Origin of the sequence: Streptomyces sp. NPDC048290 (assembly GCF_040652095.1) — a bacterium.
Classification (GTDB): Bacteria; Actinomycetota; Actinomycetes; order Streptomycetales; family Streptomycetaceae; genus Streptomyces.
Genome location: NZ_JBEZLM010000008.1, coordinates 205021 through 262691 on the forward strand (window position 1 = coordinate 205021; position 57671 = coordinate 262691).

At 72.8% G+C, this 57671-nt stretch carries 50 protein-coding genes (1 of these 50 running past the window's edge); 32 read left to right on the forward strand and 18 right to left on the reverse strand.

Annotated features, from left to right (window positions below):
- Positions 1-737: 737 nt before the first annotated feature.
- A complete protein-coding gene (gene ileS / locus AB0D49_RS16255; protein ID WP_362757449.1) occupies positions 738-3881 on the reverse strand; it encodes an isoleucine--tRNA ligase in 3144 nt (1047 codons plus the stop codon).
- A gap of 862 nt (positions 3882-4743) precedes the next feature.
- Between ileS and AB0D49_RS16260 the strand changes: the two genes are divergently transcribed.
- The 6 genes from AB0D49_RS16260 (at position 4744) to AB0D49_RS16285 (ending at position 10962) form a co-directional block, all read left to right on the forward strand.
- On the forward strand, positions 4744-6237 hold the full coding sequence (locus AB0D49_RS16260) for a histone H1-like repetitive region-containing protein (RefSeq protein ID WP_362757452.1): 1494 nt from the start codon (positions 4744-4746) through the stop codon (positions 6235-6237).
- A gap of 95 nt (positions 6238-6332) precedes the next feature.
- Positions 6333-7037 carry a signal peptidase II gene (locus AB0D49_RS16265; protein ID WP_362757454.1) on the forward strand — a complete coding sequence of 235 codons (705 nt, stop codon included), beginning with the start codon at positions 6333-6335 and terminating at the stop codon, positions 7035-7037.
- A 52-nt stretch (positions 7038-7089) separates the two neighbouring features.
- The gene (locus AB0D49_RS16270; protein ID WP_362757456.1) at positions 7090-8034 is read left to right on the forward strand and encodes an RluA family pseudouridine synthase; all 945 of its coding nucleotides are present in this window, start codon (positions 7090-7092) and stop codon (positions 8032-8034) included.
- Positions 8031-8501 (forward strand): GNAT family N-acetyltransferase, encoded by a 471-nt coding sequence (locus AB0D49_RS16275; RefSeq protein WP_362757459.1) that lies wholly within the window; start codon positions 8031-8033, stop codon positions 8499-8501. The genes AB0D49_RS16270 and AB0D49_RS16275 overlap by 4 nt, the downstream gene beginning before the upstream one ends.
- Positions 8502-8575: 74 nt before the next feature.
- Positions 8576-10162: a Na+/H+ antiporter gene (locus AB0D49_RS16280; RefSeq protein ID WP_362757461.1), complete on the forward strand. Its 1587-nt coding sequence runs from the start codon at positions 8576-8578 to the stop codon at positions 10160-10162.
- A gap of 50 nt (positions 10163-10212) precedes the next feature.
- Complete coding sequence (locus AB0D49_RS16285; RefSeq protein WP_362757463.1) at positions 10213-10962, forward strand: SDR family oxidoreductase; 750 nt, start codon at positions 10213-10215, stop codon at positions 10960-10962.
- Positions 10963-11011: 49 nt separating this feature from the next.
- On the opposite strand, the gene AB0D49_RS16290 is transcribed toward AB0D49_RS16285, so the two are convergent.
- Positions 11012-12139, reverse strand: a complete 1128-nt coding sequence (locus tag AB0D49_RS16290) for a mechanosensitive ion channel domain-containing protein (protein ID WP_362757466.1) — start codon at positions 12137-12139, stop codon at positions 11012-11014.
- A gap of 151 nt (positions 12140-12290) precedes the next feature.
- On the opposite strand from AB0D49_RS16290, the gene AB0D49_RS16295 reads away from it, so the two are divergent.
- A complete protein-coding gene (locus tag AB0D49_RS16295; RefSeq protein ID WP_362757468.1) occupies positions 12291-12869 on the forward strand; it encodes a dienelactone hydrolase family protein in 579 nt (192 codons plus the stop codon).
- Between the two features lie 206 nt (positions 12870-13075).
- Here AB0D49_RS16295 and AB0D49_RS16300 read toward each other — a convergent pair whose 3' ends face one another.
- From AB0D49_RS16300 to AB0D49_RS16315, 4 genes are all read right to left on the reverse strand, one after another.
- On the reverse strand, positions 13076-14755 hold the full coding sequence (locus tag AB0D49_RS16300; RefSeq protein WP_362757470.1) for an alkaline phosphatase D family protein: 1680 nt from the start codon (positions 14753-14755) through the stop codon (positions 13076-13078).
- Positions 14756-14913: 158 nt separating this feature from the next.
- Positions 14914-15753, reverse strand: coding sequence for a thioredoxin domain-containing protein (locus AB0D49_RS16305; protein ID WP_362757472.1), 840 nt, complete (start codon positions 15751-15753; stop codon positions 14914-14916).
- A 397-nt stretch (positions 15754-16150) separates the two neighbouring features.
- Complete coding sequence (locus AB0D49_RS16310) at positions 16151-16849, reverse strand: hypothetical protein (protein WP_362757474.1); 699 nt, start codon at positions 16847-16849, stop codon at positions 16151-16153.
- A 126-nt stretch (positions 16850-16975) separates the two neighbouring features.
- A complete protein-coding gene (locus AB0D49_RS16315; RefSeq protein WP_362757476.1) occupies positions 16976-18313 on the reverse strand; it encodes a DUF2252 domain-containing protein in 1338 nt (445 codons plus the stop codon).
- Between the two features lie 282 nt (positions 18314-18595).
- Between AB0D49_RS16315 and dnaE the strand changes: the two genes are divergently transcribed.
- On the forward strand, positions 18596-22135 hold the full coding sequence (dnaE, locus tag AB0D49_RS16320; protein WP_362757478.1) for a DNA polymerase III subunit alpha: 3540 nt from the start codon (positions 18596-18598) through the stop codon (positions 22133-22135).
- Positions 22136-22301: 166 nt separating this feature from the next.
- Here dnaE and AB0D49_RS16325 read toward each other — a convergent pair whose 3' ends face one another.
- Positions 22302-22454, reverse strand: coding sequence for a hypothetical protein (locus AB0D49_RS16325; protein WP_362757480.1), 153 nt, complete (start codon positions 22452-22454; stop codon positions 22302-22304).
- A gap of 217 nt (positions 22455-22671) precedes the next feature.
- Here AB0D49_RS16325 and AB0D49_RS16330 point away from each other — a divergent pair, with 217 nt between their 5' ends.
- The 4 genes from AB0D49_RS16330 (at position 22672) to AB0D49_RS16345 (ending at position 27038) form a co-directional block, all read left to right on the forward strand.
- The gene (locus AB0D49_RS16330) at positions 22672-23895 is read left to right on the forward strand and encodes an NYN domain-containing protein (protein WP_362757754.1); all 1224 of its coding nucleotides are present in this window, start codon (positions 22672-22674) and stop codon (positions 23893-23895) included.
- 462 nt (positions 23896-24357) lie between these two features.
- The gene (locus AB0D49_RS16335) at positions 24358-25332 is read left to right on the forward strand and encodes an ABC transporter ATP-binding protein (RefSeq protein ID WP_362757756.1); all 975 of its coding nucleotides are present in this window, start codon (positions 24358-24360) and stop codon (positions 25330-25332) included.
- Between the two features lie 133 nt (positions 25333-25465).
- Positions 25466-26293, forward strand: coding sequence for an ABC transporter permease (locus AB0D49_RS16340; RefSeq protein ID WP_362757482.1), 828 nt, complete (start codon positions 25466-25468; stop codon positions 26291-26293).
- A 34-nt stretch (positions 26294-26327) separates the two neighbouring features.
- On the forward strand, positions 26328-27038 hold the full coding sequence (locus tag AB0D49_RS16345; protein ID WP_362757484.1) for an AAA family ATPase: 711 nt from the start codon (positions 26328-26330) through the stop codon (positions 27036-27038).
- A gap of 252 nt (positions 27039-27290) precedes the next feature.
- On the opposite strand, the gene ybaK is transcribed toward AB0D49_RS16345, so the two are convergent.
- The 4 genes from ybaK to AB0D49_RS16365 all read right to left on the reverse strand — a co-directional run bounded on the left by ybaK (position 27291) and on the right by AB0D49_RS16365 (position 31478).
- A complete protein-coding gene (gene ybaK, locus AB0D49_RS16350; protein ID WP_362757485.1) occupies positions 27291-27788 on the reverse strand; it encodes a Cys-tRNA(Pro) deacylase in 498 nt (165 codons plus the stop codon).
- Between the two features lie 23 nt (positions 27789-27811).
- Entirely contained in the window at positions 27812-28552 is a 741-nt protein-coding gene (locus AB0D49_RS16355) for an LON peptidase substrate-binding domain-containing protein (RefSeq protein ID WP_362757487.1), read from the reverse strand.
- A gap of 11 nt (positions 28553-28563) precedes the next feature.
- On the reverse strand, positions 28564-29655 hold the full coding sequence (locus AB0D49_RS16360; RefSeq protein ID WP_362757489.1) for a hypothetical protein: 1092 nt from the start codon (positions 29653-29655) through the stop codon (positions 28564-28566).
- Between the two features lie 260 nt (positions 29656-29915).
- On the reverse strand, positions 29916-31478 hold the full coding sequence (locus AB0D49_RS16365; RefSeq protein WP_362757758.1) for an oxidoreductase: 1563 nt from the start codon (positions 31476-31478) through the stop codon (positions 29916-29918).
- Positions 31479-32634: 1156 nt separating this feature from the next.
- On the opposite strand from AB0D49_RS16365, the gene hisD reads away from it, so the two are divergent.
- From hisD to hisF, 8 genes are read left to right on the forward strand one after another with little or no spacing between them, the layout of a single operon-like run.
- Positions 32635-33960, forward strand: a complete 1326-nt coding sequence (hisD, locus tag AB0D49_RS16370) for a histidinol dehydrogenase (protein ID WP_362757491.1) — start codon at positions 32635-32637, stop codon at positions 33958-33960.
- Positions 33961-33998: 38 nt separating this feature from the next.
- A complete protein-coding gene (locus tag AB0D49_RS16375; protein ID WP_362757760.1) occupies positions 33999-35096 on the forward strand; it encodes a histidinol-phosphate transaminase in 1098 nt (365 codons plus the stop codon).
- Positions 35093-35686 carry an imidazoleglycerol-phosphate dehydratase HisB gene (hisB, locus tag AB0D49_RS16380; RefSeq protein WP_362757493.1) on the forward strand — a complete coding sequence of 198 codons (594 nt, stop codon included), beginning with the start codon at positions 35093-35095 and terminating at the stop codon, positions 35684-35686. Before AB0D49_RS16375 ends, hisB begins: the two co-directional genes overlap by 4 nt.
- Positions 35683-35847, forward strand: coding sequence for a hypothetical protein (locus AB0D49_RS16385; protein WP_362757495.1), 165 nt, complete (start codon positions 35683-35685; stop codon positions 35845-35847). Before hisB ends, AB0D49_RS16385 begins: the two co-directional genes overlap by 4 nt.
- Positions 35844-36491 carry an imidazole glycerol phosphate synthase subunit HisH gene (hisH, locus tag AB0D49_RS16390; protein WP_362757497.1) on the forward strand — a complete coding sequence of 216 codons (648 nt, stop codon included), beginning with the start codon at positions 35844-35846 and terminating at the stop codon, positions 36489-36491. Before AB0D49_RS16385 ends, hisH begins: the two co-directional genes overlap by 4 nt.
- A complete protein-coding gene (gene priA / locus AB0D49_RS16395; RefSeq protein WP_362757500.1) occupies positions 36488-37213 on the forward strand; it encodes a bifunctional 1-(5-phosphoribosyl)-5-((5-phosphoribosylamino)methylideneamino)imidazole-4-carboxamide isomerase/phosphoribosylanthranilate isomerase PriA in 726 nt (241 codons plus the stop codon). Before hisH ends, priA begins: the two co-directional genes overlap by 4 nt.
- Positions 37210-37614 (forward strand): RidA family protein, encoded by a 405-nt coding sequence (locus AB0D49_RS16400; RefSeq protein WP_362757502.1) that lies wholly within the window; start codon positions 37210-37212, stop codon positions 37612-37614. Before priA ends, AB0D49_RS16400 begins: the two co-directional genes overlap by 4 nt.
- A complete protein-coding gene (hisF, locus tag AB0D49_RS16405; protein ID WP_362757504.1) occupies positions 37611-38378 on the forward strand; it encodes an imidazole glycerol phosphate synthase subunit HisF in 768 nt (255 codons plus the stop codon). Before AB0D49_RS16400 ends, hisF begins: the two co-directional genes overlap by 4 nt.
- Before the next feature lie 54 nt (positions 38379-38432).
- Here hisF and AB0D49_RS16410 read toward each other — a convergent pair whose 3' ends face one another.
- The gene (locus AB0D49_RS16410) at positions 38433-39068 is read right to left on the reverse strand and encodes a TIGR03085 family metal-binding protein (protein WP_362757506.1); all 636 of its coding nucleotides are present in this window, start codon (positions 39066-39068) and stop codon (positions 38433-38435) included.
- Between the two features lie 128 nt (positions 39069-39196).
- Between AB0D49_RS16410 and hisI the strand changes: the two genes are divergently transcribed.
- From hisI to lgt, 10 genes are all read left to right on the forward strand, one after another.
- Positions 39197-39661 (forward strand): phosphoribosyl-AMP cyclohydrolase, encoded by a 465-nt coding sequence (gene hisI / locus AB0D49_RS16415; RefSeq protein ID WP_362757508.1) that lies wholly within the window; start codon positions 39197-39199, stop codon positions 39659-39661.
- Positions 39662-39672: 11 nt separating this feature from the next.
- A complete protein-coding gene (locus tag AB0D49_RS16420; protein WP_362757510.1) occupies positions 39673-41151 on the forward strand; it encodes an anthranilate synthase component I in 1479 nt (492 codons plus the stop codon).
- Positions 41152-41203: 52 nt separating this feature from the next.
- Positions 41204-41860: a TIGR02234 family membrane protein gene (locus AB0D49_RS16425; protein WP_362757512.1), complete on the forward strand. Its 657-nt coding sequence runs from the start codon at positions 41204-41206 to the stop codon at positions 41858-41860.
- 417 nt (positions 41861-42277) lie between these two features.
- A complete protein-coding gene (locus AB0D49_RS16430) occupies positions 42278-42550 on the forward strand; it encodes an HGxxPAAW family protein (RefSeq protein WP_362757515.1) in 273 nt (90 codons plus the stop codon).
- Between the two features lie 160 nt (positions 42551-42710).
- The gene (locus AB0D49_RS16435; protein ID WP_362757517.1) at positions 42711-43154 is read left to right on the forward strand and encodes a DUF2752 domain-containing protein; all 444 of its coding nucleotides are present in this window, start codon (positions 42711-42713) and stop codon (positions 43152-43154) included.
- Between the two features lie 160 nt (positions 43155-43314).
- On the forward strand, positions 43315-44124 hold the full coding sequence (trpC, locus tag AB0D49_RS16440) for an indole-3-glycerol phosphate synthase TrpC (protein ID WP_362757519.1): 810 nt from the start codon (positions 43315-43317) through the stop codon (positions 44122-44124).
- Positions 44125-44447: 323 nt separating this feature from the next.
- Positions 44448-45731, forward strand: coding sequence for a tryptophan synthase subunit beta (gene trpB, locus AB0D49_RS16445; RefSeq protein ID WP_362757521.1), 1284 nt, complete (start codon positions 44448-44450; stop codon positions 45729-45731).
- Positions 45728-46546 carry a tryptophan synthase subunit alpha gene (gene trpA, locus AB0D49_RS16450; protein WP_362757523.1) on the forward strand — a complete coding sequence of 273 codons (819 nt, stop codon included), beginning with the start codon at positions 45728-45730 and terminating at the stop codon, positions 46544-46546. The genes trpB and trpA overlap by 4 nt, the downstream gene beginning before the upstream one ends.
- Before the next feature lie 208 nt (positions 46547-46754).
- Positions 46755-47570 (forward strand): thioredoxin domain-containing protein, encoded by an 816-nt coding sequence (locus AB0D49_RS16455; protein ID WP_362757525.1) that lies wholly within the window; start codon positions 46755-46757, stop codon positions 47568-47570.
- Between the two features lie 141 nt (positions 47571-47711).
- Positions 47712-48728 carry a prolipoprotein diacylglyceryl transferase gene (gene lgt, locus AB0D49_RS16460; protein ID WP_362757527.1) on the forward strand — a complete coding sequence of 339 codons (1017 nt, stop codon included), beginning with the start codon at positions 47712-47714 and terminating at the stop codon, positions 48726-48728.
- Positions 48729-48787: 59 nt separating this feature from the next.
- On the opposite strand, the gene AB0D49_RS16465 is transcribed toward lgt, so the two are convergent.
- The 6 genes from AB0D49_RS16465 to AB0D49_RS16490 all read right to left on the reverse strand — a co-directional run bounded on the left by AB0D49_RS16465 (position 48788) and on the right by AB0D49_RS16490 (position 55976).
- The gene (locus tag AB0D49_RS16465) at positions 48788-49621 is read right to left on the reverse strand and encodes a CoA ester lyase (protein ID WP_362757529.1); all 834 of its coding nucleotides are present in this window, start codon (positions 49619-49621) and stop codon (positions 48788-48790) included.
- The gene (locus AB0D49_RS16470) at positions 49618-50826 is read right to left on the reverse strand and encodes a CoA transferase (RefSeq protein ID WP_362757531.1); all 1209 of its coding nucleotides are present in this window, start codon (positions 50824-50826) and stop codon (positions 49618-49620) included. The genes AB0D49_RS16465 and AB0D49_RS16470 overlap by 4 nt, the downstream gene beginning before the upstream one ends.
- Positions 50823-52202: an ADP-ribosylglycohydrolase family protein gene (locus AB0D49_RS16475; protein ID WP_362757533.1), complete on the reverse strand. Its 1380-nt coding sequence runs from the start codon at positions 52200-52202 to the stop codon at positions 50823-50825. The genes AB0D49_RS16470 and AB0D49_RS16475 overlap by 4 nt, the downstream gene beginning before the upstream one ends.
- Positions 52190-53380, reverse strand: a complete 1191-nt coding sequence (locus AB0D49_RS16480; RefSeq protein ID WP_362757535.1) for an ADP-ribosylglycohydrolase family protein — start codon at positions 53378-53380, stop codon at positions 52190-52192. The genes AB0D49_RS16475 and AB0D49_RS16480 overlap by 13 nt, the downstream gene beginning before the upstream one ends.
- Before the next feature lie 8 nt (positions 53381-53388).
- On the reverse strand, positions 53389-54483 hold the full coding sequence (locus AB0D49_RS16485) for an ADP-ribosylglycohydrolase family protein (RefSeq protein WP_362757762.1): 1095 nt from the start codon (positions 54481-54483) through the stop codon (positions 53389-53391).
- Between the two features lie 488 nt (positions 54484-54971).
- Complete coding sequence (locus AB0D49_RS16490) at positions 54972-55976, reverse strand: ADP-ribosylglycohydrolase family protein (protein ID WP_362757537.1); 1005 nt, start codon at positions 55974-55976, stop codon at positions 54972-54974.
- A gap of 291 nt (positions 55977-56267) precedes the next feature.
- Between AB0D49_RS16490 and AB0D49_RS16495 the strand changes: the two genes are divergently transcribed.
- Positions 56268-56999 carry a VIT1/CCC1 transporter family protein gene (locus AB0D49_RS16495; RefSeq protein WP_362757539.1) on the forward strand — a complete coding sequence of 244 codons (732 nt, stop codon included), beginning with the start codon at positions 56268-56270 and terminating at the stop codon, positions 56997-56999.
- A 406-nt stretch (positions 57000-57405) separates the two neighbouring features.
- Positions 57406-57671, forward strand: partial view of a glutamate synthase large subunit gene (gltB, locus tag AB0D49_RS16500; RefSeq protein WP_362757763.1) — the 5' portion only. It continues 4327 nt past the right edge of the window; only the first 266 of its 4593 coding nucleotides appear in the window; the start codon lies at positions 57406-57408; the stop codon falls past the right edge of the window.

Consider the following 57671-nt stretch of genomic DNA (forward strand, 5'->3'; position numbering starts at 1 on the left):
GTCGGTTTCAGGTTGGGCGTCTGCTGTGTGGGCGGTTTCTGGGGTGGCGGGTTGTCTGTGTGGGTGGCTTCCCGGGTGGGGCGCTTCGTGGGTGGTCGGTTTCAGGTTGGGCGTCTGCTGTGTGGGCGGTTTCTGGGGTGGCGGGTTGTCTGTGTGGGTGGCTTCCCGGGTGGGGCGCTTCGTGGGTGGGCGGTTTCAGGTTGGGCGTCTGCTGTGTGGGCGGCTTCTGGGGTGGCGGGTTGTCTGTGTGGGTGGCTTCCCGGGTGGGGCGGTTCCTGGGTGGTCGGTTTCAGGTTGGGCGTCTGCGGTGTGGGCGGCTTCTGGGGTGGCGGGGCTGTCCGAGTGGGCGGCCTTCCGGGTGGGGCGTTGCCCAGGCGGCCGGTTCCAGGCTGGGCGCCTGCCGTGTAGGCGGGTTGCGGGTTCGGCGTGCCGGACGCGGTGCTGGCGCAGCACAGCGTGCCGCTCCTGACCCGGAACCCGCCTGCCATGTAGGCGGGTTCCGGGGTGGCGGGCTGTCCGTGCAGGCGGCTTCCCGGGCGACCGGTTCCAGGCTGGGCGCCTGCCATGTAGGACGCCTCCCGGGTGGCTGGCTGTCCGAGCGGGCCGCTTCCTCAGTGGTGCGGTTCCCGGGCGGGTCGGCTCCAGTGAGGGCCGTTTCCCGCGCGGGCCGTCTTCCGGGTGGTGCGGGAGCCTGATGGACATGGCTTCCGCACCACCCGGTCGCGTACCGGGGGCCGTTATGCCTTGTGCAGGCGGAAGCTCAGGGACAGGCCCTCGTCGGTGAACGCCGGTCCGAAGGTGTCGTCGCCCTCGCCCTGGGCGAAGTCGGTGGCGAGCACCTCGTCCGCGATCAGTCCGGTGTGCTCGGCGAGCGCGGCGATCGTGCCCGGGTCGGTGGCGACCCAGCGCAGGGCGATCCGGTCGGCCACGTCCAGCCCGCTGTTCTTCCGGGCCTCCTGGATCAGCCGGATGGCGTCCCGGGCGAGCCCGGCCTGCCGCAGCTCCTCGGTGATCTCCAGGTCGAGCGCGACCGTGGCACCGGAGTCGGACGCCACCGACCAGCCCTCACGGGGCGTCTCGGTGATGATCACCTCGTCCGGAGCGAGGGTGATGGTCTCGCCGTCGACCCGCACCGACGCCGTGCCCTCCCGCAGGGCCAGCGACAGCGCCGCCGCGTCCGCCTCGGCGACCGCCTTCGCGACCTCCTGGACCCGCTTGCCGAACCGCTTGCCCAGGGCACGGAAGTTGGCCTTGGCGGTGGTGTCGACCAGGCTGCCGCCCACCTCGGACAGCGAAGCCAGCGACTCGACGTTCAGCTCCTCGGTGATCTGGGCGTGCAGCTCGCGGTCCAGCGCGTCGAACCCGGTCGCCGCGACCAGCGCCCGGCGCAGCGGCTGACGCGTCTTGACACCGGACTCCGCGCGGGTGGCCCGGCCCAGCTCCACCAGCCGGCGGACCAGCACCATCTGCCGGGACAGCTCCGGGTCGATCGACGTCAGGTCCGGCTCCGGCCAGGCGGCCAGATGCACCGACTCGGGCGCCCCGGGCGTGACCGGGACGATCAGGTCCTGCCAGACCCGCTCGGTGATGAACGGGGTCAGCGGGGCCATCAGCCTGGTGACCGTCTCGACCACCTCGTGCAGGGTGCGCAGCGCGGCCTTGTCGCCCTGCCAGAACCGGCGCCGGGACCGGCGTACGTACCAGTTCGAGAGGTCGTCGACGAACGCGGAGAGCTGCTTGCCGGCGCGCTGGGTGTCGTACGCCTCCAGGGCCTGGGTCACCTGGTCCGTCAGGGCGTGCAGCTCGGAGAGGAGCCAGCGGTCGATCAGCGGGCGGTCGGCGGGGGCCGGGTCGGCGGCGGACGGGGCCCAGCCCGACGTACGCGCGTACAGGGCCTGGAAGGCGACCGTGTTCCAGTAGGTCAGCAGGGTCTTGCGGACCACTTCCTGGATGGTGCCGTGACCGACCCGGCGGGCCGCCCACGGGGAGCCGCCGGCCGCCATGAACCAGCGGACCGCGTCCGCGCCGTGCTGGTCCATCAGCGGGATGGGCTCCAGGATGTTGCCCAGGTGCTTGGACATCTTGCGGCCGTCCTCGGCCAGGATGTGACCCAGGCAGACCACGTTTTCGTAGGACGACTTGTCGAAGACCAGGGTGCCGACCGCCATCAGGGTGTAGAACCAGCCGCGGGTCTGGTCGATGGCCTCGGAGATGAACTGCGCCGGGTAGCGGCTCTCGAACAGCTCCTTGTTCTTGTACGGGTAGCCCCACTGCGCGAACGGCATCGAGCCCGAGTCGTACCAGGCGTCGATCACCTCGGGGACGCGGGTGGCGGTCTGGGCGCACTCGGGGCAGTCGAAGGTGACCTCGTCGATGAACGGGCGGTGCGGGTCCAGGGCGGACTGGTCGGCGCCGGTCAGCTCGGACAGCTCCGCGCGGGAGCCGACACAGGTCAGATGGCCCTCCTCGCAGCGCCAGATGGGCAGCGGCGTGCCCCAGTAGCGGTTGCGGGACAGGGCCCAGTCGATGTTGTTGTTGAGCCAGTCGCCGTAGCGGCCGTGCTTGACCGTGTCCGGGAACCAGTTCGTCTTCTCGTTCTCTTCGAGGAGCCGGTCCTTGACGGCCGTCGTGCGGATGTACCACGAGGGCTGGGCGTAGTAGAGCAGCGCGGTGTGGCAGCGCCAGCAGTGCGGATAGCTGTGCTCGTAGGGGACGTGGCGGAAGAGGAGGCCGCGCGCGCCGAGGTCCTCGGTGAGCCGTTCGTCGGCCTTCTTGAAGAAGACGCCGCCGACCAGGGGGACGTCGTCGTCGAACGTGCCGTCCGGGCGGACCGGGTTCACCACGGGCAGGCCGTAGGCGCGGCAGACCTTGAGGTCCTCCTCACCGAAGGCGGGGGACTGGTGGACCAGACCGGTGCCGTCCTCGGTGGTCACATAGTCGGCGTTCACCACGAAGTGGGCCTCGGTGCCCTCCGGGAACGCGATCAGCTCGAAGGGGCGCCGGTACGTCCAGCGCTCCATCTCGGCGCCCGTGAAGGACGGGCCGGTGATCTCCCACTCCTCGCCGAGCGCCTTGCCGACCAGCGGCTCGGCGACGACGAGCTTCTCCTCGCCATTGGTCGCGACCACATAGGTGACCTCGGGGTGGGCGGCCACCGCGGTGTTGGAGACCAGGGTCCACGGGGTGGTCGTCCAGATCAGCAGCGATGCCTCGCCGGCCAGCGGGCCGGAGGTCAGCGGGAAGCGGACGTAGACCGACGGGTCGACGACCGTCTCGTAGCCCTGCGCCAGCTCATGGTCCGACAGGCCCGTGCCGCAGCGGGGGCACCAGGGGGCCACCCGGTGGTCCTGGACCAGCAGGCCCTTGCCGAAGATCTCCTTCAGCGACCACCACACGGAGTCGATGTACTCCGGCTCCATGGTCACGTACGCCTCGTCCAGGTCGACCCAGTAGCCCATGCGGGTCGTCAGGTCGGCGAAGGCGTCCGTGTGGCGCAGCACGGAGGCGCGGCACCGGGCGTTGAACTCGGCGATGCCGTACGCCTCGATGTCCTTCTTGCCGGAGAAGCCCAGCTCCTTCTCGACGGCCAGCTCCACCGGCAGGCCGTGGCAGTCCCAGCCCGCCTTGCGCGCCACGTGGTAGCCCCGCATGGTGCGGAAGCGGGGGAAGACGTCCTTGAAGACCCGGGCCTCGATGTGGTGGGCGCCGGGCATGCCGTTGGCGGTGGGCGGGCCCTCGTAGAACACCCACTCGGGGCGGCCCTCGGACTGCTCCAGGCTCTTGGCGAAGATCTTCTGCTCGCGCCAGAAGTCGAGCACGGCGTGCTCCAGGGCGGGCAGGTCGACCTGGGCGGGCACCTGGCGGTACGTCGGCGCTGTCATCTGCGGGGTCCTCCAACGGACTTTCTGCCTTCCGTCGGAGGGACGAGAGCCGGACCGGTCCTGGTGTCGGACCCGCCTTCGCGCCGACTGCGGCGCGCTCCCGCGGTACCACCCTCCTTGGCTCTCCGGGGCGGCGTCCGCGCGCCGCGCGGTGCGTGCTCCGGGGAGCCCCCTCATTGGGGTCGCGAACCGGCTCTACTCACCGCGGCACGGGCTGCCCGCGGCTTTCTTCCGGCGGCTCCGGGGTGATCTTCACGTCGCGCTCGCCCCCGGGCTTCCACCGTCCCCGGGTCGCTCTGGGCTGCGTACGCCGCTACTCGTCCCCATCCACGCCTTTCGCTCCGCCCAGTGTACGGCGCCGCACCGACAGCGGACGACCTGTTTCGGCGGGGGGTCGGGGCGGGGTTCGGGGGCGGCTGCGGGCCCTGTCGGTGGGGGCTTGGTGTGACCCGAATGGCCTGGTACGGGGGCTCACGTCCGGGGATGTCCGACGGACGGGTTCACCCCGTGGGGAGCGGGGCACAACGGATGCATGCCCGCCGCGTGGCGGTACCGGGGCGGGCGGCCGGGGCGGCGTGCCCCGTTGCCGCGCGACTCAAGTCGATTTATCGTCCCAGCACGATTCGCGCGCAAGATCACAATATGTGAAGGGGCCGCGTCCATGGTGGCGAAGAAGACCGCCGTACGGGCGCCGGTGACCGGCGGTGACGCCGGTTCCGGTGCCTCTGTCGACGTGCGTGCGGCGGGGGGTGTGGGCGGGGCGGGGGGCGCTTCCCAGGAGGCCGCTCCCCAGGGGGGTGCTCCCAAGGGGGGCGCTCCTGAGAGGGGCGCTTCCCGGAAGGCCGCTTTCGAGGAGGCTTCCGTGGCGAAGAAGGCGCCGGTCAAGAAGGCCGCTCAGGGTAAGGGCCCGGCGAAGACGGCTTCCGCCGGGAAGGCTTCCGCCAAGAGGGCTCCCGCCAGGAAGGCCGCGGTCAAGAAGGCCGCGGCGAAGAAGGCTGCGGTCAAGAAGGCTGCGGCGAAGAAGGTGCCTGCGGAGAAGGCGTCGGTGGAGAAGGGCCAGGTCAAGGGCGCGTCGGCAGCGGGTGCGGTGGCGGAGGGCGCGTCGAGCAAGGACGCGGCGGCCGAGGTGCCTGCGAAGAAGGCGCCTGCGACGAAGGCCCAGGCGGCGCAGGCCCAGGCGACGAAGGCTGCGGCAGGGAAGGTGCTGGCGGACAAGGCTGCGGTGGACGAGGGCGCACCAAGGAGGGCCGCCGCGAAGAAGACCACCGGGAAGAAGACCGCCGGGAAGAAGGCCGCCGCCAAGGAGGCGCCTGCGAAGAAGGCGGCCACCGAGGAGGCGACCGAGGGGAAAGTCACCACCAGGACGGTTCCCGCCAGGAAGACCGCAGCGAAGAAGACCGCGGCGAAGAAGACTCTCGCCGAGAAGACCGCAGCGGGGAAGGCCGGAGCGGGGAAGGCCACCCCCAAGAAGCCTCCGGCCAAGAAGGCCGCGCCTAGGAAGGCCGCCCAGCAGACGGGCCCCGCGCGGACGAGTCCCGCACGGTCGAGCCCCGAGCAGACGGGCCCCGCGCAGATGGGCCCGGCGCAGATGGGCCCGGCGCAGATGGGCCCGGCGCAGGGGAGCCCGGCGCTCGCGGGTGCCGCGTCGGCGCGCACGGGCCGGTCCCGTGGAACCCGTGGGCAGGGGCCCGACGCGGCCTCCGCCAGGAAAGCGCCAGTTAAGAAAACCCGGGCCGAGGTGACCGCCGAGCGGGTTCCGGGCAGGAAAGAATCCGGCGCCGAGGCGGCCGGTCAGCAGAGTCCCGGCACGGCTGCCGGGCGTAGGAGCACCGCGAAGAGCGTGGATGCGGCTGTGGCCGCGGAGCAGACGGGAGCCAAGACCGTGGTTGCCAAGAAGACCCCTGGTACGGCGACGGCGGCCACGACCGCCGTACCCAAGGCACGGCCCGCCGCCGAGCCCGGTGAGCTGGCGGTACGGCCCGGGGAGGACCCCTGGACGCCCGAGGAGGTCGCCGAGGCCCGTACCGAGCTGATCACCGAGATGGAGCGGTTGCGCAGCGAGATCTCCTCGACCGAGCGCTCCCTGGTGGGCCTGATGCGGGACTCCGGGGACGGCGCCGGCGACGATCAGGCGGACACCGGCACCAAGAACATCACACGGGAGCACGAGCTGGCGCTCGCCGCCAACGCCCGCGAGATGCTCCTCCAGACCGAGCGGGCCCTCCAGCGCCTGGAGGCCGGGACGTACGGTCTGTGCGAGAACTGCGGCAACCCGATCGGCAAGGCCCGTATGCAGGCGTTCCCGAGGGCCACCCTGTGTGTGGAGTGCAAGCAGAAGCAAGAGCGCCGCTACTGAGCGGCCGGTCGCCCCGGTGGCCCGCCTGAGCACCGGGTCCTTATGGGGTGTGCCGTACCCTCGTGCTCAGCAGGCACCTAGGTTGAGGGACTCACGTGGCAGAGGCGGAGCGCATCATCGGTACGCCGGACACCCCGGACGCGGCACGGGCCGAGGACGGGCAGGACCGGCCCGGCGACCAGGCCGGTGTTCCGGGCGGTCCGTCCGGCGCCGAGACGGCACACACCCCGGCCGGCGGGTCCCCCGCCGACGGCACCGAGCCGGTCGACGGCACGGGCGAGGCGGAGGGTGAGGGCGGCACCGCGCGGAGCCGTGGCAAGCGGCGGATCGCCGTGCTGTTCGCCGTCGCCGGGTTCGCCTACGCCCTGGACCTGATCACCAAGATCATCGTGGTGGCGAAGCTGGAGCACAATCCGGCGATCGACGTCATCGGTGACTGGCTGCGCTTCGACGCGATCCGCAACCCTGGTGCCGCCTTCGGCATCGGGCAGGCGTTCACGATCATCTTCACGGTGATCGCCGCGTCCGTGATCGTCGTCATCGCGCGGCTCGCCCGCAAGCTGTACAGCCTGCCCTGGGCCATCGCGCTCGGGCTGCTGCTCGGCGGCGCGCTGGGCAACCTCACCGACCGGATCTTCCGCTCGCCGGGCTTCCTGGAGGGCGCGGTCGTGGACTTCATCGCGCCCAAGCACTTCGCCGTCTTCAACCTGGCCGACTCGGCGATCGTCTGCGGCGGCATCCTGATCGTGCTGCTCTCCTTCCGCGGCCTCGACCCCGACGGGACGGTCCACAAGGACTGACGGCGACGGGCTGGCGTACGGCGCTGTCGGACCCGTCCGGCATACTCGACGGGTGAGCACGCTTCCCGAGATCCGTACCCTGCCCGTGCCCGACGGCCTGGAGGGCGAGCGCGTCGACGCCGCCATCTCCCGCATGTTCGGCTTCTCCCGCACCAAGGCCGCCGAGCTGGCCGCCGCGGGCAAGGTCGCGGTGGACGGCTCGGTGGTCGGCAAGTCCGAGCGGGTGCACGGCGGGGCCTGGCTCGAGGTCGAGATGCCGCAGGCGCCCGCGCCCGTGCAGGTGGTCGCCGAGCCGGTCGAGGGCATGGAGATCGTCCATGACGACGACGACGTCGTGGTCATCGTGAAGCCGGTCGGGGTCGCCGCGCACCCCAGCCCCGGCTGGAGCGGCCCCACCGTGATCGGCGGACTGGCCGCCGCCGGGTACCGGATCTCCACGTCCGGCGCCGCCGAGCGTCAGGGCATCGTGCACCGCCTCGACGTGGGCACGTCGGGACTGATGGTGGTCGCCAAGTCGGAGCGGGCGTACACCTCGCTCAAGCGCCAGTTCAAGGAGCGCACCGTCGACAAGCGCTACCACACGCTGGTGCAGGGCCACCCGGACCCGACGAGCGGCACCATCGACGCCCCCATCGGCCGCCACCCGCAGCACGACTACAAGTGGGCCGTCACCGCCGACGGCAAGCCCTCCGTGACGCACTACGACCTGATCGAGGCGTTCCGCGCGGCCTCCCTGCTGGATGTGAAGCTGGAGACCGGCCGCACCCACCAGATCCGGGTCCACATGGCCGCCCACCGCCACCCTTGCGTCGGCGACCTCACCTATGGCGCCGACCCCACGCTCGCCAAGCGGCTGCGCCTGACCCGCCAGTGGCTGCACGCCGTACGCCTCGGGTTCGAGCACCCCGGCGACGGCCAGTGGGCCGAGTTCTCCTGTGACTACCCCGACGACCTCCAGCAGGCCCTGGAGCTGGTCCGCGCGGAGACCTACGGATGACCGCCGCCCATGTGGTGCGGGTCGCCGAGGGACCGGCCGACCGGGAGTCGTGCTTCGCGGTGCGCAAGCAGGTCTTCGTCACCGAGCAGGGCGTCCCCGAGGACATCGAGTACGACGCCCACGACGCGGACGCCGTACATGTGCTGGCCCTCCGCGTGGGCGACGGCGAGCCGCTGGGCACCGGGCGGCTGCTGCACGGGGCGGCGGCGCTCGACAAGACCGGCGGCGCCCCGGGCGTCGGCTCCCTCGGCCGCCTCGCCGTCCTGAAGGCGGCCCGCGGACTCGGCGTCGGCGCCGGACTGGTCCGGGCCATCGAGGACGCCGCCCGCGCGCGGGGCCTCACCGCCGTCGACCTGCACGCCCAGATCCACGCCCTGGGCTTCTACCAGCGGCTCGGATACGAGGCGTACGGGCCCGAGTTCCCCGACGCGGGGATACCCCACCGGGCCATGCGGCGCGCCCTGTAGGCCACCGGTCGGCGGGGCACCCATGGCCGTCCTGGGAGCCGTCCTACCCGCGCCGACCACCCGGAGCGCCGACCGTGGATCAACTGGCCCTGCTGTTCGTGCTGTTGGTCGGTGCCGTGCTGAGCGTGCCGGTCGGCGACCGGCTGGGGCTGCCGTCGCCGGTGCTGATGACCCTGCTGGGGATCGTGCTGGCGCTGCTGGACTTCGTACCGAACGTCGGCATCCCGCCGGACCTGATCCTGCCGCTGCTGCTGCCCCCGCTGCTCTACGCGGCCGTACGGCGCACCTCATGGCGGCAGTTCGCGGCGAACGTGCGGCCCATCCTGCTGCTGGCCGTGGCCCTGGTGTTCGTCACCACCCTGTGCGTCGCCCTGGTCGCCGACGCGATCGTGCCCGGCCTCGGGGTCGCGGCGGCGGTGGCGCTGGGCGCGCTGGTCGCCCCGCCCGACCCGGTGGCCGCGACCGCCGTCGCCGGACAGCTGGGACTGCCCCGCAGGCTCGTCTCCATCCTGGAGGGCGAGGGGCTGTTCAACGACGTCACCGCGATCGTGCTCTACCACGTGGCCATCGCCGCCGCCGTCAGCGGCACCTTCTCGCCCTGGCGGGCCGGGCTGGACCTGGTCCTGTCCGCCGTGGTCGCGCTGGCCGTGGGGCTGGCGCTCGGCTGGTGCGCCAACAAGCTCATGGACCTGCTCGGGGACGCCACCCTCCAGATCGGCCTGACCCTGCTGGTGCCGTTCGCCTCCTATGTGGCCGCTGAGGAACTGCACGGCTCCGGGGTCCTCGCCGTCCTGGTGACCGCCCTCTACCTCACCGACTACGCCACCGACGCCGACGACGTGGCCACCCGGCTCGCCGGGCACACCTTCTGGGACATCGTCGACACCCTGGTCACCGGGGTCGCCTTCGGCCTGATCGGGCTCGAACTGCACAACGCCATCCGCACCGCCTCCGGCCGCTGGGGCGAACTGCTGCTGTGGTCGGCGGCGATCGTCGGGGTCGTGGTCCTCGTCCGGCTGCTGTGGCTGCTCCCCGCGACCTGGCTGACCCAGCGGCTGCACGCCCGGCGCGACCACGACGAGGAGATCCCGACCACCTGGCGGGAGACGGTCGTCATGTGGTGGGCCGGGATGCGCGGGGTGGCCTCCGTGGCGCTGGCCCTGGCCATCCCGCTGACCACCGAGGACGGCGCGCCCTTCCCGGACCGCGACGAGATCGTGTTCATCGCCTTCGGGGTGATCATGGCGACCCTGCTCGTGCAGGGCCTGACCCTGCCCTGGCTGGTGAAACGGCTCGGGGTGCGCGCGGACAGCGAGCGGGAGCAGGAGTTCGAACGGTCCCTCGCCCTGCGCGCCGCCAGGGCCGCCCGGCGCCGCCTCAAGGAGATCGAGGACGTCGAGGACCTGCCCGACGAGATGAGCGAGCGGATGCTCCACCGGGCCTATGAGATCGGCGTCCGCATCGATCCGCAGCTCGGCGAGGAGGAGCGGCGCGAGGGACATGAACAGCGGGCCCAGCGGGTACGGCGGCTGCGCCGGATCGAGCGGGAGATGCTCAGCGCGGCCCGCCACGAGGTGCTGGCGGCCCGCGGCGAACCCGGCGCCGACCCGGGGGTGGTGGACCGGGTGCTGCGCCAGCTGGACGTGCGCAGCCTGCGCTGACCGGCCCACGGGTCCCGGCGCGGGCGGAGGGGCCGTCGTACGCTGTGATCATGGCTCGCAATGTCGTCATCAGCGGTGGTGGTACGGGGATCGGGCTCGCGGCGGCGGGGCTGTTCGCCGCCGACGGGGACCAGGTGCTGCTGCTCGGACGGCGGGCACATGTGCTGGACCGGGCCGGGGTGCCGGGGGCGCTGACCTTCGCCGCGGATCTCGCCGAACCGGCCGAGGTACGGGCGGTGGCCGCCTTCGTGGCCCGGGAACTGGGCACCGTGGATGTGCTGATCCACAGCGCGGGCGGCAACGGTCTGCTGGAGCCGCCCGCCACCGGGGACGATCCCCTGGACGCCGTCGCCCACTCCTGGAACACCACCTTCCGCACCAACACGCTGGCCGCCGCGCTCCTGAGCGAGGCCCTCAAGGACCGGCTCGCCGAGCCGGGCGGCCGGGTGCTGTTCCTCAGCTCCATCGCCGCGTTTCGGGGCACCGGGGTCGTGTCCTACGCGGCGGCCAAGGCGGCCCTGCACCCGTACGCCCACCGGCTCGCCCGGCGGCTCGGACCGCGCGGGGTCACCGTGAACGTGGTCGCGCCCGGCTACATCGAGGACACCGGCTTCTTCGGGGAGGAGCCGGACGCGGTGGGCGAGCAGCGGCGGGAGCGGGCCCGCGCGGAGGCCCTCACGGGACGGACCGGCATGCCCGGCGACGTCGCCGCCACCCTGCACTGGCTGGCCTCGCCGCACGCCGGGCACATCACCTCGCAGATCGTCCAGGTCAACGGCGGAGCCGAGCGCGGCCACTGACACGGCTGGTCCGGCTGGACAGGGCCCGGTCAGTCGCCGTCACGCCCGGTCAGCCGCGCTCGGGCGGCCGGTGCGGCTCCACCACGCGGCGCGGTCCCGGCGTGCCCCCGGCGGCGGGCCGCTCACCGTTCGCGCCCGGCGCCGGGACGGCCTCCGCGGTGTTCACCCGGGGCAGCGCATAGGGATGCTCCCGCACCAGCCAGTCGAGCATCTGCTCACGCACGGCGACCCGGACCGTCCAGATGTCGTCCGCGTCCTTCGCCGTCACCAGCGCCCGCACCTCCATGGTGTTCGGGGTGGCGTCGGTGACCGCCAGATCGCACGAACGGCCGTCCCAGGCAGGGCACCCGCGCAGGATGTCCCGCAGCCGCTCCCGCATCAGCGCGGTCGGCGCCGAGTGGTCGAGCTGCCAGAACACCGTGCCGGTCATCTGCGGGGTGCCGCGCGACCAGTTCTCGAACGGTTTGGACGTGAAGTACGACACCGGCATGGTGATCCGGCGCTCGTCCCAGGTCCGCACGGTCAGAAAGGTCAGGGTGATCTCCTCGACCGTGCCCCACTCGCCGTCCACCACCACCGTGTCGCCGATCCTCACCATGTCGCCGAACGCGATCTGGAGCCCCGCGAAGAGATTGCTCAGCGTGGACTGCGCGGCGACACCGGCGACGATGCCGAGGATGCCGGCCGACGCCAGCAGCGAGGCACCGGCCGCGCGCATCGCCGGGAACGTCAGCAGCATCGCCGCGACGGCCATCACCCCGACGACCGCGGTGACCACCCGCATGATCAGCGTCACCTGGGTGCGCACCCGGCGCACCCGGGCCGGATCGCGCTCGGTGTGCGCGTCGGCGTAGCGCGTGTACGACGCTCCGACCACGGCCCCCGCGATCCGTACCGCCAGCCAGGCCGCCGACCCGATCAGCAGCAGCGTCAGCAGCTGCCCGACGCCCTCACGGAACTCGGTCAGCAGCCTCGCCTGGTCGTAGGAGCCTCTGAGCAGGGCGGCGAACAGCACCAGCTGGTACGGCACCCGGCCGCGGCGCAGCTCGCCCCACAGGGACGTGCCGCCACGGCGTTCGTCGGCCTTGCGGAGCAGAAAGTCGGTGGTCCAGCCGATGACCAGGGTCAGCAGCACGGAGCCGCCGATCACGATCAGGGGACGGAGCAGATTTTCCATGTCAGTGAACGTAACCGGGGCCGGGGGGTCGTGAACATATGAGTCCGGGACCGCCGCTTCCGGTTGCCGTCCACCGGCCGCGCCGACGCTCCGGTCGCCGTCCGGGCCGGGGCGGGACCGGGTTGTCAGTGGCGGCTGGCACGATGGAGGCATGGACATCGTGCTCTTCCACTCGACGTACGGGCCGCGCCCGGCGGTGCGGGACGCGGCCGAGCGGCTGCGCGCCGCGGGCCATGAGGTCATCACGCCGGACCTGTTCGAGGGCCGGACGTTCGAGACGGACGAGGAGGGCCGGGCGGCCAAGGACACCATCGGCAAGGACGAGCTGCTCAGACGGGCGGTGCTGGCCGCCGCGCCGTACTCCGGACGCGGGCTGGTCTACGCCGGGTTCTCGCTCGGCGCGGCCCTCGCCCAGACCCTGGCCCTCGGCGACGAGCACGCCCGCGGTCTGCTGTTGCTGCACGGCACGTCCGACCTCGCGCCGAACGCCGCGGTGGACGGGCTGCCGGTGCAGCTGCACGTCGCCGAGCCGGACCCGTTCGAGACCGACGACTGGCTGAGCGCCTGGTACCTCCAGATGGGCAGAGCGGGCGCGGACGTGGAGGTGTACCGCTACCCGGGCGCGGGCCATCTCTACACCGACCCGGACCTGCCGGACTACGACCGGGAGGCCGCCGAGGCCACCTGGCGGGTGGCGCTCGGCTTCCTGGACTCCCTCAAGACGGGCTGACCCCGCGCACACCGGGCCGCTCACACCCGGTCAGACCTGGCCGACCCGCTCCGGGCCGGTCACACCGGATCAGACCTGCCCGAGCCACACCAGGCCGCTCACATCAGGTCACACCTGGCCGACCCGCCCCGGGTCGCTCACACCGGGTCACACCGGGCCGCTCACACCGGAGCATGATCGCCGCTCGCCCGAGGTCATGCCCCCGCTCACACCGGCTTGTACGTCCGCTCCACCCGCTGCGTGCCGCTGCGGGTGCGGTAGGAGCGCTGCCAGGTGGCGGTGGCGTCGGGCCGGGTGCGGTCGGAGAGCGTGTAGAAGTCCATCTGCGCGCGCTCGGCGGTCAGATCGAGCACACCGAAGCCATGGCGGTCGGTGTCGACCCAGTGCACATGCCGGTTGGCGGCCCGGATCACCGGGGCGGCGAGGGCGGAGACCGTGCCTTCGGTGACGCCTACCAGGTCGTCCAGATTGTCGGAGGTGACCGAGGTGACCACGAACTCGGTGGCGGCGGACGCGGACAGCGGATAGGTCCCGGCGTCCACGGGCACATCGTTGGCCCAGGCCATATGGATGTCGCCGGTCAGGAACACGGTGTTGCGGATGGCGTTGCTCCGCAGATGGCCCAGCAGCTCACGCCGGTCGTCGGTGTAGCCGTCCCACTGGTCGGTGTTGATCGCCAGGCCCTCCTGGGGCAGTCCCAGCAGTTCGGCCAGCGGCGCCAGCAGTTCGGCGGCCAGTGAGCCGATGGCGAACGGGGCGATCATCACCGAGTTGCCGACCAGCCGCCAGGTGGTGTCGGCGGACGCCAGCCTGCCCTTGAGCCAGTCCAGCTGGGCGCGGCCGGTCAGGGTGCGGTCCGGGTCGTCGACCCCTCCGTTGCCGAGCGCGACCTGCTGCGAGCGGAAGGAGCGCAGATCCAGCAGGGCGAGATCGGCCAGCTTGCCGAAGCGCAGCGCCCGGTAGGTCGTCCCGGCCACGGCGGGCCGGACCGGCATCCACTCGAAGTACGCCTGCTTGGCGGCGGCCTGACGGTCGGCCCAGGCGCCCTCGGCGCCCTCGGTGTGGTTCTGGGCGCCGCCCGACCAGGTGTCGTTGGCGATCTCGTGGTCGTCCCAGATGGCCACACAGGCCGCCGCCCCGTGCAGCGCCTGGAGGTCGGGGTCGGTCTTGTACCGGCCGTGCCGGGTGCGGTAGTCGGCGAGGGTCAGGATCTCGTGCGCGGGCGCGTGCGCGCGGACCGAGGTGCCCCGGGTGCCGTACTGGCCGGCGCCGTACTCGTAGATGTAGTCGCCCAGGTGCAGCCAGGCGTCGAGGTCGCCGCGCGCGGCCAGCTGGCGGTACGCGGCGAAGTACCCGGCCTCCCAGTTGGCGCAGGAGACCACGCCGAAGCGCAGCCCGGGGACGCTCGCGTCGGCGGCGGGCGCGGTACGGGTGCGTCCGGCGGGGGAGTCGGTGCCGCCCGCGGAGAAGCGATACCAGTAGGCGGTGGCGGGCGCCAGACCGCGGACGTCGGCCTTCACGGTGTGGTCGGAGGCGGCCGTCGCGAGCACCGAGCCATGGGCGACGACATCGGTGAACGCCTTGTCCCGGGCGACGGTCCACACCACCTCGGTGTCCGGGCCGAGCCCGGAGCCGGGAACGGCCCCGGCGGTGGGCGTCACCCGGGTCCACAGCAGGACGCCGTCGGGCAGCGGGTCGCCGGAGGCCACCCCGTGTAGGAAGGCGGGCGCCCCGGCGGCGCGGGCGGGCAGTGCGGCGGCGAGCGGAGCGGCCAGCGCGGCGGTGACGGCGGCGGCCTTGACGACCGTACGGCGGCGCGGGGCGGGGGAGGTGGCGTCCGGCGCGGCATCGGCGGCGCCTCGGGGGGCTCTTTGAGGACTGGTCACGGCCGTTCAGGTTACTGAGCGGTTCAGACGTGGGAACAGGGCGGCGCACGAAGAAGCGGGCGAACTCCCGAGAGTTCGCCCGCCTGTTCGTCCAGGGACGCCTGTTCGCCGCGGACGCCGGGGCGTCCTCCGCGCGGCTCCTGGTGGCCGGGGTGCCGTCAGCCCTTGAGGGCCGCGTCCACCGCCGTGTTGAAGTCCGCGACCGTCATCGGCTGGCTACCGCCCGCCGTGGTCAGCTTCTTGCCGTCCATGACGAAGCTGGGGGTGCCCGACACATCGTCCTTGTTGGTGTCGAAGGACTTGGACATCGCCAGCGCCCACGCGTCGTACGTGCCGTTGTTCACCGCGTTCTGGAACTTGGCGTTGTCCTTGAGGGCCGGGACGCTGTCGCCGATCTCGATCAGATAGCTGTCGTCGGCGAACTTGTCGTCCGACTCCTCCGGGTGGAACTTCGCCGAGTACAGCGCCGCCTTGTACTGGAGGAACGCCTCCGGGCTCACGTTCAGGGCGGCGCCCAGCGCGCTCATCGCGTTCTTGGAGCCCTCGCCGTTGGAGCCGACCTGGCCGTCGCCGAGCGAGTCGCCGTCCAGGAAGGTGCCGCCGACGAACTGGACCTTGTACTTGCCGTCCGCCACGTCCTTGTCGACGGTCGAGCCGACCGTCTGCTCGAAGGAGGCACAGACCGGGCAGCGCGGGTCCTCGTAGATCTTCAGCGTCTTGGGGGCGTCGGCCTTGCCGATCACGACACTGGTGCCGTCGGTGCCGGTGGTGTTGGCCGGGGCGGCGACCGTCTCGTCCTGTACGGCCTCCCAGTGGCCGGGCTTGTTCGCCTGGACGACGGCGTAGCCTATGCCGCCCGCCGCCGCCAGGACACCGACGACCGAGAGGGCGACGACGATCTGGCGCTTGGTCTTCGCGCGCTTGGCCTCGCGCTCACGCTCCTGACGGAGGCGCTCACGCGCGGCGGACTTGGCGGCGTTGGTGTTTCGCTTGCTCATGGATGTGTCTCCGAGTGGGGGAGGGGACGTCTTCTCGTACGTCTGGTGGTCAGTACGTGTGCGGATGCGCGTACGTGTGCGTGTTTGCACGTCTGATCGTTTGTGCGCGTTTGCGCGGGTGTGTCTCTGTGTCTCTGTGCGTCTGCGCATCAGTGGTGCGCTTGAGGTACGCGCTGTGCGTGGGTGTACCTGGTGCGCATGTGCCTTCTGGGGCCTGATCGCCCGGTCGCCCGGGGACGAGCGCCCACCGCCGGTCGCCCGGGGACGAGCGCCCACCACCCGGTCGCCCGGGGACGAGCGTCCTCGTGGTGGTGTGCCGTGGGCGCGCCTCAGCGGTCCGTGCGTCGACCGGAGCCCGGAGACGTGCGAGACGTGCCGGGGCGGGCGAGCGCCGCCGTCAGGCGAAGGAGAGGGCGGCCGGGGGGCCGCGGCGGCCCAGGCCGTGCGAGAGCAGCAGCTCGCGGACGGCCGCGGGGCGCTCGGCGGTGCGCGGCAGCCGGACGCCGACCCGCGCGGGGCGGACCGTCACCGCGGCCACCGCCAGCAGCAGCGGGCGGAACGTGGTCGCCGCGGCGGCGGCCAGCAGCTGGGCCAGCGCCCGCTCACCGCGCCGCAGCCAGACGGCGGCCAGCAGCCCGATGCCGACATGCGCGGCGAGCAGCAGCCAGGCCGCCTCGGGGTCGGCGTCGGCGAACAGTGCGGCGGCGCGGTCCGGGGCGGCGGCCGTGGTGGCCGTCATCCGGGCCAGCGGGGAGCCGACCTGGCCCGCGCAGAGGACGTCCAGGCCGACCGCGCGCAGCGGGCCGGTCACCGGGCCGCCCGCGGCGCCGTAGCAGGCGTGCTGACCGGCCGTGAAGAGCGTGTCGACGGCCAGTTCCAGCGGGATCAGCAGGGCGGCGATCCGGCCGAGGCTCCGCTCGCGGCGGCCCGCCAGCAGATAGGCCACGGCGAAGACCCCGGCGGCTGCCGCCCCGACCGTGCCCAGCGGCAGCGGGACCCCGGACAGCAGCACGTGCGACGCGGTGCCGAGGGTCACGACGAGTGCCGTGAACAGCGCCGCGCGGACGACTCTGATCGGGGTTCCGGATATGTCCATCGCGGTGAGAGTGTGTCACGGAGTCCGGTAAGGGACCCCTAAAGGGTGACGTGGGACACCTGACCGTTGTCCGAGGGTGACCCCTTCGTCACGGTCCGGGGCGGTGGGCGGCTGCCGCGCGGGGCGTCACAGCCCCGGGATACGGCCGTTGCGGAACAGGTCCACGAAGATCTGGTGGTCGGCCCGCGCGCGGGCGCCGTACCGGTGCGCGAAGTCCACCAGCAGCGGGGCGAAGCCCTCCTCGTCGGCCGCGATGGCCGCGTCGATGGCCCGCTCGGTGGAGAACGGCACCAGGGACTCGCCGGAGGTGTCGTCCGCCGCCGCGTGCATCGTCGCCGTGGCCCGGCCGAGGTCGGCTACGACCGCCGCGATCTCCTCCGGGTCGTCGATGTCGCCCCAGTCCAGATCCACCGCGTACGGCGAGACCTCGGCGACCAGCTGGCCCGCCCCGTCCAGCTCGGTCCAGCCCAGCCACGGGTCGGCGTGCGCCTGGAGGGCGCGCTGGGACAGCACCGTGCGGTGCCCCTCGTGCTGGAAGTAGTCCCGGATCGCGGGGTCGGTCAGATGGCGGGAGACGGCCGGGGTCTGGGCCTGCTTGACGTAGATCACCACGTCGTTCTCCAGGGCGTCGCTGTGCCCCTCCAGGAGGATGTTGTACGACGGCAGACCGGCGGACCCTATGCCTATGCCCCGGCGCCCCACGACGTCCTTGACCCGGTAGGAGTCGGGGCGGGCCAGTGAGTCCTCGGGGAGCGTCTCCAGATAGCCGTCGAAGGCGGCCAGCACCTTGTACCGCGTCGCCGCGTCCAGCTCTATGGAGCCGCCTCCGGGCGCGAAGCGGCGCTCGAAGTCACGGATCTCGGTCATCGACTCCAGCAGCGCGAAGCGGGTCAGCGAGCGGGCGTCGCGCAGCGCGTCCAGCAGCGGGCCCTGGGCGGTGTCCAGGGTGAAGGGCGGCACCTCGTCGCTCTTGGCGCCCGTCGCCAGCGCGTGCACCCGCTCGCGGTAGGCCAGCGCGTAGACCGTCACCAGCTCGGTGATCTGCTCGTCGCTGAGCGCCTTCGCGTAGCCGATCAGCGCCATGGAGGCGGCGAAGCGCTTGAGGTCCCAGGTGAAGGGGCCCACATACGCCTCGTCGAAGTCGTTGACGTTGAAGACCAGACGGCCGTTCGAATCCATGTACGTGCCGAAGTTCTCCGCGTGCAGGTCGCCGTGGATCCAGACCCGCGCGGTGCGCTCGTCCAGGAACGGGGAACCCGCCGTCCGGCCGCCGCTCGCCGCCTCCAGGTCGTGGTAGTACAGACAGGCCGTGCCGCGGTAGAAGGCGAACGCGGAGGCCGCCATCTTGCGGAACTTCACCCGGAACGCGGCCGGGTCGGCGGCCAGGAGCTGGCCGAAGGCGGTGTCGAAGACGGCGAGGATCTCCTCGCCGCGCCGCTCGTCACTGAGCTGTGGGACCGACATCGCGGAGTGCCTCCTGGTACATCTGTACGACAGCGTTTCTGTCGTCTCCAACGGGCGGGGCCGTCCGAAAGTGCCCGCTCCCGAGGCACGGCCCCCGGCTGTGGAAGTGCCCGCTCCCGCGGCACGGCCCCGCTGTGGAAGTGCCCTCTCCCGGGGCGCGGCCCCCGCTGTGAAGGTACGCGGGGCGGGCGCCGGATTGTCAGTGCGGCGGCATAGACTTCGACGCTGTCCCCAGAAGTGTCCGTCCGCCTGTCACCCAGTGTTTTCCCTGGAGGTCGCACCGTGTCCAAGCCGCCGTTCACGCACCTGCACGTCCACACCCAGTACTCGCTGCTGGACGGTGCCGCGCGGCTGAAGGACATGTTCAACGCGTGCAACGAGATGGGCATGACCCATATCGCCATGTCCGACCACGGCAATCTGCACGGGGCGTACGACTTCTTCCACACCGCGAAGAAAGCCGGGGTCACCCCGATCATCGGGATCGAGGCGTATGTCGCGCCCGAGTCCCGGCGCAACAAGCGCAAGATCCAGTGGGGCCAGCCGCACCAGAAGCGGGACGACGTCTCCGGTTCCGGCGGCTACACCCACAAGACGATGTGGGCGGTCAACGCCAAGGGCCTGCACAACATCTTCCGGCTCTCCTCCGACGCGTACGCCGAGGGCTGGCTCCAGAAGTGGCCCCGGATGGACAAGGAGACCATCGCCCAGTGGTCCGAGGGGATCGTCGCCTCCACCGGCTGCCCCTCCGGCGAGCTCCAGACCCGGCTGCGCCTCGGCCAGCACGACGAGGCCCTCAAGGCCGCCGCCGACTACCAGGACATCTTCGGCAAGGACCGCTACTTCCTGGAGCTGATGGACCACGGCATCGAGATCGAGCACCGGGTCCGTGACGGCCTCCTGGAGATCGGCAAGAAGCTCGGCATCCCCCCGCTGGTCACCAACGACTCGCACTACACCTACGCCCACGAGGCGACGGCCCACGACGCGCTGCTGTGCATCCAGACCGGCAAGAACCTCTCCGACCCGGACCGCTTCAAGTTCGACGGCACGGGCTACTACCTGAAGTCCACGGACGAGATGTACGCCATCGACTCCTCGGACGCCTGGCAGGAGGGCTGCGCCAACACCCTGCTGGTGGCCGAGATGGTCGACACCACGGGCATGTTCGAGTCCCGCAACCTGATGCCGAAGTTCGACATCCCCGACGGCTACACCGAGGTCACCTGGTTCCAGGAGGAGGTCCGCCGGGGCATGGAGCGCCGCTTCCCCGGCGGTGTCCCCGAGGACCGCGTCAAGCAGGCCGAGTACGAGATGGACGTCATCATCTCGATGGGCTTCCCCGGCTACTTCCTGGTCGTCGCCGACTTCATCATGTGGGCCAAGAAGCAGGGCATCGCGGTCGGCCCCGGCCGTGGCTCCGCGGCGGGCTCGATCGTCGCGTACGCCATGGGCATCACCGACCTCGACCCGATCCCGCACGGACTGATCTTCGAGCGGTTCCTGAACCCCGAGCGCATCTCGATGCCCGATGTCGACATCGACTTCGACGAGCGCCGGCGCGTCGAGGTCATCCGGTACGTGACGGAGAAGTACGGCGCCGACAAGGTCGCCATGATCGGCACCTACGGCACCATCAAGGCCAAGAACGCGATCAAGGACTCCGCGCGGGTGCTGGGCTACCCGTACGCGATGGGCGACCGGCTCACCAAGGCGATGCCGCCGGACGTCCTCGGCAAGGGCATCCCGCTCTCCGGCATCACCGACTCCGCCCACCCGCGCTACGGCGAGGCGGGCGAGATCCGCGGGATGTACGAGAACGAGCCGGACGTCAAGAAGGTCATCGACACCGCCCGCGGTGTGGAGGGCCTGGTCCGGCAGATGGGTGTGCACGCCGCCGGTGTGATCATGTCCAGCGAGACCATCACCGAGCATGTCCCGGTGTGGGTCCGGCACAGCGACGGGGTGACCATCACCCAGTGGGACTACCCGAGCTGTGAGTCGCTCGGCCTGCTGAAGATGGACTTCCTGGGCCTGCGCAACCTGACGATCATGGACGACGCCGTCAAGATGGTGAAGTCCAACAAGGGCATCGACATCGACCTGCTGGGCCTCCCGCTGGACGATCCGACGACCTTCGAACTGCTCCAGCGCGGTGACACCCTGGGCGTCTTCCAGTTCGACGGCGGCCCCATGCGCTCCCTGCTGCGCCTGATGAAGCCGGACAACTTCGAAGACATCTCCGCCGTCTCCGCCCTGTACCGGCCGGGCCCCATGGGCATGAACTCGCACACCAACTACGCCCTGCGCAAGAACGGCCAGCAGGAGATCACCCCGATCCACCCGGAGCTGGAGGAGCCGCTCAAGGAGGTCCTGGACGTCACCTACGGCCTGATCGTCTACCAGGAGCAGGTGCAGAAGGCCGCGCAGATCATCGCCGGGTACTCGCTGGGCGAGGCCGACATCCTGCGCCGGGTGATGGGCAAGAAGAAGCCCGAGGAACTCGCCAAGAACTTCACCATCTTCCAGGCGGGCGCCCGGAAGAACGACTACAGCGACGAGGCCATCCAGGCGCTGTGGGACGTGCTGGTCCCGTTCGCCGGATACGCCTTCAACAAGGCGCACTCGGCGGCGTACGGACTGGTCTCCTACTGGACCGCCTACCTCAAGGCGAACCACCCCGCCGAGTACATGGCGGGGCTGCTCACCTCGGTCAAGGACGACAAGGACAAGTCGGCGATCTATCTCAACGAATGCCGCCGCATGGGCATCAAGGTGCTCCCGCCGAACGTCAACGAGTCCATGTCGAACTTCGCCGCGCAGGGCGACGACGTGATCCTCTTCGGCCTCTCCGCGGTGCGCAACGTCGGCACCAACGTGGTGGAGTCGATCATCAGATGCCGCAAGGCCAAGGGGAAGTACTCCTCCTTCCCCGACTACCTCGACAAGGTCGAGGCCGTCGTCTGCAACAAGCGGACCACGGAGTCCCTGATCAAGGCCGGTGCCTTCGACTCCATGGGGCACACCCGCAAGGGTCTGACCGCGCAGTACGAACCGATGATCGACAATGTGGTCGCGGTCAAGCGCAAGGAGGCCGAGGGACAGTTCGACCTGTTCGGCGGCATGGGCGACGACGACACCAGTGAGCCCGGCTTCGGTCTGGACGTGGAGTTTGCGCCGGAGGAGTGGGAGAAGACGTATCTGCTCGCGCAGGAGCGGGAGATGCTCGGACTGTATGTGTCCGATCACCCGCTGTTCGGTCTGGAGCATGTGCTCTCCGACAAGGCGGACGCGGGTATCTCCCAGCTCACCGGCGGTGACTTCGGCGACGGCGCGGTCGTCACCATCGGCGGCATCATCTCCGGCCTCCAGCGCAAGATGACCAAGCAGGGCAACGCCTGGGCCATCGCCACCGTGGAGGACCTCGCGGGCTCCATCGAGTGCATGTTCTTCCCGGCGACCTACCAGCTGATCTCCACCCAACTGGTGGAGGACGCGGTGGTGTTCGTCAAGGGCCGGCTCGACAAGCGGGAGGACGTCCCGCGGCTGGTCGCCATGGAGCTGATGGTCCCCGACCTGTCCATGGCGGGCACCAACGCGCCGGTCGTGCTCACCATCCCGGCCACCCGGGTCACCCCGCCGATGATCAGCCGCCTCGGCGAGATCCTCCAGCACCACAAGGGCGACAGCGAGGTACGGATCAGGCTCCAGGGGCCGACGAGGACGACCGTCCTGCGGCTGGACCGGCACCGGGTGAAGCCGGACCCGGCGCTGTTCGGGGATCTGAAGGTGCTGCTGGGACCGTCCTGCCTGGCGGGCTGAGTCCGAGAGGTGCTGCTCGGGCCGTCCTGCCTGGCGGGCTGAGTCCGAGGGGGCCCGGACAGGGTCCGAGTACGACCGAGGGGCGCATCCCGTGCGGGGTGCGCCCCTCCGTCATGGCTGTGCTCCGGATGGCTGTGCCTGGCCCACGGCCCGGCCGCCACCGATGTCAGTTGTGGCCGAACCGCTTCTGCCGGCCCTTGCGCGCCACGTCGGCGGGGGTCGCCTGCTGCGCCTGCTGCTCCAGCGACGACTGCTCGGCGGACTGCTGGCTGCGCTCGGACTGCGGCTGCTTGCGATCCTGCTTCTTGTTCTTGGCCATGGTGATCTGCCTCCTGAAGGGGGTCCGGGGCCGCCCTCAGACTCACACATGCCGACATCGATCGCATTTCGGATAATTACCGTGTGTGACAGGAGGGGTGGCGTGGCAGTGTTCCGAAACGCCACGCCGATGATCGAGTTCGGGCCGTTAACCTCCGCACCGTCGGGCAGACTCGAAGAAAGCTCCAAGCAAACCTCCCAGGAAGTGGGTGAGTCGCGTGGACCGCTGCATCGTCCTGGTGGACGCCGGGTATCTGCTGGGGGCCGCCGCGAGCCTTCTGGCCGGAGAGCCCTCCAGGTCCCGCATCACCGTCGACCACGCCGCCCTGATCCAGGGCCTGCGTGACCGTGCCGAGTCCGACACCCAGCAGCCGCTGCTGCGCATCTACTGGTTCGACGGCGCCCCCGACCGGGTGCCCCAGCCCGAGCACCGCCGACTGCGTGTGATGCCCCGGGTGACCGTCCGACTCGGAGCCCTCACCCGCAGTGACGGACGGTGGGCGCAGAAGGGCGTCGACGCCGCGATGCACGCCGAACTGACCGAGCTGGCCCGCAACCGCGCCTGCTCCGATGTCGTGCTGGTCACCGGCGACGGTGATCTGCTGCCGGGCATGATGGCCGCCAAGGAGCACGGGGTCGCCGTCCACCTGTGGGCCGTACAGGCCGCCGACGGGGACTACAACCAGTCCGAGGACCTGGTCGCCGAGGCGGACGAACGGCGGGTCCTGGACCGGGCCTGGATCACCCGCGCGGTGCAGGCCAAGGAACGGGTGTGCGCGCCGCCGCCCGCGCCCCGGCCCGAGATCGCCGCGATCCTGTCGGCGCCGCTGCCGGAAGGGGCGCTCGCCGCGGCGGAGCGGCCCGCCGAGGAGCGGACCCACCCGGCCGCCGCGGCGACCGGCGGCGTCGAGGAGCGGGTGCCCGCGGCGGCCAAGGGGGTGCCCACGCCCAAGGACCTCGCCGCGCTGCGCGCGCCCGGCGCGCATCCCGACAAGCCGCAGCCGGCCACGGCGACGCTGCGGTGGTCGTCCGACAAGGGGTGGGTCGACCGGCCCGGTACGGCCGCGGAGCCGCCGGAGGTCGCCGCCATGCCGACGCTGGCGCAGCTGACCACCGCGGAGCAGCGGTGGGCGGACCGGGAGGAGGACATCACCACGGTGGGGGGCGACCCCTACGAGGTGGGGCAGGTGTTCGCCCGGCGGTGGCTGGCGCGGCTCGGGGAGCCGGGGCAGGGACATGTGCAGCGGCTGTCGGGGATGTATCCGCGCGTGCCGCACCGGATCGACGGGGAGTTGCTGCGGTACGCGGCGCGGTTCGGGTTGCTCGCGCACAAGGACGATCAGATCGATGAGCATGATCGGTACGCGATCCGGGCGGGGTTCTGGCGGGAGATCGATGTGCGGACCGGAGCGGAGCGACATCCGTCGGGGGCGGGGGAGTAGGTGGGGGTGGGGGGTGTTTTGGGTGCGGGTTGGTGGGGGTGGGGGTTGATTGCGCAGTTCCCCGCGCCCCTGGGGTGGGTGGGGGTGGGGGTGGAATTCGGGTGCGGGGCGGTGGGTTTTTTGCGCAGTTCCCCGCGCCCCTATGGGGCAGATGCCCGTGGCCCTATGGGGCAGGTCCCCGTGGCCCTATGGGGCAGGTCCCCGTGCGTCCCTATGAGGTAGATGCCCGGCGCCCCTATTGAGGCGGCTCCCCCGACCTGTGGACCTGTGGACCTGTGGACCTGTGGACCTGTGGACCTGTGGACCTGTGGGGTGGCTCCCGTGCCCTCTTGAGGGCCCCTGTGGGGGCAGATCCCCGTGCTCCTGTGTGGGGGTGCGTGAAGTGGGGGTGGGGGGGACCCCTTAGGCTGGCTGCTTGTGAGTACGGGCGCGGCAGGGGGCATCCACGAGGGTCGTGAGGTCGTGTGTGCGGTGCGCGGGCTCACCAAGACCTATCCCGCGGTGCGCGGGCGGCGCGGGGTTCCGGCGGTGCCCGAGGTGCGGGCCGCCGACGGGGTCGGGCTCGATGTGCGGCGCGGTGAGATCTTCGGACTGCTCGGGCCGAACGGCGCCGGGAAGTCCACCGTCGTACGCCAGATCACCGGGCTGATGCGGCCCGACAGCGGCACCGTGGAGATCCTCGGGCACGACATCGTCCGGCACCCGGAGCGGGCCTCGCGGATTCTCGCCTATCTCGGGCAGGAGTCGACCGCGCTCGATGAGTTGACCGTGTCCCTGGCCGCCGAGACCACCGGGCGGCTGCGCGGGCTGGACATCCGGCGGGCACGGGCCGAGCGGGACGACGTCCTCGACGAGCTGGGGCTCGCGCCGATCGCCGGGCGGGCGCTGAAGAAACTGTCCGGCGGGCAGCGGCGGCTGGCGTGTGTCGCCGCCGCGCTGATCGGGGAGCGGCCCCTCCTGGTGCTGGACGAGCCGACCACCGGCATGGACCCGGTGGCCCGCCGCGCGGTGTGGTCCGCCGTGGACCGCCGCCGCGCGGAACGCGGTACGACCGTGCTGCTGGTCACCCACAACGTCATCGAGGCCGAGACCGTCCTCGACCGGGTCGCCGTCCTGGACCGGGGCCGGGTGATCGCCTGCGACAGCCCCACCGGGCTCAAGGAGCGGGTCGCCGGAGAGGTCCGGGTGGAGCTGGTGTGGCGGGAGCGGGCGCCGCTGGAGGTGCCCGAGGTCGCCGCGCTGCGCGAGGCCGCCCAGGAGAGCGGACGGCGCTGGACGCTCCGGCTCGCGCCGGACGAGGCCCGCGCGGTGGTCGCCACGGTCACCGGCGGAGCCGCCTTCGCCGCGCTGGACGACTTCACGCTCGCCACGCCCAGCCTGGAGGACGTGTATCTGGCGCTGGGCGGCGGCGCGCGGCAGGGGCTGGTGAAGTCATGACCCGCCGCACGGCCGCCGTGCGCGCCGGTGGAATGAGCGGACGCGGCGTCCGGGCCGTACACCAGGACAGGACGGGCAGGACCGTTCCGGCCGCCGCCGCAGGAACCGACCCTGGGAAGGGGAGCAGCGCGAGGTGAGTGTCGTACCCGCAGAGGTGCTGCCGGGCAGTGCCCTGGCTTCGGACGAACGCCCCCGGCGCGCCGCCGCCGAGCTGGGGCCGCGGGCGCGGCTGTGGCCGTCGCTGGCGGCCGTGTACCGGGCGCAGCTGTCGCGGGCGCGGGTGGCGCGGATTCCGCTCCTGTTCGTGGCGACGTTTCAATCCGTCGGCATCCTGATCATGATGCGCGGGGTGGTGGACGGCAGCGGCAGCCAGGCCGAGGCCGTGGTCGCCGGGTCGTCCATCCTGGTCGTCGCGTTCGTCGCGCTGAACCTGCTCGCCCAGTACTTCGGCCAGTTGCGCGCCTCCGGTGGTCTCGACCACTACGCCACGCTGCCGGTGCCGCCCGCCGCGGTGGTGCTGGGCGCGGCGGGCGCGTACGCCTCCTTCACCGTGCCCGGCACGCTCGTCACGGCGGTGTTCGGCTGTGTGCTGTTCGGGCTGCCGCTGACCAACCTGTGGATTCTGATCGCGGTGATCCCGCTGGCCGGTGCCGCGCTCGCCGGGCTCGGCGCCGCGCTCGGGCTGCTCGCCCCCCGGCCGGAGCTGGCCACCCTGCTGGGCCAGCTCGGCATGTCGGCGGCGCTGCTCCTCGGCGTGCTGCCGCCCGAGCGGATGCCGGAACTGGTCCGTGTCGCCCGCGATCTGCTGCCCTCGACCTACGGGGTCGAGGCGTACGCGCGGACCTTCTCCGGGTCCACCGAATGGGCGTACGTCCTCGGTGACCTGGCCGTGTGCGCCGGGGTCGGGGTGATCTCGCTGGCGGTGGCCACCTGGGCCTACCGTCGGGCGGCCGTCCGGTGACGCACCGCACAGCCGGGCCTGGCACGATGTCAGGGTGACCGCTCCTTTGACGCCGCCGCCTCCGCCGCACGAGCGGCCCTCGCACAGCAGTCAGCCCGCCGACGGCGGCTCAGGGGCGTGGCATACGCCGGACGGGGCGTACGCCGCTCAGGGCGCCCTCTGGGACGCCGCCGGGGCCGCGGAGGGCGGGAAGCCGACCGGGCCGGGGCTGCGCACCGAGATACGTGAAGCCGGCGTGGTCCTGGTCGCGCTGGCCGTGCTCGGAGTGGGACTGGGGGCGCTGTGGTCCTGGCTGGCACCGCGCGTACCGCTGGTCGGGGACGTGGTGGACGGCACCTGGGCCGTGTATGTGCGGGACACCGAGGGGGAGCAGGCGATCGGGGTGGACGGGACGTTCACCTTGCTGGCGCTCGCGTTCGGGGCGGCGACGGCGGTCGCGGTGTTCGTCTGGCGGCGGCACGGCGGGGTGCCGCTGGTGGTGGCGCTGGGGGTCGGCGGACTGCTCGCCTCCGTGATCGCCTGGCGGGTCGGCGTATGGCTCGGCCCCACGGACGACGTCCTGGCCCACGCCCGTGAGGCGGGCCGGAACGTGTCCTTCTCGGCGCCGCTGGAACTCGGCGCGAAGGGGGCGCTGCTGGCGTGGTCGGTGGCGGGTCTGCTCGTCCACCTGGGTCTCACGGCCCTGTTCGGACCACGGGACGAGCAGCCTCAGGAGACCTGGGGGAGTACGGGACCGGGGGCCTAGGAGCCGGTCACGCCGGTTTCCTTCCGTGGTTCGCCCGGTGCTTCCGAATCCGCCACTTCCGCTTGCGCCGTCGCTTCGACATGCCTTTCGTCCTTAGCCGAAGAACGGGCCCGCGTCGAGGGGCCCGACACGCACGGGCCCGCGTCGAGGGCCGCACATGTACGGGCCCGTGTCGAGGGCGGCACATGTACGGGCCCGCGTCGAAGGCCGCACATGTACGGGCCCGCGTCGAAGGCCGCACATGTACGGCTGCTACGCCCGGCCGATCGGCGCGAGCACCGCCCCCGTCAGCCGCGCCAGGTCCTGCGGGGACAGTTCGACCTCCAGGCCCCGGCGGCCCGCCGAGACACAGATCGTGGCGTGGGCGGACGCCGAGGCGTCCAGGACCGTGGGCAGGCGCTTGCGCTGACCGAGGGGGGAGATCCCGCCCCGTACGTACCCGGTGGTCCGCTCCGCCGCCGCCGGGTCCGCCATGGCCGCCTTCTTGCCGCCGACCGCCGCCGCGAGCGCCTTGAGGTCCAGGGAGCCCGCCACCGGCACCACCGCCACGGTCAGCCCGCCGTCGACCTCCGCCACCAGCGTCTTGAACACCCGCTCCGGCGCCACCCCCATGGCCTCGGCCGCCTCCTCCCCGTAGGAGGGATGCGCGGGGTCGTGGTCGTAGGAGTGCACGGTGTACGGCACTCCCGCCGTCGTCAGCGCCACCGTCGCCGGGGTGCCGCCCGCCGTCTGCTTCGCCTTCTTCGCCATCCGGGCCCAGCCTCTCTCACGCCTCAGTTCAGGCTCGTCGGACCGCGGGTCAGCTCCGCGGCCGGCAAGGATGGCAGCGTACGGATGATCGCGGTCTCCGTGCGCAGCAGTTTCAGTTCGTCGCGCAGCCGCGAGGCCGCGTCCGGCGCCTGGAGGAGGCGTTGCTTGGTCGGGGTGTCCAGCATCATGGCGGCGGCCACCAGGTACGACACCACCTGCGGCTCGTCGGGCAGTTCCGCGCCGCCCGCCAGGGACCGTTCCCGCGCCCCCGCCAGCCGCTTCTGGTACTGCCGGAACGCCCGCAGCACGCCCTCGGCGAGCGCGCCCGCCTCGTCGCCCGGTTCCTCCGTCAGCGTCTCCACCTCGGCGGTCAGGAACGGGCCCGAGGTGTCCACGGACAGCAGCCGGACCCGGGTCGTGCCGGTGGCCAGCACCTCGAAGGTGCCGTCCGGGCGTTCCCGGATGGTCGCCGCGTCGGCGACGCAGCCCACGCCGTGGAACGCCTTCAGCGGATCGGGTCCGAACCCGGCGGCGGGCCCGAGGTCGGGCACCGCGGTCGGATCGGGCATGCCGGGGGAGCTGGCCGCCACCTCGTGGCCGTCGCGGATCGCCACCACGGCGAAGCGGCGCGGTTCGTCCTCGGGCGTCTTGAGGAGCGTGCGCAGCAACGCGCGGTAGCGCTCCTCGAACACATTGAGCGGGAGCACCAGCCCCGGGAACAGCACGGAGTTCAGGGGGAAGAGCGGGAGCCGGACGGTCGTCACGCCGCAGAAGCCTAGTGGTCGCCGCGGTGGGCGCGTCCGCCGTGCCCACCAGATGGAAGCGTGGAGGCCGTCCACAGGGCCCCCGTGGGGGCCGCGCGCAGCTCCCGGCGGGCCAGCAGGAACAGGCCCAGCGGGTCCTCCGCGACCCGGTCCCAGGGGAACGACGTGGCATACGGGCCGATCAGCCGCAGCTGCTCCAGCGCGTCGGCGCGTCGCTCCAGCCGCAGCAGGACGTACGCCAGCACATTGCGGATCTCCGCAGGCCAGGGGTCGGCCGGGGCGAAGGCGCCGGACAGCTCGATCGCGCGGTCCGCCGCCGCGTCCAGCCGCACCCGGGGCACGGCCTCCCCGCAGCCGTCGGTGAGATAGCCGAACGCGGCGCGCACCGGCAGCGCCCGCACCAGCGAGCCGGGCGGGGCGTCGTCGGCGGCGGGCTCGGCGAAGTCGAAACACTCGCGGTGCGAGCCGTGCCAGGACGCGCCCAGGTACTTCAGGGCGGCCACATGACAGCCGTAGTGGTGCGGAGAGCGCCGTACCGCCTCGGTCCACAGCCGCTCGAACTCGGTGTGCCCGGCGTGCGCGCCGCGCGCCCGGTCCAGCGCCAGCCGCCAGGGCACCGGATCACGCGGTACGGCCTCGGCGGCGGCCGTCACCAGTGCCTCCACCGGCGCCAGCAGCTCGGCACGGGCCGGGGAGCGCCAGGCACGGTCGGCGGCCAGCTGGGCGGCGACCAGGAGCGCGTCCGGGTCGTCCTGGTGGCCGGGGGCGGCCCGCCAGGACTCGAACCACTCGGTGCGGGCGTGCGCGAACGCGGCGAGGCGACGCGCGTAGCGGTCGCGGTTCTCCCACTCGGCCGCGCCCCGGGTGCCGGACAGCAGCCGGGCCGCCGCCGTCCACTCCTGGCGCCCGGCCGCCACCAGCGCGGGGCCGAGCCGGTCGTCGGGCGCGTCGAGGAGCACCTCGTCGTCGGCCGGGAGCCCGGCGGCGAGGTGCCCACCGGGCTCGGCTCCGGCGGGCCGGGGACCGGAGGGGTGGGGTCCGGCACCCCGGGCGATCCGGGCACCGCGCATGAAAGGGGGCAGCAGAGCCATGGTGTCGACCATTGAAAGTCGCGGATTGTGGCGGCGCCAGCCTCTCCACACAACCTCCGGAAAGTTGTACGCGCCCGGGTCAAGGGCCGGTAAAGCGTCCGGAACCGGACCGGTGTCACCTCCGTGACCTGGTCACTTCCTCCGCGATTCCTCCGCAATCCCCTTGGGTCCCGCACAGCGCGGACAGGGCCCCTGCCCGTTCCGGGCCAGGTCCGTGCCCCCTCCCCGGCAGACAGTGCCCGTACCCCGCCCGTTCACCGCCCCTTCCCGGCTCATCCTCTGCGCAGCAGCCGCGTGGCGCCCGCCGCCACCGTCGTGGCCAGAATCCAGCCGGTCAGCACCAGCGCCGTCGACAGCCACTGCCAGCCGCCGCGCAACTGCCAGAGCGTGGTCTGCCCGAGATCGATCACCGGGAGCAGCAGATCGAGGGCGAACAGCGCCGGGTCCCACGGCGGATCGCCCGCGTTGCCCGACGCCATCGGCTTCCCGGCGTACGCGAAGGCCAGCGAGCCCGCCGCCCACAGGACCGCCATCCAGACCGCGGCCCGCCCCGGGCGGTACCCGTACGCCACCGTCATGTCCTGCGCGAAGCCCCACAGCTTCGCCGCCGGGGGCAGCGTCTCGCGGCGGTGGCGCTGCTTGGCGAGCAGCACCTCCCGGGCGTCCTCCTCCTCGCCGCCCGCCCGCAGCACCGCCGCCAGCCGCTCGTACGGCTCCGGGTTGTACTCGGCGGTCGCCGCCGACACCCACGCCAGGCGCTCGGCCAGCGGGAACGGGCCGTGCGGGACGAGGTTCTCGTAGCTGAAGCCGCCCATGTGCAGGTTGCCCGGACCCGGCCAGGCGCTCGCCCGGTCCACCAGGTTGACGACCCGCGCGCCCGACAGCACCACCTTGCCGCGCTGCGGACGCTCCCCGAGGAAGCGCAGCTCCGGGACCTGGACCCGGCGCAGGGACAGCTCCTGGTCGTCGGTGAAGACGAACCGGGCCCGCTCCATGTCGACCGCGTCCCCGAACCGCCCGTCGTCCAGCCGGATGCCGCCCCGGCACTCGAACCGCTGCACCGGCGTGCCGCGCGCCGGGGTCCGCCCGCTGAGCTGGATACCGCCGACCCCGGCGGGGGTCAGGTACAGCGTCCGCTCCACGGTCAGCTGCGGCGCGTTCAGCGCGAGCCGGGAGTACGGGTTGAACAGCCGGGCCCCGCGCAGGCTCAGCGAGACGCCGACCGTGGCGCTGCGCAGGCTCAGCTCGCCGTGCGACTCCAGCATCTCCGCCTGGAGGTCCTGGCCGACGGTCAGTCCGTCCGCCGCGATCGAGCGCCCGCTGCGGTCCCGGTACACCACCGCCTGGCTGAGCAGCAGATCCGTGCCGATGTGCGCGTCGGTCAGCCGGACGCCGTTGTGGAAGCGGCAGCGCGGCAGATGCAGATCGCCCTCGGTGTGCACCCGGGCCGCCTCCAGCCGCGGCACCGAGCAGTCCAGCAGCCGCAGCGTCCGGAACCGGGCCTCCGGCAGCAGCACCTCGCCCTCGAACCGGCAGCCGCGCAGCTCGACGTACGGCTCGACCGAGCCGCCCGCGAGGTCCAGCGCGCCGGTGATGCGCGCGCCGGTCAGCTTCAGCGCGGCGACCCGGCCCGCGAGCGGCGGCGGGCCGTCCAGCAGCAGCCAGCACAGCACCCGGGCCCGCACGGTCCGCGCGGGTCCCCACGGGTGCCCGCCGTGCGGGTCGTCCACGGCGGCGTCACCGCTGCTCAGGTCGTACTCCCCGCCGTCGCGGTAGGCCCGCCACATGCCGGCCTCCGCCTCGGTCAGCTCCCGGGGCGGCTCTCCCGGCGCCACCGGTGCGCCCGGCGTCTCCGGCTCTGTCAGTTCTCCGGTCCTCGGACCGGCCCCCTCGGTCACGGTGTCCCTTCCTCCCCGTCCGGTGCTGTGTCCAGTGGGGTCCCTTAGGTTTCGTACAGCCGTTCATGCCCGCTGAGTGGCGGATTGAACACGGAACGTGAAGTCGATCGTCCCTGATTTCACAGCCGGTCACCAAGGGGGTTTTCGGAGCCGATCCCGACGGTTTCCGGACGGACGTGGTGGGGACCTGGGGGGTGATCCTGGCGGGGGCTGGGCGGCGGTCTCGGAGGGCTCGCGCGGTCCCGGCGGTGCATGGGCGGCGAACCCCGCGGGCTGCGGGCGGTCGTCCCGGGCGTGTCCGGTGTGCTGCCGGTGGTGTCGGGTCGGCTGTCCCGGAGCGGATGTGTCCGCGCGGGCTCTGGGAGGGGGCGGTCTCGGCGGTGTCCCCGTCGATGGTCCGGGGGTGTCCGGGTGGTGGTGCTGGCGGTGTCCCGGGGGTGTCGGGGGTGTCGGGGGTGTCGGGGCGGTGCCGTGGGCGGCGGTCCCGGTGGTGTCGGGGCGGTGCCGTGGGCGGCGGTCCCGGTGGTGTCGGGGCGGTGCCGTGGGCGGCGGTCCCGGTGGTGTCCGGTCGGCGGTCCGGGCGTGTCCCCGGCGACACCCGGGAGGCAGTCCGGGTGTGTCCCCGGCGACACCCGAGAGGCGGTCCAGGTGTGTCCCGGCGGTGTCCGTCCCGCACTCCCGTACGCGCCACCCGGCAGCCGTCTCAGCGCCCCTTTGGCAGCCGTCCCGGCCGTCGCCCCGACAGCCTCCCCGGCGCCCCCTTGGCCGTCGCCCCGGCCGTCGCCCCGACAGCCATCACGGCGCCCCCGGCCGTCGTCCCGGCGCTGCCCCCGAGGCCGTCCCGAAGGCGCCCCCATCGCCCCGCCCAGCCCCCGACGCCGCTCCCAGCCCCGCCCCGGCCGTCGTCCCGCCACTCCCGCCCACACCGCGCTCCCCATGCCGCCCCGGCGGTCACTCCCGCGCTCAGCATCGGAGGCCACCCCCACAGCCCCCCATCCCCGCGATGCCATCGGGACCGCCGGGACCCCCGGGGTCGTATCAACCAGCGATACGCGCGAACGGTGCCCGATGCCGGTCTGCGAGAATTGACCCCGTGATCTCCCGAATCGATCTGCGCGGCGACGCCCTCCCCGAGGGTCCCGCCCTGCGCGACCTGCTGCCCCGTGCCGACTTCGACGTCGCGGCTGCCCTGGACAAGGTGCGCCCGATCTGCGAGGCCGTGCATCATCGGGGCGACGCGGCGCTGATCGACTTCGCGGAGAAGTTCGACGGAGTGACCCTGGAACGGGTGCGGGTGCCCGTCGAGGCCCTGGACCAGGCCCTCGCCGCCCTCGACCCGGCGGTCCGCGCGGCCCTGGAGGAGTCCATCCGCCGCGCCCGGCTGGTGCACCGCGCGCAGCGCCGCACCACCCACACCACCCAGGTCGTGCCCGGTGGCACGGTCACCGAGAAGTGGGTGCCGGTCGACCGGGTCGGGCTGTACGCGCCGGGCGGCCGGTCGGTGTACCCGTCGTCCGTGATCATGAACGTGGTGCCCGCGCAGGAGGCCGGAGTGCCCTCCCTCGCGCTCGCCTCCCCCGCCCAGAAGGAGTTCGGCGGGCTGCCGCACCCCACCATCCTGGCCGCCTGCGCCCTGCTCGGCGTGGACGAGGTGTACGCGGCGGGCGGCGCCACCGCCGTCGCGATGTTCGCCTACGGCACCGAGTCCTGCCCGCCCGCGAACATGGTCACCGGCCCCGGCAACATCTGGGTCGCCGCCGCCAAGCGCTACTTCACCGGCCGGATCGGCATCGACGCCGAGGCCGGGCCCACCGAGATCGCGGTCCTCGCCGACGACAGCGCCGACCCGGCGCACGTGGCGTCCGACCTGATCAGCCAGGCCGAGCACGACCCGCTGGCCGCCGCCGTCCTGGTCACCGACTCCCCGGAGCTGGCCGACGCGGTGGAACGCGAACTCGTTCCCCAGGTCGCGGCCAGCAAGCACGTGGACGACCGCATCGCCCCCGCGCTGAAGGGCCCCCAGTCCGCGATCGTGCTGGTCGACGGCGTCGAGGAAGGGCTGCGGGTGGTCGACGCGTACGGCGCCGAGCACCTGGAGATCCAGACCCGCGACGCCGCCGCCGTCGCCGACCGGGTGCGCAACGCGGGCGCCGTCTTCATCGGCCCCTGGGCGCCGGTCTCCCTCGGCGACTACGCGGCCGGCTCCAACCACGTACTGCCCACCGGCGGCTGCGCCTGCCACTCCTCCGGGCTGTCCGTGCAGTCCTTCCTGCGCGGTATCCACCTCGTGGACTACACCCGCGACGCGCTCGCCGAGGTCGCGCACCATGTGGTGACCCTGGCGGAGGCCGAGGACCTGCCCGCGCACGGCGCGGCGATCAAGGCCAGGTTCGACTGGAAGGTTCCCGAGAGCAAGTGAGCGGCAACACCACCCCGGGCGAGACCCGGCGGACCCGCATCGACGATCTGCCGGTCCGCCCCGAACTGCGCGGCAAGACCCCGTACGGCGCGCCCCAGCTGGACGTCCCGGTGCGGCTGAACACCAACGAGAACCCCTACCCGCTGCCCGAGGAACTCGTCGAGCGGATCGCCGAGCGCGTCCGTGACGCGGCCCGCCACCTCAACCGCTACCCCGACCGGAACGCGGTCGAGCTGCGCACCCGGCTCGCCGCGTACCTCACGGACACCTCCGGGTACCCGGTGAGCACCGCCAACGTCTGGGCCGCCAACGGCTCCAACGAGGTCATCCAGCAGCTGCTCCAGACCTTCGGCGGCCCCGGCCGCACCGCCCTCGGCTTCGAGCCGTCGTACTCGATGCACACGCTGATCGCGCGCGGCACCGGCACCGGCTGGATCTCCGGGCCCCGCGCGGCCGACTTCTCGGTCGATCTGCCCGCCGCCGAGCGGGCCATCGCCGAGCACCGCCCCGACGTCGTCTTCCTCACCAGCCCCAACAACCCCACCGGCAACGCCATGCCCGCCGGGACGGTCCTCGCCCTGTACGAGGCGGCACAGGCCGCGGGCCCGTCGATGGTGGTGGTGGACGAGGCGTACGTCGAGTTCAGCCACGGCGACTCCCTGCTGCCGCTGCTCGCCGGACGCCCGAACCTGGTGATCTCCCGGACGATGTCGAAGGCGTTCGGCGCCGCCGGGCTGCGCCTCGGCTATCTCGCCGCCGACCCGGCCGTCGTCGACGCGGTCCAGCTGGTGCGGCTGCCGTACCACCTGTCCGCCGTCACCCAGGCGACCGCGCTGGCCGCCCTGGAGCACACCGGGACCCTGCTCGGCTATGTCGAGCAGCTGAAGACCGAACGGGACCGGCTGGTCGCCGAACTCCGCGCGATCGGCTATGACGTCACCGCCTCCGACGCCAACTTCGTGCAGTTCGGCCGCTTCGCCGACGCCCATGACGCCTGGCGCAAGATCCTGGAGCGCGGCGTCCTGGTCCGCGACAACGGCGTACCGGGGTGGCTGCGGGTCACCGCCGGGACACCGGAAGAGAACGACGCGTTCCTCGACGCGGTCCGTGAGCTGAAGAAGGAGCAGGAAGCATGAGCCGCGTAGGACGCGTGGAACGCACCACCAAGGAGACCTCCGTCCTGGTCGAGATCGACCTCGACGGCACCGGGAAGGTCGAGGTGTCGACCGGGGTCGGCTTCTACGACCACATGCTCGACCAGCTCGGCCGGCACGGGCTGTTCGACCTCACCGTGAAGACCGAGGGCGACCTCCACATCGACTCGCACCACACCATCGAGGACACCGCCCTCGCGCTCGGCGCCGCCTTCAAGCAGGCCCTCGGCGACAAGGTCGGCATCTACCGCTTCGGCAACTGCACGGTCCCGCTGGACGAGTCCCTCGCCCAGGTCACCGTCGACCTGTCCGGCCGCCCCTACCTGGTGCACACCGAGCCCGAGAACATGGCGCCGATGATCGGCGCCTACGACACCACGATGACCCGGCACATCCTGGAGTCCTTCGTCGCCCAGGCCCAGATCGCCCTGCACGTCCACGTGCCCTACGGACGCAACGCGCACCACATCGTGGAGTGCCAGTTCAAGGCGCTCGCGCGGGCCCTGCGCTATGCCTCGGAGCGCGACCCGCGCGCCGCCGGAATCCTCCCCTCCACGAAGGGCGCCCTGTGAACGGGATCTCCACCCTGCTGATCGTCGTCGGTCTCTTCCTGGCCGGCGGGGTCTTCTCCTTCGCCAAGCAGAAGATGCCGAAGAACCTGATCGTGCTGCTCTCGGTCGGCGCCGCCATGTGCCTGGTCGCGGGGGTCCTCCGGCTGGAGGTGTGGAGTTGACCGCCGGCCGCGCCAAGAGCGTCGTCGTCTTCGACTACGGCTTCGGCAATGTCCGCTCCGCCGAACGCGCCCTCGCCCGCGCGGGCGCCGATGTCGAGATAACCCGTGACTTCGACCGGGCGATGAACGCCGACGGGCTGCTCGTCCCCGGCGTCGGCGCCTTCGCCGCCTGCATGAACGGCCTCAAGGAGGCCCGCGGCGACTGGATCATCGGGCGCCGGCTGTCCGGCGGGCGCCCCGTCATGGGCATCTGCGTCGGTATGCAGATCCTCTTCGCCCGGGGCATCGAGCACGGCGTGGAGACCGAGGGCCTAGACGAGTGGCCCGGCTCCGTGGAGCCGCTCCAGGCCGACATCGTCCCCCACATGGGCTGGAACACCGTGACGGCCCCCGCCCACTCCGAGCTGTTCGCCGGTCTGGACGACGACGCCCGCTTCTACTTCGTGCACTCCTACGCGGTCCACGACTGGACCCTGGAGATCACCAACGCCGCCCTGCGCGCCCCCCTGGTCACCTGGTCCACGCACGGCAAGCCGTTCGTGGCCGCCGTCGAGAACGGCGCCCTGTGGGCCACCCAGTTCCACCCCGAGAAGTCCGGCGACGCCGGTGCCCAGCTCCTCACCAACTGGATCGGAACCCTGTGAGCAAGCTCGAACTCCTCCCCGCCGTCGACGTCCGCGACGGCCAGGCCGTCCGCCTGGTGCACGGCGAGTCCGGCACGGAGACCTCCTACGGCTCCCCCCTGGAGGCCGCCCTCGCCTGGCAGCGCGCGGGCGCCGAGTGGCTGCACCTGGTCGATCTGGACGCCGCCTTCGGCACCGGCGACAACCGCGAGCTGATCGCCGAGGTCACCCGGGCCATGGACATCAAGGTCGAGCTGTCCGGCGGCATCCGCGACGACGCCTCCCTGGCCGCCGCCCTCGCCACCGGCTGCACCCGCGTCAACCTCGGCACCGCCGCCCTGGAGACCCCCGAGTGGGTCGCCGGGATCATCGCCGAGCACGGCGACCAGATCGCCGTCGGCCTCGACGTCCGCGGCACCACCCTGCGCGGCCGGGGCTGGACCCGCGACGGAGGCGACCTCTACGAGACGCTGGAGCGCCTCGACAAGGAGGGCTGCGCCCGGTACGTCGTCACCGACATCGCCAAGGACGGCACCCTCCAGGGCCCCAACCTGGAGCTGCTGAGGAACGTATGTGCCGCCACCGACCGGCCGGTCGTGGCCTCCGGCGGCGTGTCGTCGCTGGACGACCTGCGGGCCCTCGCCGACCTGGTACCTCTCGGGGTGGAGGGCGCCATCGTCGGCAAGGCCCTCTACGCGAAGGCGTTCACCCTGGAGGAAGCCTTGGAGGCGGTGTCGTCATGACGTCCTCGGCCGTGCGGCGCGCGCAGAGCGGGAGCCCCTGGGAGGAGACCTTCGGTTTCGCGCGGGCCGTCGCGGCGGGCGACCGGATCCTGGTGGGCGGCACCACGTCCTTCAAGGACAGCGTGCTCTACGGCGAGGGCGACCCCTACGAGCAGGCCAAGGTCGCCTTCGGCACCGCCCTCGACGCCGTCGCCGCCTTCGGCCTCGGCCCCGAGTCGGTGATCCGCACCCGTATGTACCTCACCCATCTGCGGGACGTGGACGAGGTGGGCCGCGCCCACAAGGAACTCTTCGACGCGGTGCGCCCGGTGACGACCCTCCTGGTGGTGGAGGGGTTCGTGGACCCGCGCATCCTGGTCGAGGTGGAGCTGGAAGCCTTCAGAGGAGCCGTGGAGTCATGACCCTGGCGGTCCGAGTCATTCCCTGCCTGGACGTGGACGGCGGCCGGGTCGTCAAGGGCGTCAACTTCCAGAACCTGCGCGACGCGGGCGACCCCGTCGAGATGGCCAAGGTGTACGACGCCGAGGGCGCCGACGAACTGACGTTCCTCGACATCACCGCCTCCTCGGGCAACCGGGAGACCACCTACGACGTGGTGCGCCGCACCGCCGAGCAGGTCTTCATCCCGCTGACCGTCGGCGGCGGCGTCCGCACGGCGGACGACGTCGACCGGCTGCTGCGCGCGGGCGCCGACAAGGTCGGGGTGAACACCGCCGCGATCGTCCGCCCCGAGCTGATCCGGGAGATCGCGGAGCGCTTCGGCCGCCAGGTGCTGGTGCTGTCCGTGGACGCCCGGCGCACCGAGTCCGGCGCCTTCGAGGTGACCACCCACGGCGGTCGCCAGGGCACCGGCATCGACGCCGTCGAGTGGGCGCACCGCGCGGCCGAGCTGGGCGCCGGGGAGATCCTGCTGAACTCCATGGACGCCGACGGCACCAAGGACGGCTACGACCTGGAGATGATCGCCGCCGTCCGGCGCCATGTCACCGTCCCGGTGATCGCCTCCGGCGGCGCGGGCCGCCTCGCCGACTTCCCCCCGGCCGTCGCCGCCGGGGCGGACGCGGTGCTGGCCGCCTCCGTCTTCCACTTCGGCGATCTGCGGATCGGCGAGGTCAAGCAGACCCTGCGTGAGGCGGGCCACCCGGTGCGGCTGACCGTGGCCTGAGCGGGCGGGCCTGAGCGGGCGGGGGCGTCCGGCATCCGTGCGGACGCCCCGCGCTCAGATGCCGAGCTGCTTGGCCTCCCGCAGCTTCGCGATGGCGTTCTCGTCGCCCGTCAGCTCCACCTTCGCCGCGCCCTGCCGTCCGAACGCGAACAGCAGCAGCTCGGACGGCTCGCCCGTGGCGGTGACCACCGGGGCGCCCCGATGGGCGATCGCGGTCTGCCCGTCCGGGCGGCGCAGCACCAGACCGGTGGGCGCGCCCCGCCCCATCAGCCGGGCCGTGCGCTCCAGCCGGGACCACAGGGCGTCCTGGAAGACCCCGTCCAGCTCACGGGTCGTCCAGTCCGGCTGCGCCCGGCGCACGTCCTCGGTGTGCACATAGAACTCGACGGTGTTGGACGCCTCGTCGATCTGCTTCAGCTTGAACGGCGAGAACCGCGGCGGACCGGTCCGGATGAGCTGGATCAGCTCGTCGTACGGCTTCGCCGCGAACTCCTCCATCACCTTGTCCAGGCGGGACGCGAGCTGCTTGATCAGGATGCCGCTCGCGGCGTCGGGGCGGCGCTCGCGCACCACCACGTGCGCCGCCAGGTCACGGGTGGTCCAGCCCTCGCACAGAGTGGGGGCGTCCGGACCGGTGGTCTCCAAGAGATCGGCGAGGAGAAGCCGTTCACGCTGCGCAAAGGTCGACATGGATTCAGCGTACGACCGGGCCCGCACTCCGCCCAGCGGACCGCGGCCACCGGTGGCCACCCCGCGTCGCTGTCCGGTCACCGGACAGCCCTCCGGCCGGGCGTGCCGCGCGCGGCACAATGGCTGGCATGACCAGTACGCCGTCCCCCAGCGGGAAGAGCGCCCTCGACCCCGAGATCGCCGCCCGCCTCAAGCGCAGCACGGACGGGCTCCTGCCCGCCATCGCCCAGCAGTACGACACCGGTGAGGTGCTGATGCTGGGCTGGATGGACGACGAGGCGCTGCACCGCACCCTGACCACCGGCCGCTGCACCTACTGGTCGCGCAGCCGCCGTGAGTACTGGGTCAAGGGCGACACCTCCGGCCATGTGCAGTGGGTGAAGTCGGTCGCGCTGGACTGCGACGCGGACACCGTGCTCGTCCAGGTCGACCAGGTGGGCGCCGCCTGCCACACCGGCGCCCGGACCTGCTTCGACGCGGACGTCCTCCTCAAGGACGCCGGGGCCGCCGGGGGCGCAGGGGATGCCGGGGGCGCAGGGGACGCCGGGGATGCCGGGGGCGCCGATTCCGGCGTACCGGCCCCAGGTCAGTAGGGTCGGCGGCCATGGACCTCGACACGTTCCGCAAGCTCGCCTCCGACCGCCGGGTCGTCCCGGTCACCCGCAAGCTGCTGGCCGACGGCGACACCCCGGTCGCCCTGTACCGCAAACTGGCCGCCGAGCGCCCCGGCACCTTCCTGCTGGAGTCTGCGGAGAACGGCCGCTCCTGGTCCCGCTACTCCTTCGTCGGCGTCCGCAGCGCCGCCACCCTCACCGAGCGCGACGGCCGCACCCACTGGCTGGGCACCCCACCGGTCGGCGTCCCCGTCGACGGCGACCCGCTGGCCACCCTGCGCGCCACCATCGAGGCCCTGCACACCCCCCACCAGGAGGGCCTGCCGCCCTTCACCGGCGGCATGGTCGGCTACCTCGGCTACGACATCGTCCGCAGGCTGGAGAAGATCGGCCCCGGCGACCGCGACGACCTGCGGCTGCCCGAGCTGACCATGCTGCTGACCAGCGACCTCGCGGTGATGGACCACTGGGAGGGCTCGGTCCTGCTGATCGCCAACGCGATCAACCACAACGACCTCGACACGGGCGTGGACGAGGCGTACATGGACGCCATGGCCCGGCTGGACGCCATGGAGGCCGACCTGACCCGCGCGGTCGCCCAGCCGCCCGCCGTGCTGCCGCCCTCGGAGCTGCCCGCGTACACCGCGCTGTGGGGCGGCCCCGACTTCCAGGCCGCCGTCGACGACATCAAGGAGCGCATCCGCGCGGGGGAGGCCTTCCAAGTGGTCCCCTCGCAGCGCTTCGAGACCCCGTGCACGGCGAGTGCCCTGGATGTGTACCGGGTCCTGCGCGCCACCAATCCCTCGCCCTACATGTACCTCTTCCGCTTCGACGGCTTCGACGTGGTCGGCTCCAGCCCCGAGGCGCTGGTCAAGGTCGAGGACGGCCGGGCCATGGTCCACCCCATCGCCGGGACCCGGCATCGGGGCGCCACCCCGCAGGAGGACCAGGCCCTCGGCGAGGAACTCCTCGCCGACCCCAAGGAGCGGGCCGAGCACCTGATGCTGGTCGACCTGGGCCGCAACGACCTGGGCCGGGTCTGCGAGCCGGGCTCCGTCGAGGTGGTCGACTTCATGTCCGTGGAGCGCTACTCGCACGTCATGCACATCGTGTCCACCGTCACCGGCCGGGTCGCCGCCGGACGCACCGCCTTCGACGTCCTCACCGCCTGCTTCCCCGCGGGCACCCTGTCCGGCGCCCCCAAGCCCCGCGCGATGCAGATCATCGACGAACTGGAGCCCTCCCGGCGCGGTCTGTACGGCGGCTGCGTCGGCTATCTGGACTTCGCGGGCGACTCGGACACCGCCATCGCCATCCGCACCGCCCTGCTCCGCGAGGGCACCGCCTATGTCCAGGCCGGGGCCGGGATCGTCGCCGACTCCGACCCCGCCGCCGAGGACCAGGAGTGCCGCAACAAGGCCGCCGCGGTGCTGCGCGCGGTCCACACGGCGAACCGGCTGGCACGGTAGGGCGTTTCTCACGTGAACCCCGGGTGACACGACCCGGGGTCGGGGAGCGATAGTGGAGCATGTGACTGCTGTTCCTCATCCCCGCACCGTGAGCGTCGGCGCCCTCAGGGCCGGCCGGCTCAGCCTCGGTCTCGCCCTGCTGTTCGGCGCCCTCGGCGCGGCCGTGGCGCTGCTGTCCACCCGCCAGGAGTGGTCGGCGGGCACCGCGACCGTGGCCGGCGGCGACTTCCCGCTGACCGCCTCCGGCAGCGACGTCACGGGCGTGCCCGCGGCGCTGGCCATAGTCGGCCTCGCCGCCATGGTCGCCGTCTTCGCCGTCCGCCGCGCCGGGCGCTACGCGGTCGCCGCGCTGCTCGCCCTGTCCGGCGCCGGGACCGTGGCCGCCGCGCTGCTCGGCGCCTCGGACTCGGCCGCCCTGGACGCGAAGGCCGCCGAGGCGTCCGGCAACACCGCCGCCACCGTCGACTCGCTCAGCCACACCGCCTGGCCCTACGTGGCCGCCGTCGGCGGCGCGCTGATCCTGCTGGCCGGGCTCCTCGCGCTGCGCTACGGCCGCATGTGGCCCGCCATGTCCGGCCGCTACGAGCGCGGCTCCGGCACCCGTACCCCCCGGCGGGCGCCCGCCCCCGTGGACCCCGACCGGCCCGAGGACCTATGGAAGGCCCTGGACCGCGGCGAGGACCCCACGGGCGGTACCGAGCGCCCGTAGCTGCCCGGTCGTCCGGTGTCCCGGCGTCTCCCAGGGCCCCGCGGCGAGGACCCCACGGGCGGCGCCGAGCGCCCGTAGCTGCCCGGTCGTCCGGTGTCCCGGCGCCTCCCAGGGCCCCGCGGCGAGAACCCCACACGCGGTACCGAACGCCCGCAGCGCCCGGTCGACCAGCGGCCCCGGCGCCTCTCAGGGCGCCGACGGCCGACCCCGGCGCCCCGCCCAGGCCCTGTGGCCCGGGGCGAAAGTCCTGATGTGGCGCACGGGACACGATCCAGGGCCGACCCCCGCTCACACCAGGGGTGCGGGTACGGGACAATGGCAGCAGGAGCGTCAGGCTCGACGCTCACCATCCGCGCACGACAGCCGCGCACCACAGCCCACGCACACAGCAACGCAACCAGCAACGAGGAGCAAGCAATGGCGGACAGCAGCCACGGTCACACCCCGGCCGCATGGACGGGTGTCAGCATCGCGTTCATCGGGTTCTGCGTGGCGGGCGTCTTCATGGTGGCCGACAACCCGCTCGGGTTCTGGGGCGGCATGGCCGTGATCGTCCTCGGTGGTGTGGTCGGCGGCATCATGCGCACCATGGGCATGGGCCTGCCCAAGAAGCAGCCGCTCAAGATGGTGCAGGGCTCCGCCGCCGCCAAGCCCGCCGTGACCCGTGAGCCGGTCGCCGCGGAGAGCTGACCCGGCGCGACACGCCGACGCGGCACACCCCGGCGCACGACACGCCGACGTACGACCCGCCTCAGGGGCGGCCCTTCCCGAAGGGCCGCCCCTTGGCGCGTCCCCAGGGGCCTCTCCCGTGTGCGTTCCCGCGTGCGTCTCCCGGTCCCGGCGCGGCACAATGCGAGGCGTGACCGTCCCGACCCCGCGCGTGAACCCCGCCCCCGTCCCCCCGGTGCGGCGGCTCGCCACGCCCGTGGGGCTGGCCCTGGGCCTGGGCGCCGCCTTCGCTTATGTGGGCGCCGTCGACCCCAACGAACCCGGCCACTACCCGGCCTGCCCCCTGCTCCAGTACACCGGCCTCTACTGCCCCGGCTGCGGGGGACTGCGCAGCGCCCACGCCGTGGTGCACGGGGACCTCGCCGGCGCCTTCCAGGCCAACGCGGCGGCCGTGATCGGCTACGCCTTCTTCGCCGTCGTATGGACCGTCTGGGTGGTTCGCGCGGCGCGCGGGCGGCCGATGCGCGTCGATCCGCATCCGGCCTGGCTGTGGGCGGCGGGCGCCGCACTGCTGCTCTTCACGGTTGTCCGGAACTCGCCGTTCGGTGGCTGGTTGCATCCTTGATCATCCAGCGGCCGTCCAGGTAGTGGGACCGGCGTCAACCGGATTCGGGGCCTACGCCCCGCTGCGGATACCATCGCTATGACCATCGGTTTCCGTCGTCGGCCGTACCGGCCCGCGGACGGGGACCGGAGCCGAGACCGTCCGGAAGGGGGCCGCTCGCGTGAGTGTGCTCGACGAGATCATCGACGGAGTCCGTGCCGACCTCGCGGAGCGGCAGGCACGCGTCAGCCTCGACGAGCTGAAGGAGCGCGCGGCGAAGGCCCCGGCGGCCCGTGACGGCGCCGCCGCGCTCCGCGGCGAGGGCGTCAAGGTCATCTGCGAGGTCAAGCGCTCCAGCCCGTCCAAGGGCGCGCTGGCCGCCATCGCCGACCCGGCGGGGCTCGCCGCCGACTACGAGGCGGGCGGCGCGGCCGTCATCTCCGTCCTCACCGAGGAGCGGCGCTTCGGCGGCTCGCTGGCCGACCTGGAGGCGGTCCGCGCGCGGGTCGACATCCCGGTCCTGCGCAAGGACTTCATCGTCACGTCGTACCAGCTCTGGGAGGCCCGCGCGTACGGGGCCGACCTCGCGCTGCTGATCGTCGCCGCGCTGGACCAGCCCGCCCTGGAGTCGCTGATCGAGCGCGCCGAGTCCATCGGCCTCACCCCGCTCGTGGAGGTGCACGACGAGGACGAGGTCGAGCGGGCCGTCGACGCGGGCGCCCGGATCATCGGGGTCAACGCGCGCAACCTGAAGACCCTGGAGGTCGACCGCGGCACCTTCGAGCGGGTCGCCCCCGAGGTCCCGGCCGGTCTCATCAAGGTCGCCGAGTCCGGCGTACGCGGCCCGCACGACCTGATCGCCTACGCCAACGCGGGCGCCGACGCCGTCCTGGTCGGCGAGTCCCTGGTCACCGGCAAGGACCCGAAGTCCGCGGTCGCCGACCTGGTGGCCGCCGGCGAGCACCCGGCGCTGCGACACGGCCGCGGCTGACCAACGGCTAGGCTGACCCCGATGACTCCCACCGAGACGACCGTGGACCGCCACGCGCGCCTGGCCCGAGGCTGCCGCCCCCGCGGCTGCCGCGCGCCCGCGCGCCGCGTCCACGGCCGCCGCGTGCGATACGTCATCGGTGACGAACCGGGCCAGGTAAACGGCCGCCGATGGCAGCGCCCCTCTAGGGGCGCGAGGCTCTGATCACTGTGCGGCTACCGCCGCGCGGGCGCGACCAGCCACTGACGGTCCCGCAGTCACCCACCACCTCCCGCCCCACGGCGATCAGTGCATTTCCCACACACTCACCGTGAGGTACTGGCATGCCCAGCGACTACTTCATCCCCGACCCGGACGGTCACATCCCCAGCGCCGAAGGCTACTTCGGCGCATACGGCGGCAAGTTCATCCCGGAGGCGCTCGTCGCCGCCGTGGACGAGGTCGCCGTCGAGTTCGACAAGGCCAAGCACGACCCCGAGTTCGCCCGCGAACTCGACGACCTGCTGGTGCACTACACCGGCCGCCCCTCCGCGCTCACCGAGGTCCCCCGGTTCGCCGCCGAGGCGGGCGGTGCCCGGATCTTCCTCAAGCGCGAGGACCTGAACCACACCGGCTCCCACAAGATCAACAACGTGCTCGGTCAGGCCCTGCTCACCCGCCGTATGGGCAAGACCCGGGTGATCGCCGAGACCGGCGCCGGACAGCACGGCGTCGCGACCGCCACCGCATGTGCCCTGTTCGGGCTCGACTGCACCGTCTACATGGGCGAGATCGACACGCAGCGCCAGGCGCTGAACGTGGCCCGTATGCGGATGCTCGGCGCCGAGGTCATCGCCGTGAAGTCCGGCAGCCGCACCCTCAAGGACGCCATCAACGAGGCGTTCCGCGACTGGGTCGCCAATGTCGACCACACCCACTACCTGTTCGGCACGGTCGCCGGACCGCACCCCTTCCCGGCCATGGTCCGCGACTTCCACCGGGTCATCGGCGTCGAGGCCCGCCGCCAGATCCTGGAGCGCGCCGGACGCCTGCCCGACGCGGCCGTCGCCTGTGTGGGCGGCGGTTCCAACGCCATCGGCCTGTTCCACGCCTTCATCCCCGACGCGGGCGTCCGGCTCATCGGCTGCGAGCCCGCCGGACACGGCGTCGACACCGGCGAGCACGCGGCGACCCTGACCGCCGGGGAACCCGGCATCCTGCACGGCTCCCGCTCCTACGTCCTCCAGGACGACGAGGGCCAGATCACCGAGCCGTACTCGATCTCCGCCGGTCTTGACTACCCCGGTGTCGGCCCCGAGCACTCCTGGCTGCGCGACAGCGGACGCGGCGAGTACCGCGCGGTCACCGACGACGCGGCCATGCAGGCGCTGCGCCTGCTGTCCCGCACCGAGGGCATCATCCCGGCGATCGAGAGCGCCCACGCCCTGGCCGGGGCCCTGGAGGTCGGCCGGGAGCTGGGCGAGGACGGGCTGATCGTCGTCAACCTGTCCGGCCGCGGCGACAAGGACATGGACACCGCCGCCCGCTACTTCGGGCTGTACGACACCGACGCCGAGGTGGCCGCCGACGCCGCCGCCACCGCCGAGATCGAGGGGGACGCCCGATGAGCGGGAACATCCAGCTGCTGTCGGACACCCTCGCCGCCGCCAGGACCGAGGGCCGCGCCGCACTCATCGCCTACCTCCCGGCCGGGTTCCCGACCGTGGACGGCGGCATCGAGGCGGTCAAGGCGGTGTTCGACGGGGGCGCCGACATCGTGGAGGTCGGGCTGCCGCACAGCGACCCGGTGCTCGACGGTCCGGTCATCCAGACCGCCGACGACATCGCCCTGCGCGGCGGTGTGAAGATCGCCGACGTGCTGCGCACGGTCCGCGAGGCGCACGCCGCCACCGGCAAGCCGGTCCTGGTCATGACGTACTGGAACCCCATCGACCGCTACGGCGTCGAGCGGTTCACCGCCGAGCTGGCCGAGGCCGGGGGCGCGGGCTGCATCCTGCCGGACCTGCCGGTGCAGGAGTCCGCGCTGTGGCGTGCGCACGCCGACAAGCACGGGCTCGCGACCGTGTTCGTCGTGGCGCCCAGCAGCAGGGACGCCCGGCTCGCCGAGATCACCGCGGTGGGCAGCGGCTTCGTCTACGCCGCCTCCCTGATGGGGGTCACCGGCACCCGGGAGTCGGTGGGCGCGCAGGCCGAGGACCTGGTCCGGCGCACCCGCGCCACCACCGACCTGCCGGTCTGCGTCGGCCTCGGGGTGTCCAGCGCGGCCCAGGCCGCCGAGGTCGCCGCCTTCGCCGACGGCGTGATCGTCGGCTCGGCCTTCGTCAAGCGGATGCTGGACGCGCCGGACCACGCGGCCGGGATCGCGGCGGTCCGCGACCTCGCCGGGGAACTGGCGGAGGGCGTCCGCGGCGGGGCGCGGTAGGGCGGGCGCGACAAGCCGGAGCACCGGGGTGCGGCAGCACCCCAGAGCACTCCAGAGCACCCCAGAGCACCCCAGACACCCGAGAGCACCGGGGCGCCATAGCACGCCGCACTGGGGTGCAATAGCAGGACATATCCGTCAGGTCACTCGAAGGGGTGGACCTGGGGCCGGGGAGGCGCTGGGCGCCTCCCCGGTTCGTTTCCGGGGTGTGAGCGAGAAGAACCGTGACGGAAAGCGCACCGCCCGTGAGCGGCTGGCGGTCGAGCGTGAGAAGCAGAAGTCCGTGGACAAGCGCCGTCGGGGACTGGTCATCGGCGCGAGCGTGGTCGGTGTGCTGGGCCTCACGGCGGTGATCGGCGTGGTCGCCGCGAACGTGGGCAGGGACAGCGGCAAGGCGGGCTCGGTGGTCGTCCCCTCCGGCGCCCAGGGCGAGGACAGCCTCGCCATCCCGGTCGGTGGGCAGAGCGCCAAGTCGACGCTCGCGGTCTGGGAGGACTTCCGCTGTCCGGCCTGCAAGTCCTTCGAGACGACCTACCGGCAGACCATCCACGAGCTGACGACGTCCGGCCAGCTCAAGGTCGAGTACCACCTGGCGACGATCATCGACGGCAACATGGGCGGCACCGGCTCCCGCAAGGCCGCCAACGCCGCCGCCTGCGCCCAGGACGCCGGAAAGTTCACCGCGTACCACGATGTGCTCTACGACCACCAGCCCGCCGAGACCGACGACGCCTTCGCCGACGACGCCAAGCTGATCGAGCTGGCGCTGAACGTGGACGGGCTGGACACCCCCCGCTTCCGCACCTGTGTGGAGAAGGGCACGCACAACGCCTGGGTGGACAAGTCGAACAAGGCGTTCACCAGCGGTGACTTCTCCGGCACCCCGACCGTCCTGCTGAACGGCAAGAACATCTACCAGGACCAGTCCCTGACCCCGGACAAGCTCCGGGAGATGGTCCTGGAGGCCGACCAGGGCACCGACGGCAGCGGCGACGAGAGCGGCGACGAGAGCGACTCCGGCTGAGCGAGCCGGGAGGCGGGCCCAGGGGACCGGCGGCACCGCCCGGACACCTCAGCGTGGCCCGCCGGTCACCGTCCCCGTTATGGACCCGTAGCCGGGCGGCTTGCCGCCCGGCCCGGTCGGCACGGTAGCGTCGTCCTTGCCATGGAACTTGCCTACATCCCCAGCCCGTCGCGCGGAGTGCTGTATCTCGGCCCCATTCCGCTGCGCGGCTACGCGCTCTGCATCATCGCCGGTGTCTTCCTGGCCGTCTGGCTCGGCAACCGGCGCTGGGTCGCCCGTGGCGGGCGGGCCGGCACCGTGGCCGACATCGCGGTCTGGGCGGTGCCCTTCGGCCTCGTCGGCGGCCGGCTCTACCACGTGATCACGGACTACGAGCTGTATTTCAGCGAGGGCCGTGACTGGGTCGACGCCTTCAAGATCTGGGAGGGCGGCCTCGGTATCTGGGGCGCCATCGCGCTCGGCGCGGTCGGTGCCTGGATCGGCTGCCGCCGCCGGGGCATCCCGCTGCCCGCCTACGCCGACGCCGTCGCCCCCGGTATCGCCCTCGCCCAGGCCGTCGGCCGCTGGGGCAACTGGTTCAACCAGGAGCTGTACGGCCGGGAGACCGACCTCCCGTGGGCCGTGCACATCACGTCCTCCGCGGACGGCCGGATCCCCGGCTACTACCAGCCGACGTTCCTGTACGAGTCGCTGTGGTGCATCGGCGTCCCCGTCCTGGTGATCTGGGCCGACCGCCGCTTCAAGCTGGGCCACGGTCGCGCCTTCGCCCTGTATGTCGCCGCGTACTGCGCGGGCCGCTTCTGGATCGAGTATCTGCGCGTCGACGACGCCCACCACATCCTCGGTCTGCGGCTGAACAACTGGACCGCGTTGCTGGTCTTCGTCCTCGCCGTGGTCTACATCGTGGTCTCCGCGAAGAAGCGGCCGGGCCGGGAGGAGATCGTCGAGCCGGGCGCGCCCGCCGGGGACGGCTCCGGGACCGCCGCGGCGGAGGACGGTCCGGGGGAGAAGGACGCCCCTGACGCCGCCGACGGCACGGACGCCGAGGGCTCCCCGGACGCCGAGGGCTCCCGGGATTCCGAGGGCTCCCGGGACTCCGGGGCGGCCAAGGAAGAGGTCGGCGCGGACGCCTCCGGTGACGGGGCCAAGAAGAGCTGACGACAGCGCCGTACGACGGTCGAGGGCGTCCCGGGGTCTCCGGGGCGCCCTTCGCCGTGTCAGGGGCGCCGGGCCAGGGCCAGGGTGCGGTGGGCGCCGGCCAGCACCGCCGGGTCGACGAAGGTGCCGTCGGCCAGCGCCTGGGCGCCCGTGTACGCCTCGGACGCCGCCACGACCGCCTCCGCCCGCTCGATCTCCTGGGGGGTGGGGAGGTAGGCGCGGGCGATGACCGGGAGCTGGCGCGGGTGGATCGCCGCGCGGCCCAGGAAGCCCAGGGCCCGGCCGTGCGCACAGCTCGCGGCCAGCGACTCCAGGTCACGGACGTCGGGGTGGACCGACTGCGCCGGGGGCGGGAGGGTCGCGGCGCGGGCGGCCACCACGATCCGGGAGCGGGACCAGTCCAGGGCGCTGTCGTCGTGGACGCCGAGATCGGCGCGGAGGTCGGCCTCGCCCAGGGAGAGTCCGGCGACCGCGGGATGGGCGGTGGCGATGGCGTGGGCGTGCTCGACGCCCAGGGCGGACTCCAGCAGCGGGTGCAGCGGCGGGGCGGTCGCGCCGGGCGGGGTGGTGTCGGCGGCGACGGCGGTGATCTGCCCGGGGTGGGTGATCTTCGGCAGCCGCAGACCGGACAGGCCGGGCAGCGGGGCCAGGGTCTTCAGGTCGAGGGCCGCAAAGGGGCCGTCCAGGGCGTTCACCCGGACGTGCACCGGGACGGGCTGGGGGTCGGCGAGCCGGTCGGCGGTGGCGGCGCGGGCGTACTCCTTGCGGTCGGGGGCGACCGCGTCCTCCAGGTCGATCAGCACCACGTCGGCGCCGCTGGTGAGCGCCTTGGCCACCCGGTCCGGGCGGTCACCGGGGACATAAAGCCAGGTCAGCGGGGGCGGCGGGGTCATACGGCGCCCTCCTCGCGCAGGGCCGTGACCTCGGCGGCGGTCAGGCCGAGGGCGGTCAGCACGGTGTCGGTGTCGGCGCCGTGCGCCCGGCCCGCCCAGCGGATCGCGCCCGGTGTCTCGGACAGCCGGAACAGGACGTTCTGCATCCGCAGCGGGCCGAGGTCGGGGTCGTCCACGGTGGTGACGGTGTCCAGCGCCGCGTACTGGGGGTCGGCCATCACGTCCCGGACGTCCTGGACGGGGGCGATGGCGGCCTCCGCCTTCTCGAAGGCGGCGAGCACCTCGGAGCGGGGGCGGGCGGCGATCCAGGAGCCGACCGCCGCGTCGAGGACGTCGCTGTGCCGGGCGCGGTCGGCGCCGGTGGCGAACCAGGGCTCGTCGATCAGGTCCGGGCGGCCGACCAGGCGCATCACCCGCTCGGCGATCGACTGCGCGGAGGTGGAGACGGCGACCCAGGTGCCGTCGGCGGTGCGGTAGGTGTTGCGCGGGGCGTTGTTCGCGGAGCGGTTGCCGGTGCGCTGCTGGACATGGCCGAGCTGGTCGTACCAGGTGGGGTGGGGGCCGAGGACGGTGAGGATCGGTTCGATCAGGGCCATGTCCACCACCTGGCCCTCGCCGGTGCGGTCCCGCGCGGCGAGCGCGGTGAGCACGGCGTACGCGGTGGCCAGGCCCGCGATGGAGTCGGCGAGGCCGAACGGCGGCAGCGTCGGCGGGCCGTCCGGTTCGCCGGTGAGGGCGGCGAAGCCGCTCATGGCCTCGGCGAGGGTGCCGAAGCCGGGGCGGTGGGCGCTGGGCCCGAACTGGCCGAAGCCGGTGACCCGGGCGAGGACCAGCCGGGGGTTGACCGCCGACAGCTCGGGCCAGCCCAGGTCCCATTTCTCCAGGGTGCCGGGGCGGAAGTTCTCCACGATCACATCGGCGCCGGCGGCCAGCCGCAGCAGGGTGGCGCGTCCGCCCGGCCTGCTCAGATCGAGGGTGATCGTGTGTTTGTTGCGGCCGAGGAACTTCCACCACAGTCCGATGCCGTCCTTGGACGGGCCGTGGCCCCGGGACGGGTCGGGGCGGGTGGGGTGCTCGACCTTGACGACCTCGGCGCCGAAGTCGCCGAGGAAGGTGGCGGCGAGGGGACCGGCGAAGAGCGTGGCCAGGTCGAGGACGCGCACACCGGAGAGCGGGGCGGGCGGCGTGGGGGGTGTCCGGGTCATGGGTGGGGGGTCTCCCGGTGGGTGAGGGCGGCGGTGAGGTCCGCCAGGGTGTCGAAGCCGGTGCCGTCGAAACCGCGGACGGAGGTGGCGAGGCGGTTCTTCAGGGGCGCGGTCCAGCGGTCGGGGAGCGCGGCGGGGGAACCGGCCAGCAGCCCGGCGACGCTGCCCGCGGTGGCGCCGTTGGAATCGGTGTCCCAGCCGCCGGACACCACCCGGCAGATGGAGCCGGTGAAGTCGCCGTCGGCGTGGGTGAGGGCGGCGGCGATCAGCGCGGTGTTGGGGATGGCGTGGACCCAGTGGTAGGCCGCGTGCCGGGTGTGGAGTTCATCCACCACCGTGTCGAAGTCGGTGTGGGCGCGGGCCAGTCGCAGCGCGTGGGTGACGGCTTCGGCGAGCCGGGAGCGCGGCGGGATCACCGTCAGTCCGGTCCGCAGACTGGTGTGGACGTCGGCGGTGCCGGTGGCGGCGGTCGCGAGGGTGGCGGCGATGAACATGGCCGCGTAGACACCGTTCGCGGTGTGGGTGAGGCGGGCGTCGCGGTGTGCCTGGGCGGCGGCGGCCCGGGGCGCCCCGGGGTGGGTCCAGCCGTGCACGTCGGCGCGGATCAGGGCGCCGATCCACTCCCGGAACGGGTTGCGGTACCGGGCGGTGAGCGGGGGCTCGACCCCGGCGAGGAGATTGCCGTACGCGATGCGTTCGGCGGTGAAGGTGCGGCCCGCGGGGAGTTCGTCGAGCCAGACGCGGGCCACGTCGGTGGTGGTGAACGCGGGGCCGTGGCGCTGGAGCAGCAGCAGGTTGAGCAGGGGGTAGTCGAGGTCGTCGTCCTCGGGGGCGCCGTCGATGTTCTCGGCCAGGCTGGTGGGGGCCGAGCGGCGGTTCCAGGGGTAGCGGGCGAGCAGCTCCTCGGGGACGCCCCGGGCGGTGAAGTAGCTGTTCAGGGGCCAGTTGCCGGTGGCTCTGGCGAGGGCGCGGATGCCGGTCAGGGGGAGTTTCTCGACCGGTTTGCCGAGGACGCAGCCGACGGCCCGGCCGAGCCAGGCGGCGTGCAGCCGGGCGCGGTACGCCGGGCCGGGCGCCGGGTGCGGGTCGCCCCCGGCCGACGGTCCGCAGCTCAGCCGGATCGCGGCGAGGTCGGTCGGCTCGTGCTCGGCCAGGGCGCTGGGCAGGTCGGCGAGTTCGTCCAGCAGGTCCGCCGCCAGCAGCCGCAGATAGCGCGACGGGCGGTGCGGGGAGGCGCCCGCGCGGTCCGGGGCGGGGAGGCCGCCCGCCGCCGCCCAGCGCTCGGCGATCCGCGCCGGTTCCCGGCCGTCCTGGGCCGCCTGCGCCAGCTCATGGCCGATCAGGTCCTCCGGCTGCACCCAGGTCAGACGCAGCATGCGGGGCCTTCCAGCGCCGCGAACACCTGCTCATGGGCGCGGCGGCGGCGGAGGTCCTGTCGGAAGACCTCCCGGGCCACCGCGGTGAGGGTCCGCGCGGGCGCCCACAGGTCCAGGCGGCTGGCCTCGGCGACGGTCTTCGCCCACGGTGCGGGGACGGGCGAGCCCAGCGCTCCGGCGAGGGCGCCCGCCATGGTGGCGATGGAGTCGCAGTCCCGGCCGTAGTTCACCGAACCCAGCACCGCCGGGCCGTAGTCGCCCGCCGCGATCAGCAGCATCCCCAGGGCGACGGGGAGTTCCTCGATGCTGTGCAGCCGGGACGGGCGGCGGGCGCCCAGCGAGGGGGCGCGGTAGTCGGGGCCGACCGTGTCGAACGGGGCCACCGCCGTACGCAGCGCGCCGAGCGCCGTCTCGAAGTGCCGGTGGCGGGCGGCCTCCTCGCAGACCGCCTCGATCGCCGTCCGGGTGCCGTCCTTCGCCAGCGACAGACAGACGGTGATCACCGACTCGGGGGTCGCGCCGGGGACGCAGGCCGCCGCGACGCCCGCCGCGAACACGGCCGCCGCCTCCCGGCCGTACGACGACTGGTGGGCGCCCGCGATCTCCAGGGCCTCGGTGTACGCCCCTTGCGGGTTGCCCGCGTTGACCAGGCCGACCGGGGCCATGTACATCGCGGCCCCGCAGTTGACGATGTTGCCGGTGCCCGCCTCGCGCGGGTCGGCGTGGCCGTAGTGCAGCCGGGCCACGAGCCATTTCTCGGCCAGGAAGATCCGCTGGAGCGGGAGCGCCTCGGCCTCCAGTTCCGGAATCCACCGGGGGGTGGTCATCAGGTCCGGGACCAGGTGGTCGGCGATCGCGTACGCGTCGAGGTGGTCGCGGACGCGGTCGTAGACCCGGACCAGGGCGTGGGTCATCAAGGTGTCGTCGGTGACATGTCCGTCGCCCTTGTGGTACGGGGCGATGGGGCGGGCCGTGCGCCAGGCGTCGCCGTTCCACGGGCCGACGACGCCTCGCACCCGGCCGCCGTGGCGGTCCGTGATCTGCTCGGGGGTGTATCCCTCGACCGGGCCGCCGAGCGCGTCACCGACGGCCGCGCCGACCAGGGCGCCGGTGATCCGTTCTTCGAGGGAGGGTGCCTGCTGGCTGAGGGTGGGGGTTTGGGGTTCTTCGGGGGTCATGCACCGAATCATCCTCCTGGCGGCGGCGGTTGTACGGCTTCCAGGAGTTCGGCGAGTTCCACCAGGTCGGTGCCGGTGAGGCGGGGCAGGGCGCAGCCGGAGAGGGTGCGGCAGGTGGCTCGCCAGGGCGCGGGGATCGCGGCGCCACCGCCGAGCGCGCCGGTGAGCGCCCCCGCGAGGGCGGGCGCGGAGTCCGCCACCCGGGACAGACAGGCGGCGGCCGGGACGGCGGCGGCGATCCGGCCGCGGGCGGCGGTGGCCAGCGCGAGGGCGACCGGGACGGTCTCGGCGGCGGCGATGCCGTAGCTGTAGACGTGGTCGACGATCTGGTGCTCCAGCAGCGGGATCAGCGCGAAGGCGTCGTCGCCGGTGGTGCGGGCGAGGTCGAGGGCGTGCCGGGCGTTGCGGCCGATCTCGGTCGCCTCGGGGAGTTCGGCGACCGCCGCCCGGACACAGGTGTCGACGTCCGCGCCGGCCAGGGCGAGGGAGATGGCGGCGGCCATCGCGCGGGCGCCGTGCACCCCGTCGCCGTCCTGGGTGTAGCGGGCGTCGAACTCGGCGAGGTCGGCGGCGTGCACGGGGTCGCCGGGGTGGGCGACGGCGAGCACACAGGCGCGGACGCAGGCGGCGTCGTCGAAGTAGTGCGGGTTGTCGTGGCCGGTGGCGGGCGGGCGCAGTCCGGCGGCGAGATTGCCGAGCCCCGCGCGCACCGAGATCCGGGCGCGCAGGGGGAGTACGGCGGACTCGACCTCGGGTGCGCGGTCCGCCGCGGCGGCGACCTCGCTGGCCACGGCGTTCCAGGTGAGGTCGATGGCGGCGCGCATCCGGCGGGTGCGGCTGAGGTCGCCGAGGGCGGTGTCGTCGCCGGCGCGCAGCACCGCCTCGGCGGCGAACGCGGCCCACTCGGCGTCGTCGGAGGGGCCCAGGCGGAGGGGCTCGGGGGGCTGGTTGAGGGCGATGGGGACGGGGAGGGTGGTGGTGGCGTTGTGCTCGGCGAAGGTGTCGAGTTCACGGGTGAGGCGGCGGGTCCATTCGGGCATCCGGGCGGCGCGGTGGCGCGCGGCGGGCCACCCGGCGGCGTCGCCTGCGGCTAGGCCTAGCAGGAGGCCCTCTACTTTGCGGGGTGTGGGGTGTGGGGGGTTGGGGTGTTTCGCCTCGGCTTCGCCATCGGCCTTTTGTTTCCCACCCGCACCGCCCGTGCGGGTCGCCTCGACGGGTGCGGGTCGAGTCCGTGGGGGGTGATCGCCGTCGGTGGCTGGCCGTGGGTGGGGGGGCGGGGGGTGGTTGGTGTCGGTTGTCGGCCGTGGGTGGGTGCGTGGGGGGTGGTCGGTGTCGGTGGTCGGCCGTGGGGGATGGTCGGTGTCGGTGGTCGGCCGTGGGGGATGGTCGGTGTCGGTGGTCGGCCGTGGGGGGTCGTCGGTGTCGGTGGTCCGGCCTGGGTGGGGTCGTGTGTTGTCGTCGGTGTCGGTGGTCCGGTCCGGGTGGGTTTGTGTGGCGTGGTCGGTGTTCGTGGGGCGGTCCGGGTGGGGCTGTGGGGGGTGGTCGGTGTCGGGGGTCGGGCCTGGGCCGTCGATGTACGGGGGTGCTGGGGTCACGGTGTCTCCTCCGGGGTCAGCAGGTCCGCGACCTCCAGGACGTGGTGGCCCGCCATCGACGGGAGGCAGCTGCCGCGCGCCGGGCCGATCGCCGCCGCCCAGTCCTCGGGGATCGCCGAGACGCCCCGGGTGGCGCCCGCCAGCGCGCCCGCCACCGCCGCCGTCGTATCGGCGTCGCGGCCCATGTTGACGGCGGTCAGCACCGCCTCGCGGACGTCGCCGTCGGCTGCCGCGTAGGCGCCGAAGGCGAGGGCGACGGCCTCGGGGGCGAGGTCGGTCCAGGGGTAGCCGCCGATCACCACGGCGGAGCGCACCGCGCGTTCGCCGCGGTGGGCGACGGTGACCGCGCGGCGTAGCGAGCGGGCCGTCCAGGAGTCGTCGGGGACGACGGCGAGCGCGGCGGCGACCACCGCGATGACGGACGCGCCGCCCATCGCCGCGGCGACCCCGGCGGCGACCGCCTGGCCGCCGTAGATGCCCTCGCCCTCGTGGCTGACCGCGCCGTCGATCGCGACCAGCCGGGCGGCCTCGGCGGGGCGGCCCGCGGCGAAGACGCCGAAGGGCGCGGCGCGCATGGCGAGACCGTCGCTCCAGGCGTGCCGGTGCTGGGCGGAGATGGGGGCGGCCAGGCCCCGGCGGAGGTTCTCCAGGGTGCCCCGCTCGCTGAATCCGGCGCCCCGGAACGGGCCCTCCGCGCGGTCCGCGATCCAGGCGTGCCAGGCCGCCTCGGCGTGGGCGGGGGTGAGCGCGGAGCCGTGCCGGGCGAGCAGCAGCCCGGAGAAGATCGCGTACTCGGTGTCGTCGGTCCCGGCGGGGCGGTCCACGACGTACCCGGTGATGCGGCCCCAGCGGGCCCGGATCTCGGAGGGCCGTAGATTCTCCGCCGGGGCGCCGAGGGCGTCGCCGACGGCCAGCCCGAGCAGGGCGCCGCGCGCCCGCTCACGGAGTGCGGCGGCGTCGCCGGGGGCCGGGACCGAGGGAACGCAGGCGATGGATGCCATGGCGGTCTCTCCTCTCCGGGTCCGCGGCGTCGGGTGCCCGACCGCGGGGCGCGGTCCACGCGCGGGACCCATGTGCGGAACTGTCCCCGGCCGGGCCCGCCCTCCAGCCTCAGAAGCCCCAGCATCACCCGGTCGACATATGAGCGGGCTATTAATCGGATGAGCGAAGGAGGGTAAAGGTGCAGGTTAGGCCATGCTTCCCTTGGTGGCGAGGGGGGCGCGCGGAGCGTAGTCTGGGTGGTGTCGAGAAGTAGAATTTGTCTAATGTGGATATTTTGAGGGGCGGCGGCCATGGCCATCATCGACACCGGGGCGACACTCCACGCGGCGCACCGCGACAACCACACGCATCGCGATGTGAACGGCGGCTGGCTGCGTCCGGCCGTGTTCGGTGCCATGGACGGGCTGGTCTCCAACCTCGCCCTGATGACCGGTGTCGCGGGCGGTGCCGCCGGTCAGCAGACCATCGTGCTGACCGGGCTCGCGGGGCTCGCCGCGGGCGCCTTCTCCATGGCCGCCGGGGAGTACACCTCGGTCGCCTCGCAGCGGGAGCTGGTCCAGGCCGAGCTGGACGTCGAGCGGCGCCAGCTGCGCAAGCACCCGCAGGCCGAGCAGGCGGAGCTGGCCCGGCTGTACGAGACGCGGGGCGTCGACGCGGACCTCGCTGGCGAGGTCGCCCGGCAGCTGTCCCGGGACCCCGAACAGGCGCTGGAGATCCACGCCCGGGAGGAACTGGGCGTCGACCCCGGCGATCTGCCGTCGCCGCTGGTGGCCGCCGGGTCCAGCTTCGGCGCGTTCGCGCTCGGCGCGCTGCTGCCCGTCCTGCCGTATCTGCTCGGGGCGAGCGCGCTGTGGCCGGCCGTGCTGGTGGCTCTTGTCGGGCTGTTCGCCTGCGGCGCGGTGGTGTCCAAGGTGACCGCGCGGAGCTGGTGGTACAGCGGGCTCAGGCAGCTCGCGCTGGGCGGCGCGGCGGCCGGTGTGACGTACCTCCTGGGCACACTGTTCGGAACCGCTGTAGGGTGACGCGGCTGGAACGTATGCGTGGGACCGCATAGCCAGCCATTACTGCCTGGTTTCGGGCACGTGACCACTGGGCATGAGCCGTAAGCGCTGTAGGCAATGAGGCCTGCCGTACACCGGTGGGGCTGGCGACGACGCCCGCTCTCCCTCCTCTCGGGCCGACGGACATCGATCTGTTCTCATCGGCCCCCGTGAAACTTCCGCCGCCGCGCGCGGTGTCCGATGTCGCGTACCCGCCGCGATGTCCGCATGTTGGAATGGTGTATCCGGTTCCCGAGAGCCGTCCCATCATGTAACCTGCACGAAATTTTGCACTCTCGCAGAGGGCCAACGTCGTCCCTCGGCACCTCCCCAGCGCGCGAAAGCCCTGGTGAGCACCCTCAGCCACATGACGACGACGGGAGAGCCGATGCGTACGCCGCACCAGCCGTCCCAGCACTCCACGACTGGCCAGAAGTGGTCCTTCATGGATGCTCGCCCTGCCGCGCAGGGAATGTACGACCCCCGCAATGAGCACGACGCGTGCGGCGTCGGTTTCGTGGCCACCCTCACTGGCGAGGCCAGCCATACGCTGGTGGAACAGGCCCTGACGGTACTGCGGAACCTGGAGCACCGCGGTGCCACCGGCTCCGAGCCGGACTCCGGCGACGGGGCCGGCATCCTCTCCCAGGTGCC

What these genes read in the sequence shown, in the direction of transcription:
- AB0D49_RS16480 (WP_362757535.1), bottom strand. Translation starts at nt 53,380, where the DNA reads ATGACCCCCGAAGAACCCCAAACCCCCACCCTCAGCCAGCAGGCACCC.
- AB0D49_RS16490 (WP_362757537.1), bottom strand. Translation starts at nt 55,976, where the DNA reads ATGGCATCCATCGCCTGCGTTCCCTCGGTCCCGGCCCCCGGCGACGCC.
- AB0D49_RS16275 (WP_362757459.1), top strand. Translation starts at nt 8,031, where the DNA reads ATGACCGCCGCCCATGTGGTGCGGGTCGCCGAGGGACCGGCCGACCGG.
- AB0D49_RS16475 (WP_362757533.1), bottom strand. Translation starts at nt 52,202, where the DNA reads ATGCTGCGTCTGACCTGGGTGCAGCCGGAGGACCTGATCGGCCATGAG.
- AB0D49_RS16420 (WP_362757510.1), top strand. Translation starts at nt 39,673, where the DNA reads ATGGACCTCGACACGTTCCGCAAGCTCGCCTCCGACCGCCGGGTCGTC.
- AB0D49_RS16400 (WP_362757502.1), top strand. Translation starts at nt 37,210, where the DNA reads ATGACGTCCTCGGCCGTGCGGCGCGCGCAGAGCGGGAGCCCCTGGGAG.
- AB0D49_RS16325 (WP_362757480.1), bottom strand. Translation starts at nt 22,454, where the DNA reads ATGGCCAAGAACAAGAAGCAGGATCGCAAGCAGCCGCAGTCCGAGCGC.
- hisI (WP_362757508.1), top strand. Translation starts at nt 39,197, where the DNA reads ATGACCAGTACGCCGTCCCCCAGCGGGAAGAGCGCCCTCGACCCCGAG.
- AB0D49_RS16430 (WP_362757515.1), top strand. Translation starts at nt 42,278, where the DNA reads ATGGCGGACAGCAGCCACGGTCACACCCCGGCCGCATGGACGGGTGTC.
- AB0D49_RS16410 (WP_362757506.1), bottom strand. Translation starts at nt 39,068, where the DNA reads ATGTCGACCTTTGCGCAGCGTGAACGGCTTCTCCTCGCCGATCTCTTG.
- AB0D49_RS16495 (WP_362757539.1), top strand. Translation starts at nt 56,268, where the DNA reads ATGGCCATCATCGACACCGGGGCGACACTCCACGCGGCGCACCGCGAC.
- AB0D49_RS16290 (WP_362757466.1), bottom strand. Translation starts at nt 12,139, where the DNA reads ATGGAAAATCTGCTCCGTCCCCTGATCGTGATCGGCGGCTCCGTGCTG.
- trpB (WP_362757521.1), top strand. Translation starts at nt 44,448, where the DNA reads ATGCCCAGCGACTACTTCATCCCCGACCCGGACGGTCACATCCCCAGC.
- AB0D49_RS16295 (WP_362757468.1), top strand. Translation starts at nt 12,291, where the DNA reads ATGGACATCGTGCTCTTCCACTCGACGTACGGGCCGCGCCCGGCGGTG.
- AB0D49_RS16360 (WP_362757489.1), bottom strand. Translation starts at nt 29,655, where the DNA reads ATGGTCGACACCATGGCTCTGCTGCCCCCTTTCATGCGCGGTGCCCGG.
- hisF (WP_362757504.1), top strand. Translation starts at nt 37,611, where the DNA reads ATGACCCTGGCGGTCCGAGTCATTCCCTGCCTGGACGTGGACGGCGGC.
- AB0D49_RS16465 (WP_362757529.1), bottom strand. Translation starts at nt 49,621, where the DNA reads ATGACCCCGCCGCCCCCGCTGACCTGGCTTTATGTCCCCGGTGACCGC.
- hisB (WP_362757493.1), top strand. Translation starts at nt 35,093, where the DNA reads ATGAGCCGCGTAGGACGCGTGGAACGCACCACCAAGGAGACCTCCGTC.
- AB0D49_RS16315 (WP_362757476.1), bottom strand. Translation starts at nt 18,313, where the DNA reads ATGTCGGTCCCACAGCTCAGTGACGAGCGGCGCGGCGAGGAGATCCTC.
- lgt (WP_362757527.1), top strand. Translation starts at nt 47,712, where the DNA reads ATGGAACTTGCCTACATCCCCAGCCCGTCGCGCGGAGTGCTGTATCTC.
- trpA (WP_362757523.1), top strand. Translation starts at nt 45,728, where the DNA reads ATGAGCGGGAACATCCAGCTGCTGTCGGACACCCTCGCCGCCGCCAGG.
- AB0D49_RS16305 (WP_362757472.1), bottom strand. Translation starts at nt 15,753, where the DNA reads ATGAGCAAGCGAAACACCAACGCCGCCAAGTCCGCCGCGCGTGAGCGC.
- ileS (WP_362757449.1), bottom strand. Translation starts at nt 3,881, where the DNA reads ATGACAGCGCCGACGTACCGCCAGGTGCCCGCCCAGGTCGACCTGCCC.
- AB0D49_RS16285 (WP_362757463.1), top strand. Translation starts at nt 10,213, where the DNA reads ATGGCTCGCAATGTCGTCATCAGCGGTGGTGGTACGGGGATCGGGCTC.
- AB0D49_RS16470 (WP_362757531.1), bottom strand. Translation starts at nt 50,826, where the DNA reads ATGACCCGGACACCCCCCACGCCGCCCGCCCCGCTCTCCGGTGTGCGC.
- ybaK (WP_362757485.1), bottom strand. Translation starts at nt 27,788, where the DNA reads ATGGCGAAGAAGGCGAAGCAGACGGCGGGCGGCACCCCGGCGACGGTG.
- AB0D49_RS16435 (WP_362757517.1), top strand. Translation starts at nt 42,711, where the DNA reads ATGCGAGGCGTGACCGTCCCGACCCCGCGCGTGAACCCCGCCCCCGTC.
- AB0D49_RS16310 (WP_362757474.1), bottom strand. Translation starts at nt 16,849, where the DNA reads ATGGACATATCCGGAACCCCGATCAGAGTCGTCCGCGCGGCGCTGTTC.